The organism is Methanofastidiosum sp. (assembly GCA_035362715.1).
Taxonomy (GTDB): domain Archaea; phylum Methanobacteriota_B; class Thermococci; order Methanofastidiosales; family Methanofastidiosaceae; genus Methanofastidiosum.
Genome location: DAOSDU010000005.1, coordinates 1 through 55,712, shown reverse-complemented (window position 1 = coordinate 55,712; position 55,712 = coordinate 1). Strand labels below are relative to the sequence as shown.

Sequence of the window (55,712 nt, the reverse complement as noted above, 5' to 3'; positions counted from 1 at the left end):
TCTCAATAATTCTAAAGTATTATCGTTTGAGCCATCGTTAACAACAATAATCTCTATATGCGGATAATCTATTTTGGATATGGCATTAACAGACTCAAGTATAGTATTCTCCTCGTTGTAGGTGGGCATAATAAAAGCTAAAGAGGGTAAGGATTTAGATTTTTTTTCTTCATCTAACTTTACTATAAATGGTAGGAAATTACTATGCCAACGTTCAGTTTGAAATTTTCTCTTGTGATACCAAAGTTTTTGTGAGGCTAATACTAAAAGTACTAAGTAAAAAGAATTCAAGATTAAAAAATAGGCTAATATCATAAGATTATAAGCAATAATAAATGTTACAAATAAATTATCCATAATTATCCACTAGCTCCTTGATTTTCCTTTTTCAGAAATTCCATGACTAAATCTGGGTATTTGTGGTAATATTTCTCAATAATATTCTTCCCGGTAGGCCCTAATTTGCTAAGAGAATAAAATGCTTCCAGTCTCACTTCAAAATCATCATCATCTGCAAGTTTTTCTAATAATTTAAATGAAGTATCATTGTTATAGCCTGACAAAGCTTTTGCTAAACTGGCCCTAATCTGATTATTTGGATCTCCAGAATGTTTCTCCATAACTCTTAGACTCTTGTCAGTGTTAATTTCCCCTAAAGATTTAATTGCCTCTCTTCTTACATCTTTTATTGAATCATTTGCAAGCTTTTCTAGCAATGGTATGGCATATTCATTCCCTTTTGTTCCGAGTAGTATCGCAGCAGCTTTTCTAAAGTCTCTTTTTTTTGAAATAGCCAAAAGCTTTAGGTATGCTGGAGGTATATCCGCAGTAGATAATACGTTGACAAGATATCTATATGCCCACCTAGAACTTGAAGAAAACATTGTATATAAAAAAGGATAGATTTTTTCAGATTTAATTCCAACTAACATCTCAAGTGCTGCATATCTGATTTCAGCTTTTTTATTATCCATTAATTTTAAAGCTAGTGATTCTGCTTCAATTATTTTCATTTTTTCTAATCTATTAAGGGCTTCAACTTTCTTCCACCATCTTCGACTTTTCAATTGTTTTATGTCTTTTTTTTCTAGTTCCCAGATTTTGTACAAATTCCTAAGTAAGTCTTTTTCTTCATTAGATGAAAAATTTAATTTAAGAATCAATAAATCTCTCAAATATTTTTTATCTTTATTTGAGATACCTAAAGAATTTGGATCAATTTCTTTATGAAGAATTTTTGTTAAAATAAAATTGTATTCTATCGATTTTTTATTTTCTGTTCTATCACGATTCCAGTGGATTATAATAGTAACTATGTAAAAGATTAACATTAATGCTAAGAATATTACTAGAGCGATTAGAATTATTTTAACAAATGGTGTCAACCATAAGTTCAATTGTATGTATGCCCGTGTTATGTCTTCAAATGAAAAAATTATATCTCCCCACTATAAAATATTCATTATTATATAAATTATGGCCACTGGAACCAATTGAACACTTAGATTATCGAGTCCATGATTACTTATAGCTTCAGTCAAAGCCGCAACAATCCCACAAATTAATCCCAATATAATTGCTGCAGAAAAGGGCGTTCCTAATGCATACAACCCCATTGAGGCAAATAGTATACTAGTAATTGCAACTGAAATTGAACCTTCAATGCTTCTTGTCACAGGAACTCCAAATAGGGATGGAACTTTGTACCTATGTTTGCCCCATCTTGTCCCCACAGGTTCTCCTATAGCATCACCTATGCCTACAATCAAGTATCCTATTATCGCCAATTTATCAAATAGAATATTACCTATTAACCCACCAAACGCGGTCATTATTAAAGGTATCAATATGAATTTACTTTTTTGTGCTCCGTCTGTAGTCCTAGCAATAGCATTATAGAAGGGTATTTCCTCATTACGATAAACCACATAAAAAATAAACAATGAATTGACTATCCCGTATAGGATGACAAAAGATAGTCCACCAATTAATTGAATAATTGCGGCCGATATGAATGTACTAAAGTGGAATATTTTTCTTGTATATGGAGTTCTTATTTTCTTTTTTGTATGGATATAACCTACAATTTTCATTAAAACTCCAACGTATAGCGCCAAAGGTGGAGTAAAAAGAATTGTATCTTGTATCGATGGGATGGCTTTCTTAATAAACGAATTTATCGAGAATTCCTCTTTTTCAGTTTGTGTTACTACAGAAACATTTTCTTCTATTGGACTGTCTATCGGCTTTTCTTCAAATTTATAAGTGATTTCTAATTGGGGCGGGCCTAATTCAGATCTTAGCTCTTGCTTACTTGAATTCAAATTTGGTCCATAAATGTACCAAGGTCCAGGTCTTGACACTATAGTCTTTATATCTGAGACATTGCCTTCCGAGGCATACCACAAGATTCTATTTGCTATCGCATGATTTCTTTCAATTTGTGCTTCTTCTGTCTGATCGTTGCCTAAATATAATATTCTTCGTATACCGTTCTCATATAGGTACATCCTAAATTCTCTGCCATCTGGGTTAGGGCCAATAGCAACATCAGGCGCAATAACTTCAGCGTATCCATTAGTCATTGGCACAGCAAATGATCTAAATGGGAGGGATGGTTTATCATATAGATAAGATTGAATAAAAGAATCAATCACAGAACTATTAGAAAAGAATGCATGAACAAATAATGGTTTAGGCGCTTTCTTAGCTTTTTTGCTTGCTTCATAAACTGCATAAGAGTCAAAAGGTGATCTTAAAACAGATATATTTTCATAAGGTATTTCATATGTTTGCATTATATTTTTTTCTTCATTTATCCTTTCTGAATCTCCAAAATCAAGAGAATCAAACAAAGAAATAACATATTCTGCATCACCTACTATATAAAAAAATTCATCATCTGTTGGGTAAGGAACAATGAATAAATTCTCATCTAGTTCAATTATTTCTCCCCTTTCAAATCTAGTTTTTAATCTAATAGTTTTCTTTTCAACTGTGCTTTGAGCTTCTTCTAAGGGTATATTATTTTCTATAACTGTTCTTGCAAGTCTGATTCTATCCTTTCCTAGATAACAGTGGACATAATACTTGCCAGTTCCAGTTTTGGCTAATTCTCTAAGCTGGAGTGCTGCTTGTGTGTTTTCACTTACCCAAGGGACCATTGGGATATGTACAAATTCTAGACCGGCATATTCGACATTCAGTCTTTCTTCCTCTATTAATCTAGGTTCAAAAGGTACAACAGCTGGGTGTAATAACGATATAATGGAAGTATATCCCTCCTCTTTTAATTCAAGTAATTTTTCTAGAGTAGGATATTCCCCAAAAGTAAATCTAACAGTTGATATCTCTTCTGGAGTAGAGGAAGTTTCTTGACTAACTCCAAATAAAGTTGGGTTAAGTGATAACCAAAGGACGGAAATAGTTGCTATTGCCCAAAGAGCGGGTATCCCATACTTAACATGTTTTTTGTTTGTTGTATCCACTATATTCATTAAGATAACTGCAGCGGTAAATGATACAAAGATAAAAATTAGTATTGTTAATCTTACTAGCATGCCTTCAAGAGATAAATCTAAGTTACTGGATCTTATGAAACTGACAGGACCCATCAATGTACTAAATCCAATGGTAAATCCTACAAGTAACCAGATAAAAAGAAATGAAAAAATATTCTTAAATGTCAATTTAAACAAATTTTCACCTATGGATAACTATTTAGTATTACTCCCTTTTATACTTAATTGTAATAATCTATAAATTAGATGGCAATATTCTATTTTGAAACTCTAGTAATCATTCCATTGTTCAATCTTTTTAATTCTTTTGTTGTAACTTTAACAAGGGAGTACTCCGATCCCCCACCCCCATACACAACTTCTTTCTCCATTACTTTTAGGTCTATCAGAAAAGTGGCACCATAACCAAAAGGAGGTGTTCCACCACAGGGGTATCCAGTTTTTTCAAGCATTTCATTAGGGGTAGCTATTTTTGGTCTTTCAATATTTAAAGATTTAGATACTCTGCTACTGCTTGCTCTATCTTCGCCTTTGACTATCGCAACAATAAGATCTCCATTAGTATCGATCATACAAATACTTTTGATAAAATCAGTTGGACAAACTTTGGCAGTTTCAGCAGCTTCTGCAACTGAATGACACGATTTATCAAAAATCAACAACTCTGCATCACTACCATTTTCTTTTAAAAAACTATTTAATTTTTTTTCATAATCGTCCATAAATAATAGTCTTGAATTTATTTTAAATATATTACACTTTATTTTTTCCAAACGTTATGGTATAATTAAAAAAGTTTCCAGATACAATATTTAGATTGAAACCTGTTCTTTGAACCATCTTAATTGTTGTCGATTTAAGTGGATAGTCTGGATCAACTATGAATTCAGATATAGAAAGTATCCCATTATTTTTTAAAACTCTATTGATTTCTTTCAAAGCTTTTTCCTTATTAGGTATTTCTTGGAATACTGCTACCATGTAAACAATATCAAAAGATTCTTTACTAAACGGAAGGGCATAAGCACTTGCTTGTACAAGTTTAACATTTTTGATATCTTTATTTTCTATTCTATTAAGTTTACTTGCAACTTGTTTTAACATTTTTATTTCGATATCTAATGCACTAAGAATACCTTTGTTCCCTATGGCTCTTGCGACATCGGTAGTGAAAGCACCACTACCACACCCGATTTCTAGGACAGTCATCCCTCTATCAATCCCACTTCTTGATATTATTTTTTCAGGAGGTTGCATAACTTTCCTTTGTTTACTATCTAGAAATTTACCGATAAAAGAGGGGGCCGGAAATTTCCAGTATCTTCTTGCCAATCTTAATATTAATTGATAAAAGACAAAAATCCCTAAAATGATCAAAACAGATTGAGTTATCATTATTTAGCCATAAACCACTGAACTAAATAAATGTTATTATAAGAAAGTTTTTTATATTTCAAATTCCATTAATAATTATGAAAAATATAATTATTTCTGGAATATTAATTACAATTTTATTCTCTTCAGGATGCTTAGTACCATCCAAGACTACACAACAACCAATAATTACAAATCCATGTGAAAATCTAACTTGCCCAGATAAGTGCATAGGTAATGAACTCTGGTCTCAAGTTTGTGTCAATGGGGAGTGCAAAGATTTCAAGAGAATTGATGAATGTGCTGAATATTGTGGGTGCAAGGAAGATTTATGCAAAGCGATATCATGCAATTACAAATGCATAGGAAATGATCTATGGTCCTATAAGTGTGTCGATGGAAATTGTATTCAAGATCAACTTGTTGAAGAATGTAATAACGAATGTGGATGCAAACCTGAATTAGTTATAAGAGAAATACAGCCTAGTGAAAGCTGGATTTTCAATGATCCTAAAGACACAAGTAAAGTTGTTGCTTTTGGCAATATTTACATGCTTTATACTTCAGATAAAATAGGAGTAATCCTCACATGTAGATCCGACAAATGTCTAGATTATCCTACAGTTTATTATGGCTATAAAAGACAAGGAGAAAGAGAGTTCCATGAATATATCCAGATAGAAGACCTTTCATATTGGAGGCCACCTTTTGACGCATTTTATGTACTTTATTTCAGCCCAGAATACTACATGAAGGTAGGATACGTCGATTAGTGTATTAGATAAATTTTTATAAAGAAATATATCAAAGCATCTATACACTTGGTGGCCAATTTGAGAATCTTAGTAATAACGCAAAAAAAATCTGAAGTGCTGAATAAGTTATTAGAGTCAAAAGATGTAGTTGGAATAATAGAGCCAAGAGAGGATAATAGTTTATCTTCCATAATTGAAAAGGCCATATTTAAAAATGTTAAAAAAATTGCCAAAAAATATCGTGTTCCTTATTTATTGATGAAAGATAAGAAACAGGAAATTCTTAGTTGGATAAAAGATAGAAATCCAGATTTAATTGTTGTATACTCGATGCCTTTCTTACTTAAAGAAGAAATTTTTTCTTTTCCAAAATTAGGGACTATTAATCTGCATACCGCTTTATTACCAAAATATAGGGGTGCAGTTCCTATTTTTTGGACATATTATTTATTTGATAGAGACGCTGGCGTAACGGTCCATTATATCGATAAGGGCGAGGATACAGGAGACATAATATTACAAAAAGATGTAAAGATAGATCTCGGAGAAAGATATTACGAGTTAAGAGCGAAGTTTGAGGCTGCAGGTGCGAAAGCATTAGTAGAATCAATCAATAAAATAGAGTCAGGCAAAGTCCAAAGAAAGGTACAGCCAAAAGAATCCCCCACTCCCCGAGCTAAAAGAGTCAAAAAAGATGATTATTTAAATCTAGTAGACTGGGATTGGGATTTAGAAAGGCTCTGGCACTTTTTTAGAGGCACTGAAAATTACTTAAAATTCCTTCTACTACATAATAAATTAATAGCCAGATTTATCCGAATTGAAGTAGGCAAAATGGAAAAAATTAAACATAGTCTAGATATCGGAAAAAACTACAAAGATAAGAAAGGGAAATTTATTGCGTGCAAAGATGGTAAAATATATTATGAATTCAAATTTTGGAATCCATATAAAAAATGAGTATGGCATTCAGATCGTAACAAGTATATCCTTTAATTCTTTTTTTGATAGTGTGGGCAAAGTATATTCAGTGCTTGGATAACCAACAACTAGGATGAGAAATGGCGCCTCATTTTTGGGCCTATTCAATATTTTGTTTAGGAATGTCATCTGTTCTGGAGTATATGCCAAGGTGGCAATCCCCATTTGGTGTAGTGCAGAGATTAAAAAACCAGTTGCGATTCCAATTGATTCATTTGGGTAATAATGCTTTATTTTGTTTCCTTCTTTATCAATTCCATAAAGTTGGGAGAAAATACATATCAGGTATGGGGCTTGTTCAAGAAAAGGTTTCCTTATATCTAGATTTAAAGGTTTTAGACATTCTCTCCACTCGTCTGATATTTTATAGGAATAGAATTCTTCTTCTACTTTCTCTGCTTCAATTCTTATATTCTTTTTAGTTTCTTGATCTTTGACTAATACAAAAGTCCATGGCTGCAAATTGGCTCTACTTGGTGCTGTGCCTGCAATAGCAATGCAGTTTTCTATAACTTCAATAGGTATATGTTTTTTATCGAACAATCTCATTGTTCTTCTTTTTTTCATGAAGGAAAGTAACTCTTTTGATTTTTCAATTATATTATTTTCTGCCCTCATCTTCGCACCTAGTATTATTTTTAATATTTTGAATATATTTGTTTCCTTTTTAATTATCGTGAAATGAATAATTCCAAAGGCCCAACTTATTAAATCTTGCCCTAGTTTCAGCTTCTATGAGTTTAAAGTAAAGGTCTGATTTTTTTTCAGTATAAACCCTGGCATATCCATTTTGGACTAATTCTAAATTAATATTATTGTTATCTATGAATATATATGCCAAAGTCCTACCAAATTCATCTTTTTGTCCCTGAATACTATCATACGAAATATTTACTTCTTTTTTGTACAATCTTTCGTTTGTATAATTAAATGCATTGACTCCCCATTTTCTTAGATGATCATCTGGAAGTCCATACCATTTTTTTTCATTATTTTTAGAATAAGGTTCGGGAGTATCTATTCCAACTAGCCTAACTCTTTCAGTTTTTCCAGATTTTAGGATATCAATGGTGTCACCGTCTATGACTTTTATTACAAGTACAGACTCTACTTCAATATCGGGAGAATAGATTTGTTTTATAGAATCGATACAACAAGTGGAAACTAGAAGTAATAAGAATATTATAGATAATTTTCTCATATTCAATTCTTTGATACTTAATATAAAAATTTATCATTAAAAATAATTAACTATCCTATTTAATGGGCCAGCGATATATTTATAATTCTCTATGTTTAATACAATGAAGATGGACATTAAATCAAACACTGATGTATTTCTTCAAAAAGCAAATACCTTGTGCAAAAATGGCCATGATTTATTAAATCGGCAAGATGATGCATCTTTAAAAAAAGCTATAGGAATTTTAGAAGAAGCGCTAGATTTATTCACACAGTTAGAGTGCCATGGGAGATGCTCCGAGATTTTTAATACTCTTGGGGCAGCATACTGTGCAATGGCCGAATGCGAGAATAGCGAGGATAATTTAAGAAAATCTATTGAATATCTCCAAGAAGCAATTACATTAAATGATTACAATGAATTCCCAATATATCATGCCCTCTCGCAATATAATCTAGGTAACACTTACAGATTTCTTTCAGAACTAAACGATAGAGATACTAATCTAAAAAAGGCATTAGAAGCTTATAAAATTGCAGCTAAAGTTACATCTAAGTATTATTACGGCCCCACTTGGGAAGAACAAACATTTGATACTAGGCTTTATGAAATATCTCAAGAGGCAGTTAAAGAATTGAAAGGAATACTAAATATAAAATAAATAATGCATGAAACTTATCAGTATTACTTGCCCTATTTTGAAGTCTTTGAGCTATTCTCTTTTATGAAGAAACTAGCGATACATGCAATTATAGAAGAAATCAATAAAACTAAAAATGCATTCTGATATCCAATCACGGTATAAGAATCGCCTACTTTTCCATTTAATTCTAAGATATACCCCATCAAAGGTTGATAAATTGCGCCCATTAAAAATGGGAAAAAGTTTGCAATTCCTGTAGAAGTTCCAGCGATTTCAACAGGGTAAAGATCTTTTATCAAGGCATAACCTAATGCCAATGTCCCAACAGAAAATATCCCCATCCCTAGGCAGATTAAATATAATCCAAACGGTGGAATTGAAGATACCAAAAAATATAGAAATACCATAATTACCAGCAATATAACACTTGATACATTTACTACAATTTTTCTTCTTTTGATAATTCGATCTGACAATACTCCCATCAATGGGCTCCCTATGATCATACCGACGGCTATCATTGATAAAACTCTACTAGCTTCAACTTTTGTCATTCCATATATTTGTATTAGGTACGGCCCTCCCCACAGACCGCCAAATGCTAAATATATGGCCATAGTGCAGAACATCCAGATAGACGCAGGCCAGTAATATTTAAGGCTCAATACCATTATGGCACTCTTAATAATTGGGCCCCTCTGTTGATTGGGAGTGCTATTTTCTACAACTGCCGGCATACCAAGTAAAGGTATACTAGATTCTTTAGAAGATTTATGTGTAACAACTGCTGGCATTCCAAGTTCTTGAGGAGAATTTCTTACAAAAATCCAAACTAATAATGCGAGTAGTAATGTTATTACTCCAGTTATTATAAAGGGGATTCTCCATCCAACAGCATTCGATAATAGCGCAAGAGGTATTGTAGACACTAAAAGTCCAATGCCCCCAATAGCTATTAAAAATCCAGTCATAGTTGCAAATTCCTCTCCTTTATACCATTGTGATAAAATTTTTAGTGCACAAACGTATAAAGTTGAAGCGCCAAGTCCTACTAGAACTCTTCCGAGAATTGCCGAAGATATATCCAAAGATAAACCTAGTATCACAGACCCAATTGATGCAACTAAAAAGAATAAGGTAATAGTTTTTCTAGGCCCCCATGAATCTGACAAGATTCCTGTTGGAAGTTGCATTATAGCATAAGGATAAAAATATCCAGATGCCAATAAACCCATTAATACAGCACCGGCTTTTAAGTCATTCATCATGTCTATTGCAACAACGGCAGGAGCTACTCTGTGAAAAAAGACTAAAAGGTAACCAAAACCGATAATCAAAAAAACTAGCAAACGATATGTCTTGAAGTCAAGTTTTGTTGATTTGGTCATCTGATCGCCATTTTATATTTGTTCTTTAATTGAATTATAAAATTATCTAATTTCATTATTATTGATAATATCAAATTAAATCATATTCTATCTCTTCGAATTCGCCGAGATCTTTATTCTTTCTAACATTGTCCCAGGGAAAATATTTTCCATTCATGGCTATATACACACCAACCGGCAAAGTTTGGGCAAAAGCAAGAGCGCTTCCTAGATTGAATAATCCATCAGAACTCCCAAATTTATAAGGAATCATTGCCCCAGTTAAAACTATAGTTTTGTTATTAATATTTTTAGCCAGTAATCTTGCAGTTTCTATCATTGTATCTGTGCCATGAGTTATCAATATTCTTTCTTCTTTTGTATTTATGCAGTTTTCAAGGATAATATTCCTATCTGCATTTGACATATCAAGGCTGTCTATCATCATCAATGTTCTAATATCTACCGATACTCTGCACCTACCCATGTTAAGCATCTCAGGCAGATGCGTATCCTTGAAAAATAGCTCTCCTTTGATCTCATTGTATTCTTTATCAAAAGTTCCTCCTGTGACGAATATCTTGATTTTCATAATATTTATTCTGAGCTCAAACTTAATAAATATGCTTAACGTATTATACAATGTCGCTATCTTTTAATAAAAAAAAGGTGGGTAAATGTCTGAAAAAGAGAGAATTTATGTTATACATAAACATGACGCCACACGACTTCATTATGATTTTAGATTAGAAATTGATGGGGTATTAAAGTCCTGGGCAATACCAAAAATTCCCCCAAGTGTAAAGGGCGTGAAAAGGCTAGCCGTATATACTGAAGATCACCCTTTAGATTATGCTAATTTCGAAGGAACTATCCCTGAAGGAAATTACGGCGCAGGGAAAGTTGAAATATGGGATAAAGGAACATTTGCACTTATAGAAAATGAGAAAGATAAGATAGTAATAGATCTAAATGGTAATAGACTTAATGGGAAATATTGTCTTATTAAATTCAAAGATCAAGAGAGGAACTGGATGTTATTCAAGTGTGGTGAAACGGTAAAGTTAAAAAATACTAATCCTAATAATAATCATGGAAGAGTCAGCTATTAAAATTGGTCAAGATTTTTGGCCTTCGATAAAATTGAAAAACCTTTTTTATACTTACTTACTGCTAATTCTTGTATTTGGTATTCTTTCTTGGTACTTGCCTACAATGGTAGTAGTCTATTTCTTTTCTCCACAAACTGTGAAAATAATTGTTGTTGCAATAACAGTAATTCCTATTGCTATTATTATTATTTTCACCCTTTATTGGATACCCAAATATTATTCTTCGATTGTCTACAAAATGACTGAAACTGAAATTACATGGAACAGAGGTGTGTGGTTTAAAACAATTGGTGTAGTTCCCTACAATAGGATTACTAATATTGATATTAAGCAGGGGCCAATATCCAGAGGATTAGGTATTGCTTCGCTAAAAATACAAACTGCGGGTTACTCTGTATCTTCAGCTTCAGGTGGTTTTTCTGAAATAAAAATAGATGGCATGAAAAATTATTCAGAAGTCAGGGATATGATCTTGGATTTTGTTAGGGGAAAAAGGCCTGTGGCCGTTGAAACTTATGAATCATTGAATGAAGGCGATGTGAAAAAAGAACTAATAAAAATTAGAAAGTTATTGGAAGAAAAACTCAAGTAAGTTGCTATAAATATGCCAATATTCCCATTAATCCATGTATCAATGCAATAACTATGGAAATAATTGCAATTGTTCTATGTGTTTTGAAGTGACTTTTTATTTTTCCTTTAAAAACAGTAGATATTGAAATGGCAATTAAGAAAAGAATTAAAGCCATTACTCCTAAGTAGAGTATAAACGGATAGCCTAAGATGGGGTAATAAGATATCTGATTTAACATAAATATACCTCATTAATAAATATTTTGACAATTTATAAATTTTTTGAGTTTTCATCATACGTTGATTGTCGAATAATCTGTTGTCCATAACTTTTTAAATAGTTTTCAAGTTCTTAATAAACTAGATGTATTAGATAAGATTGACGATAATAATTAATATTATTGCTTATCAATATCGAAACATTTATATATAATTATTGCAATAATATATGTAGAAAATGAGGAGTTTATATGAGCGGATCATCTCTAAGTTGTTTCACAAAAAGTGGCTTTCTAGTGCCTTTTTGTATTTGGATAGTGTCTTTAGTATTTGTGGCAATGCTAAGAATAATCTACGGATTTTAGTATAAAGTACTTTTCTTAAATTTATCACACATTATATTTTTAAATAGATTCAAAATAGCTAGTTTAGGTGATTCAATGTCAAAAATAGTTGTAGTTGAGACGTCTCAAGGAAATTTTGAAGTTGAGTTAGATACTGAAAAAGCACCAATCACAGTTGAAAATTTTTTAGGTTATGTGAAAGATGGGTTTTATGATGGTCTAATATTTCATAGGGTTATAGATGGCTTCATGATTCAAGGCGGTGGGCTAGACCCAAGTATGAAAGAAAAATTAACTAATCCACCTATAAAAAATGAAGCAACAAATGGACTTAAGAATAAGAAATATTCAATAGCAATGGCAAGAACTAGCATAGTCGATAGTGCAACTTCTCAGTTTTTCATAAATGTAGCAGACAACTCTTTCCTTGATCATGTCAACACAACACCTCAAGGATTTGGATACGCAGTTTTTGGAAAAGTAATCAACGGAACAGAAGTAATTGATAAAATCAAAACTGTGCCTACAACTTCTAGGAGCTCCCCTGACGGAGTTTTTCACGATGACGTTCCTAAAGAGCCTGTATTGATAAAAAAAATGTATATCAAAAACTAATTCTTTTGTTTTCTTTTTACCTTTAAGAAATAAGCACGTTTCAACTTAGTCTTTTTATTACTTAATTTTCTGATATGGACTTTAGAACTTGGCTTTTCATCTACCAAGTTTGCAATTCTAATTTCATTTCCTTCTGCCTTGTATGCCAGAGACAAGTGGCCATATCTATCATTTTTCTCTTTCGTATGGATAATTGCAACATTTTGTGTTTTACCAGTTGGTTTATCTTCTTCTAGCCATTCTTTTATTTCCTTTGGTTTAGGTTCTGCTTTTACCTTTAGTTGCTTTACTTTGGGATCTTCTTTCAAAGCTTTTCTATATTTTAGAAAACTCGAAACTCCTTCCTTCTTTGTTATTTTAATTTTCCGTGGATTTACTTTCTTTTTAGTCCCTGTTATTTTATGCAAATTGTGTAGTGCTTGAATTCCACAATCCCAGTCTTCTTCATTATTGTTCCATCGTATCCTTTTTCTTGATTTCATATTATGGCCTTTTGTCAATTTCTATTTAATTTTTAGATATTTAAGGATTATGAAATCAGAGATTTATATCTCATGATTAGAAGCTTTAAAAATAATCTTCTAATTTATAATTCCCTTAATATTTTTGGCCATTATTCATGCTAGTTAATTATTTATATTGAAATCTAATAAATTTTTAAATTTCAAGTGAGCAGATGAAAAGATCGCATATAAACTATTATATTGACATTGGAATGGGAATAACATTTCTCATATCTTTTTTAACAGGAGTTATTAAATTTAAAGGGGCATTATTATTTTTTGCCAAAATTGGTATATTCTTCTCTACCTATTGGACTACTCTCATACATGAGTGGGCAGGGTTATTAATGGGTGTATTTGTTTTTATTCATTTATTACTTCATTTTAGATTGATTAAAGTCTTGAGTAGAAATTTATTAAATTCCAAAAATCTTATTAAGAAATAACCTATATCTAGAGTCAGGTGATCCTATGACTTTTAATAATCTTAATGATATAGAAGAGATAGATATTTTACCAAAAATTAAAGTTAAGTTTGTTCATTCAAAAAACATGACATTTGCTTACTGGAAAATCCAAGCAGGAGCTATATTCCCCGATCATTCTCACCCCCATGAACAAGTTGCAACTATGCTCGAAGGGGAGTTTGAGTTCAAAGTTGGAGCAGAAAAAAGAATAATGGAACAGGGGGATGTTGCGATAGTTTTGCCTAATGTAAATCATTCTGGGGTTGCATTAACAGATTGCAACATTATAGATGTATTCTTTCCCATTAGAGAAGATTATGTTGAGCTGACTAATAAAAATAAGAAAAAATAAAAAATTAATCTAATTTTATACTACCGCCACCTCTTAGTGTATGTAGAGCATTAATCGAATCCGAAGGTCCTAAACCCCATATTATAGTTATATTTTGGCCTTTAGTAAATGCTTTATCGTATTTGTCTCCAGTATTAAGTTTGCGTTTGAATTCTATAATTGTATATCCGCTTGCTTCACTACCACTAATTTCGATTAGATCATTTGTACCACCAAGTTGCTCATCTGATGGATGGGGGCCAAAATCTCCAGTAGAATATTGATCAAGGGCTGTAGGGGTTCCTTCACTTACAAAACCAAAAATCATGTCTGCATCTCTCATTGCAATAGTCGGTTCAAACCCTATAGAGACCCATCCTGAAGTTTGACCTTTCAAGGCCATGTAAATATATTCCTCATCGTTGGACCAATATACTGTAAATCTTCCACTTCCAAATTCTCTGCTGTTCTTGTATTCATTTTGTGTTATAATCCCATCTGCCTTCCATAAATTTGTTTGTGCTGGGAGCTCAGGGTCTTCAACTGGTGTTTCTGCAGGGGGCTCTGTAGTTTTGGGTTCCTCTGTGGATTTCGGTTCATCAATCGGTGTTTCTGTTGCACATCCTGAAACTAACAATATAGCAATTAATGCTATTCCAAAAAAAGCGATTCTTCTCATATTTTATCCTTCCATTAAATTCTCTTAATATCTAGATTAATAATATATAAAAATGTTATGACTATTATTTATAAAACAGATTATTCTGAAGAGATTAATAATAAAAAAAATGCACAGTTTGTCGCTTCACTGGAATATGTGAAGGCTCTAGTTTGTTTCGACGTCTCGAAACAATCTAAATCCAAGGAGACAAAAGAAAAAAGCATGAAGCATGCCTCTTCTTTCCTTCAAACGCAATGTTTGATTAAGGATTTGACCATGACTAGAGTTTAGTTCCAAAAGATTACAGGGCTTCTATATCGGGATTTTTAGGTCCTGATATAGTGGAGCTAAGTAATCATAAGGAAATTACTTCAACATTAGTCTAGTGAAGTTTCGACCTGTGCAACATTGAATATGATTCTTAGATTATTTAAAATTATCTATTATACTATATTTATAATTTTAAAAAATATATTTATATTATTAATAATATCTAATTTTAAACATCAATTGTTTATTAATAGTCTAAACTAAATAGAAACTAATACCTAAAAAAAATAAATTGGTGTTAATCATTCTATTAGTTTTTTCCTGTCTGGTATATATGTCTATATATAAAAAAAATAAATCCATAAAAAGATTTAATAGGTGACATCATATCTTATGAAAACAAAATTCTTCTCCAGTACTTCTACCCTATTTAATTTTAGATTTAGGGTATTAGTATTTCGTAACGATTTAAATAAATATTGAGACTTTTCACCAACAATAGATGGGGTAACAATCAGGCTTAGCTCATCAACTAGTTTCTTTTCCAATAAAACAGAGTTTAGAGTTCCACCTGTATCCGTTAATATTGTTTTTATGTTGTATTTAGTATATAACGTATCAAGGGCAAAAGGAAAATCAATTTGATCTTTACCAGATATAATGTATTCATAATCTCTTTCTTTAAGATAATTGATATAATCTACTGGCGAATCCGCAGATAGAAGAACTATAACTTCTTTGCAATATTCAAATCTTCGATACATATGCATTAAGCCTTTAAGTCTCCCTTTTGTATCTACTATTATCCAAAAGGGTCTTTTGTCATCTATTCCAAATTCTTTTTTTCTAAAATCCTGTTCTTTTTCTGGGGGAATTATGCCCGAGTACATCTCTAATCCAGTTTTTGCTGTCATCGAACCAATAAGATGCGCGTCCGCTTCATAGTTTCCAGCAATTTGATAGTGAAGGCCTACATTGCATTCAAAATTCTTTATTGAAGAATCAATACTAATTGTATTGTGAATAATAATTTTTGGCTTTTGCATATTATCCCTAAAAGTTAGATGTGCGACATTATTTAATTCTTTTTATCAAACTTCCAAATCAAATCAGAAAGAGATATAAATTTTGATACATTCTAATTTTGAGGTGAAGCTTATGGATTACATAGATAATCCTAAAATGTTAAACTATAATTTTACCGGGAGAATTGTACTATCAATAGTTTTAGCTTCAACTTGGTTAATTTTCCTAATATTGTGGCTATTCTTCTATGCAACAAATTATAACATTTATCAAAACATTGCAATATTCTTGATATCTGTAATCCTTGAAGGAACTCTACAAGCAGTAACTTGGATACCTTGGGGGATTAAACAAGAAGCAAAAGCCAATTAGTATTTTTAGTAGAACATTGAATATATTTTTATATTAATCCATCATATAATAATAGAGAATATGGAAGATTTTAAAGTTGAAAAGGATATTGAAAGCATTTTACTTCCAAGTGAAGAAGTATTGCACGCTGCACAACAATCAAGAGTTAAGAAGGGTGGCTCTTTCACAACTCCGGCCAAGATCTATATAACAAACTACCGAATTATTTTTAGAGATCCCAGCATTTTTGGATTAAAAAAATTTGTAAATGATTATCACTTTAAAGATATATCAAATGTTAGGATGAAAAAAGGTGTTCTCTCCACGGAAATCTATCTAAACAGTAGATTTGAATCAGACGAAGTTATTATTTCGGGACTTTCTCATGAAGATGCCGAAATCGTTGTCAGACTTATAAGAAACGGGATATACGGAAATTTTGGCCATAAAGAAGATTATGATTCCAACATTGACTTAAAATTTCCAGAAAACGTAAGCGAATATGAGAACATGGAAGAAAATGAAGCCAAAACAGAAGATATTATATCTAACCTTGAAAGATTAAATGAATTAAGGAAACATAATGTAATAACTCTAGATGAATTTAATATTATTAAAAAAAGAATAATTTATGAGAACTCAGATAAAAATACAATAAAGGATATCGAAAGTGAAGTCAAGACAGAAGAAGAGCCAAAATATTGCAAAGATTGTGGGAATATTTTAGATTTTACAAGAGAAGGGGATTATCGCGGTGATTATGTTAAGTTTTACAAGTGTAGTTTTTGTAATAAAACATACGCAAAGAGATCTGAATAGGTGATAAAATGAATAAAAATTATGAATGTGATGTGCATGGGGTACCCATGGATGAATTAGAGAAGAAACAGATTTCAAATAATCTTATTCTTAGAACTTTTAAATGTCCGGTATGCGGGAAAGAAAAAAAGTTCGTGGAATATGGGTGGACTGGGTAGAATGCTTATCTAAATATGATTACCTAGAAGATTTGTGACAATTGTTTTTCACGAAATAATTTCTTTAACAGCTTTTAATGGCATCTGCGTCTTAATAGAAATATCCTTTTTGGACATTCCTAATTGATGTAATCTTTGAATTACTTCACTCATTGGTTCTGCAACTTCTATAATGAATTTGTCAGGGTCATAGAATCTAAGCACTCTCTGGCCCCAAGGCTCTTCTTTGACTGGGTGGATAATCTCGACTTTTGATGAAGATATTTTTTCCCAAATTGATTCAATATCGATTGTCTCAAAATAAAGTTCGATATTATTATTAATTTCCTTTCTTTCACTAATAATTTTGTTTCCAAAAATTATTGTATTTGCACGTTTTTTCTGCCAAATTGAAAACGCTTTTTTAAATACAACATTTTCTCCAAAATCCGCTTCTACTTCAAGAGAAAAGATATTTTGATAAAATTCCCTTGAAACTTTGATATCCTCTACAAATATTACTGGCATTGAAAAGTAAATTTTATTCATGAATAGCTTAAATATAAGTGGTATTTACGATTTTTCATAGTAATACCCTTTTCACTAGGTAAAATTTATAAGATACATTTTCTTATATATTAGGATGGAAAAAGAATTTAAGAGAATAATAACGCCTGTTGACGGTTCTGAATCGTCAAAGAGGTCTGCAAAAAAAGCAATATATTTGGCAAAGAAAATGGATGTTGAGTTAATTACCTTATATGTAGTACATGTACCTATAAGCGCTTATGTTGGCCCACCATATTCTCCAGTAATCTATACGGACGATACCGAGATAAAAGAAATCAGAAAAAAAATGAAGAAGGAAGGAGCTTTAGTATTAGACGAAATAGAAGAAATGGCTTCTAAAGTTGGATTAACAATCACCAAAAAGATATTAGAAGGATCTCCCGATGAAGAAATTATAAGAATATCAAAAAAAGACGATTTGATTGTGATGGGGGCAAAGGGCATATCAGCTATAGACAGGATTTTCTTAGGCAGCGTTTCTGAGAAAGTACTCCACAATGCATCGTCTTCAGTCATGGTAGTCCGATAAGAATGTTTGACAGTTGACATTCTGAGAATATATTGTTATAAAAGAAACAATATATTTTTAAAATAGCTATCTATTTTCCACATAACTGCGCAAAACATCACCTTTTCCTAGTATATTTTGTGCAGGCCATGTGGGGAGTGCAACCCCCACATGATTAATCTAATTAAACAAACTAGCCCAATAATTAAAATTTTAAACAAATACTATTATTTGAGATTATGAAGAGTTATAGAAAAGAACTATGGTTTAACACAAAAAGTAAAGTTGAATTCATTAATATCACTTCACTAGTCGAAGAAACTTTGGCTGAGAGCCAAATAAGAGAAGGATTGTGTCTTGTAAATGCTATGCACATAACTGCAAGTGTTTTCATTAATGATGCTGAAACAGGTTTACATCAAGACTTTAAAGACTGGCTAGAAAAAAACATCCCTTATAACCCTGAACTTTATAGGCATAACAGAACCGGAGAGACAAATGGTGATGCGCACATAAAAAGACAGTTCATGGGGCGAGAAGTCATGATTGCTATTACTAACGGAAAATTAGATTTTGGCCCCTGGGAAGAGATCTATTATGGGGAGTTTGACGGGCAAAGAAAAAAGAGAGTATTAATAAAAATAATTGGAGAATAATATCCTTTTCTAAACAAAAATATCTATAATTTTGGAGATTAGATTAATTCTTCTACCTGATTTTTCAGGACCTCTTTTTTACAAAATATTTTACCCCAATGCTAATAGCTATCAATAATGCAATAATGTCATCAATCCAACCTATAACTGGAATAAAATCGGGTATAAAATCAATAGGGCTTATAATGTAAATTAGATTTAGAATAATGAATACTATTGCAGCTATTGACTTAGGATCCTTCAATAACGATCTGTCTTGATTTTGCATATCTTTCCCCTTTAATGATTATCTTAATACCTTATAGATCTTTACATAACCATTGTCGTATTCAAGTTCAAAGTTCTTAAGATCAGTTTCGTATATAATAAGCCTAGCAAATAAAGTGTCCTTTAACGTTGGAGGAATCATTATCGCATTCTGTGGGGTTAGGTAAATTATCTGGGCAATCGATTGAAGATCATATTGTATATTCTCATAAACAAAATTCTTTCCTTGTGGATTTTCAACTACGAAGTTGGACACCCCATATCTTTGATTTGCCTGCTCTATATAGCAATAAGTTACTTTGTCATCTGTTACAAGATACAATCTAGTATCGCCACTCTCATACACATATGTAGTAGTGGCACCGTTTTTTGAGGTTCCTCTGAAATAGAAGTAAGCAGTGCTGAAGACATCTCTCTGTATTACGGAATTTAAGACTCCTGTCTTGATAAGAAGACTTTGGTCTACTATCACATGTTTCATTGTAAATCTATTGCCTGTTTGTGCGTATGCAGCTTCTTCCATTGAAAGTAATCTTTGCATTGCAGTTGAATCTGACGAAGCAAGTAATTCTGAATAGCCACTTATCCAAGGGCCCATTCCTGTTCTCATTCCATCAGATATAGTTCGTCTATTCCCTACTGTTTGTATCCAGTATCCATAGTCCCACCAATTACAAACAACTTCATCTTGAGGTGTATTACCATCTAGCCAGAGCAAAGCTGTAAGCCAGTTATCTGTAAGATGCGGAACTAGACTAGTCTTATAGTCATTTGAGTTGTAAACAGAAATACCACTAAATGCGATAAGTACTATCGTAGCCAAAGCCAAAGCTTTCTTGGGGTCAAGGTATTTTTGGGAAAATTCATATATTCCAATTATCCCCAAAGCCGCAAATATTGCCAGAGGAATTGCGAAGAAAAAGGCATTTCTTAGCATCTGATAAGCCATAAAAGCAGTAAATAAAAATGATCCTAAAAAGAAAAGATTTTCATTTGGCGACGTTTTATTTTTGATTTGATAAATAACATATATAACTCCGATCACGGCCAGTATTGGGAATACATAGAACTTGTCAATAACGTCTATAAATGTCATAGCCTGCCCCTGGCCAGATATCCCATGTACGTCAGAAAGTAGTAAGAAAGATAATATGTTGTATCCAAGGACAAAATACGCCGCCGCCAATAAAAGAGCGGACCATGCAAACAAGGCTCCGAGGTAATATGTTTTGTTTTTAACAAAAGCTCTTGTCAAATGCATCAGTGCTCCGAAAGCAAGACCCATGAGAGAAAGTTCTATCCTGAGGGGGTCATTTTGGTAGGGGGGTAATAGAACAAGAGACAATACTAGACCTATAATCCCCGATAGGAGTAATATCCATGTTGATAAATCTCCCATCAATCTGTCTTTTAAAGACAAAGCTTTCTTTTTTTCTTCAATAGCTACAAGTGGCTGTAGAATCACGTACATCCCTATTATTATGGGTATGAAGAAAAAGTTCCCATATGAGTTCGCATAAAGATATATTGAGAGAACAGATAGAACTCCGTAAATAGCCATGAATTTGGTATTTTTTTCTCGGATAATCAATACTGCAAGTAAGAGACATACCAAGAAGAAAGGGGCACCCAAAGTGTCCTTTTCCATAAATCCTCCCGTTGTCCTGTAAATAAAAGCAGGCATAATGGATAAAAAGAATGCCGATATCACAGCGAGATACTTATTCTTCCACACAAAAAGAACTATGAAAAATGTAATCACTGAGCATATGAGGCCTAAAACAATTGGTAATCCCATGTGGACCTGTAAAAGGTCAATCCCCGTAATTCTTGAAATAAAGGATGTCAAAATTGGAACTCCTTGGACATCTTCTTCCAAAAAATATCTAACTACAGTTGGTGTCATCGGGTCTATTTTAGGCAAACCACCCATTAAATAGTAAGAAGCCTCCCTTAGGAAGTAGTATGTATCATAACTCATCATTATGCCGAATCGTAATGACCAACTCCTAAGGTATGCGCCAATAACAAGAGAAAAAGTCAAGAATAATCCTATAATATAATTCTCGTAAGGTAATTTAATCTTGTTTTCGATTGCTTTATTTTTTGAGGATTTCTTTTTCGCCATGATAACAAGTAAAAGATTTATTTTATATATTTATCTAAAAATTTTAAAAAACATTTATATACTTTTAAGTTCAATAATACGCATGCCAACAATAGTGCATTTTGATCTACCTGTCGATGATATTGACAGGGCTAAAAAGTTCTATAAAGAGATTTTTGGATGGAAAATTGAAAGAATGCCCGGAGAAATTGAGTACTATGGCATTTCGACTGTCGATGAAAATGGAAAAGAAGGCATAGGTGGGGGCATGGGGAAGAGAGGAGATCCAAGCCAAAGAATTACAAACTATTTTGGCGTATCCTCTATAGATACTTATTCTAAAAAAATAGAAAACTTTGGCGGAAAAATTATAATGCCAAAAACAAAAATACCGGGATACGGGTATCTTGCTATATGTTTAGATACTGAAAACAATGTATTTGGACTTTGGGAACCTAAATAATCTATTGAGATTAATCTACATAAACACTGATTTTTTTAATATCCGTTGTGTAGTTGTAACCTGCTCTGTTAAGCGCTTCCTTTGAGCGTAAAAGCCACGAGCCGAAAGATCTAACTTCTTGATAATCAGGGTCTAGGGATATGACATTTGTATATCCAATTTTCTTAGATGCAGGCATAAGTATATTTTTAGCAGACCAGTAATCAAGGGCAATTGGGTCGGTACTTACTGCAATTATTTTTGACTGATATGCTTTGTTATAAGATGTAATAGGCCCTCCTTTGGGTATTGCATTAATCCAAATTGCATCAATAATATTTAGAGTAGGCACTCGTGTTTCGGCCATCTGTGTTCCCATACCCCCGCTACCAACACTATTATGGGCATTATGATTTGTCAATTTATCAGAAACAACCCCCATGTAGTGCTTAACACTAGCTGTTACCCCATAAGTTCCGTGGGATTTTAAGACTGGGACATTAATTACCTTAAGTTTATTTGAATCATACTCATTCTTAGTTTGATTCCAAACTCCGTACTTGAAACTAATATAAGTTCCGTATTTAGTTTTGAACTTTGGATATGAAACTATTACGCCTGTATATGGGTCTGATTCTTTGTATACGATATATCCATCTTTATAGTCCCCTTCTAGATATTCTTTAACTTCATTATTAGTTATATTATCCCATAAAAAAGTTGAAACTTTGTATTTGCTAGTAAACTGATTCACGACTTTCTGCATTGATTGGGAAGTATCTTCGGCATTATTGTATCGCCAGTTTAATGATCCTCCGCTCCCCTCTGATCCAAACTGTGCTTGCCCATTGTCACAGATGATTATTTCGCCACTAAATCCATCGGGGTGTTCAGTTATTATCTGTATCAGTGATTTTACTAAATCAGTATTAGTTCCGCCGCGTTCATTCCATTGGGAGTTAACTTTGATAAGTATGACGTCATCAGATGAAATAAGACCATTGTTATTATTTGTTTTATAGAAAGGCTGATTATTTTTTTCCATAAGCTCTATTAATTTTTTTGTTCCGCTATACTCTCCAACAGTATTTTGAATAACAAAAATCTTTGAAGTTGGATTTGGAACTATATTATTTTTAATTCCTAGATCATCTTCTATCAAGTTAATTTCTCCAGGTTTATTATTTAAGTTATTTAAATTCCATATAAGTAATACTATAACAATAACTGCCACTAAACTAAGAATCTTCTTTTTTGATTTAAATAAATCTTCAATATTTAATTTAAGCCCAAAAATAGGGAAGATTAAAGATCCGATAGAATAAAAAGTGTAGGTTGCCGCAGCCCTTTGGCAGGGATATACAATTCTTGAAGGCCTAGTGCCAGACCTTACTAAAAGCCACAAAAATGTAAGGAATCCAGCAATTAACGATTTTTTAAGTATGTCTTGGGACGTATTTTTACATTCACATGCGTGTTTTTTTGATGCCACAGTTTAGTATATGATATATCAATTATTAAAGTTTGTCAATATCATGGCAGTTTAACCAAAAAAGATAAATAGTTTAGAATCAAATTTAATGCGACTACAATAGTAGTCGCTATCCGGATAGTGATTAAATATGAAAAAATTATTCGCTATATTTTTGACCCTAATCATGGGAATAGCTAGTGTTTCTATTGTGATATCAGGGGGTTCAGAATATGTGTGTAATAACTATCCTCCTTCAATGTGCCAGCAATGCACTCATGATCAATGCGCATGTAGAAATGTTCCAGGAACCTGCTGGTGTCATGATTACTGTGAACGGTCGTGCGGTCAAGATTTTCCTACATATGGATGTCCTGTAGACGTAATATCTTCGGAATGCCAAGCTTGCTTAGATAATTGCTGTGAAGTTGAGTCATTTCAGTATTGTCAGCAACAGTGGTTCCACCCTTACTGGATGGAGGTATATAATGACAATGTAAAAGGCTGCTATGCAAAAGATCTACTATGTGTTAATAATTTAATTCAAAATCACTTGTGTCCAGACGTATGTGAAGAACTATACCCAAACGATGAAAAGTCATATCAAGAATGCTGTGAAAGCTCCTATTGCTATTTATATGGGGAGCCAACTTCACAACCATTTTTCTTAGTAGATCAACCAATTACAATAAATGTTCCATCATGTACAAATCCTCGTACATTCTTCAAAGATCCACCACCTTGTGGATATCTTCTTGGAAACCGTAATGGAAATGGTAATGGCGTACATCCAACTTGTTGCTATGATATGAGACAATGTGGATCTACAACAACTCTTGAATGTTCAACACCATGTAGTGGATACGACTTGCCCCCAAACTACAGTTGTAATATGAACGAGATTGTGATTTTGGGAATTGATTCAATTGACGGAGAAATATTAATTAATGGCGTGCCTTATCAATTTGCTGAATGCGTAGGGCCACAATGCCAACATATGGTAGTCTGGTATATTGGTCAGAAGCCCTTTAGTGCAGTACCTGGAATAGTTTTTGTAAATCAAGGCGTTCCAAGAACAATTACTATCAGCGGTACAGGAATGATTACCTTCTATGCAGAGCAAAAATGCTGCTACGATTGCAAACAAAAGCCATCTTTGCCCTCTTCAATTCTCTACCCAAAAGTTGACATTGAAACACTTTCAATTGCAGGAGGCCCAACAGTCATTAAAGACGGTAAAATACTATCGTCACTGACAATATCTCCTGGAATCCAGCAAGCTATGGTGCAGGTAGAAAACAGAGGATTCTTCACACAGAACGATTCAAGGGTCAGATTTGAAGGTCTGCCAGCAGGTGTTACGGTATCAGTCCAACCAGATGCCCAGAAGATAACTGCCCACAATATAGGTACATATTCTGCCATCTTTACAGTAGGTCCAAACGTTCCATCGGGCACGTACAAAGTGACAATGATAGCATACTCTCCAAATGGAGTATTCGATACAATCACAATAGACTTTGTTGTTCCATAATATAATTTAATTTTATCTTTTTTTAAAAATTAATTTTTTTACTATATTTATAGCGTAACTCTAGATTCTTTCATTAAAAAAATAAGTCATATACAAAGAATTAAAAACACTCAAGTAAATCCTAATTAGGGATAAAGATGCCGTTACTACCAACTAATGAAATAGAAAAAAAACTTCCTAAACCCAACACTAAATCGGATAATTCTAAAGATTTTTACATTAAGTTGCCTAGATTATTGCCCTCAAAAGTTATTGAGGAAGCCACACCTGAGCATAATAAATTTCAGAACATCCAATTTATTATATTGGTGACCCTATTTGTCATTATAATTTACATTATCCAGTTAAATAAATAGGCATCTGAAATAATTTTCTATATTTTAATAACTAATTTCCTGTTATCAATAGCCGATTGTCTTATCGTCAATAATATATTTTCTTATTATTTGTTTAGTTGATAAAGTATTGGAAATGAAAATACTATACTTTATAATATAGTGAAATAGTAATTGTATTTCTTAATTCAAATATCCTTATATTGGGGCGTATAGAGTCAAGATGCCTAAAACGGTGATTTTATGAAAAAAGCAATTAGTATATTAATACTGGGCATTTTAGTTGCAACAACTTTTGTTGCAATGACTCCTGCTTCAGCAGCACGATTAGATGTTTATGCAGGAAAAGATGCTATAGCTAACGGAAATAATTTAGTAGATACTATACAAAATTCTAAAACTGGGGATATTATACGTGTCCATGCCGGCACATATTTAGTCACGAAAACTATTATAATCCCTTTTGAAAATGTTAAAATAATCGGTGATGATCCATTCAAGACGATTATTGATGCATCTGGTAACACCGGCAATTGTATAACTACTACCAAAGACAATATACAAATAAAAAATCTTACCATAAAAAATTCTTCTAAGGACGCAATATCACTTTCAAGTGATTCAGAAATATCAAATTGTATCATTACAGATAATAAAGGATTCGGTATTTACGGAGATCTTAACATTACAATAAGATACTGTTATGTCGAAAATAATGGGCTTGACGGAATAAAAATCGATAGAAATGGAATAATCGAAAATATAATTTCACTAAACAATACGGGGAACAACATAAGGGCAGGTATTTTTAGCTCAGTTAAAAATTGCCTTTCTGCAGGTTCAAAAACAAATGATGGCATATCAGTCGATGACCGCTCTTCAGTAATTAATTGCACATCCTCAAACAATTTTGGAAGCGGAATTAAATTTAAAGGACGTGGAACAATATCCAACAGCATTGCAACTGATAATGGGATATCTGGCATAGAAGGTTCAAGTGGAACATCTGTTACTTACACAAATAGCTGGAGCAATAAAAACAATTTCTTGAGAGTAACCCAAGGAACTGGCTGTATTTCAAAAGATCCAAAATTTTTAAGTGGGGCATATACATGGAAGAACTGGATTAACGGGCAAAAAATAGATTACTTCCTTTCTAGAAATAGCCCCTCAATAAATACAGGTTTTGAAACTTCTGACTCATTAGGATTACAAAATGGATGGTCAACTACTTTAGATAATGTTTGTGATACTAAGACAGTTGATATGGGATTCCATTTTGCATCAAAATGTACAGTCTAGAATCTAATAATTTATTTTTTATTTCACTTTCTTTCCTCGAATTAATTTTTTGAAAATACCAGTACAGTTTTACCGTTGCCATCAATCAACTTTAACTTGCCGCCTTCAATTTTATAAGTTTTAACTGATTCTAGTCTCATAAAGTATGTTTGCTCCTGTTCCATTACACCTGGATTAGAACAGTGCATCTTTGTAGCGCCAATTAGTCCAAACGACATAGAGTTCTTTTCTACTGTATACTTGGCAAAAAAGCTGTTGCAACCAGAAGATCCAGAGATTCGCCCATCTTTAGATTCAAGTGTTAAGTTTGTGTTTGACACCGGGCTAACAAGGTGGTCTATATTACTCAAATAGTTATCCATCTTCCATGATGTTCCTTCAAAATTTGGCACGTTCTGACTGGTACAACCGACAACTAAGATTAAGAATAATAATGCTATTTCAAATGAAAATATTTTTTGTCTCATTTTTATTTCCCCCTATTATTACTCATTATTATTTTTATCTTTCCATATATAATCCTATCCATATGATATATCTGTAATTTTTCTTACTTCTATCCTCGTCTTCCTAATAGTTACCTATTTAAGGACAAAATATAATAGAAATTGTTGACATGACCAGTAAGGAAGATTACAATAAATTACTTCTTTTTTTATATAAAGAATTAATTAAAGAAAAAAAAGATGGGATTAGCCCAAAGAATGTTGTTCAAGAGTTTGAGGACTGGTCACCTGAGAGAATCAATAATTCTTATGTGTATTTAAGAGATAATCATTACTTAAAATTTATTTCATTACCCTCAAATTACAATGGCGTATTTGATTTTTGGATTCAAGGTCTTTACCCCTATGCAATTAAGCTTGTAGAGGATGAACTAGAAAACAAAAAACAGGAAAAGTTAAGAGAAATATTCAATGAGAATCCCTGGGAACCTATAAAGTTAATAAAAAAAGACGAAAATAAAACTCTATTTTTGGATGGTTCTATAGGTAAAGATGTAATATACATAGCGGATACTAATATAGCCGTAAATAAGGGGAATATTATTGAAAGAAATCTAGAAAATGGAGAATCTGAACGTTATATTGTATTGGATAAAGGTTTAACAAGTGAGAAAGATGGTATACCCAGTCACTACAAGGTAAAGGTAAAGAAAGAGTAGATATACTAATAATTTTTCTAATTGAAGGTTACATCTATTATTGAAATATTTCTTTCACCCTCCCAACTTCTCCAGTTGTAAGGCGAACTTTAATCCCATGCGGGTGTGTTTGAGAATTAGTCAGTATGTCTTTGACAACTCCACTAGTTAGTTTTCCAGAACGCTGGTCTTGTTTCAATACAATAGATACTTTCACACCCGGCTTAATATTACTCCTGTTATTTCCGTTCATAATTCTATCACCGATTTTAAAACTGAGGATATATAGTTGTAGTATCTGTTCCTCTTATAAAATTAATCAAAGTAAAAATATTATAAATATTTTAGTTGGCCGTATTCTCATAGGCATCAAACAGTATTTTTTTTAACATTGGTACATAGCCATGCCAGAAAAATCCTTTGTTTTCAAACTCATCTTGATTTGATGATGTCCATTTACTAAAAAGATCGTACCCTTTTATCCAGTGTACGTATGGAACGGTATCGATATCTATAAAATCGCCTGCAAAATAATATGAAGTATAATCCTCATTAGTTGAATAAATAACGGCAGGAAAACTCAGCGGTATTTCTTTTTCTTCAAGTTTTTGTCTTCCGCTATCTGTGAGGTCAAGCAAAAAAGACGAATATACAATTGCCCCATCCTTTGGCTTTACTATATCAAACCAGTAATTGTATCTAATGTCCTCATTTATCCCAAAATATTTTTTGCCCTCTTCGGTATACCTCATAACGCATCCTTTTGAGGTAATATCTTTCTTTTGTTCCAAAACAACAATATGGTCATTTTCATCTGCAAAAATAAAACCAGGTCCAGAGAATTTCCATACCGCCCTATTTTGAGCTTGCCAGTTGTTTACCGCCCATACTGGAACTTCAACACCTTCTGAAAGATCATAGAAATATCTGCCAATCCACCCTGACCACTCAACTTTTAATATTTCATACAATTTTAATTTGGTATCTTCTAGCGTTGGGCTCCCAAAGATATTGAACTCTGCTATGAGTGTGACATCGTCTTTTAGATAGCTTTGAATAGCAGCTAGATCATCTTTATACATGCCACCATAAATCAGTTTTGAACGACTTCCTTCTATATTTTCTTCATAGAACTCTTTCTCATATACGCCGTAACTATCTGCAAGGTATATAACATCAATATTCTCTAGGTTAAATGGAACTTTTTTTATTTCATATTTTTTATCCTTCAACGGGAAAAATCCGTAGTAATCTATTTTTTTATTGTAGTTTTTGCCTTCTAATACATATTTTTCATTATTTAAAATCCAGAACAATCCCCTATGCTCTCTGTATTTTGTATCTGGAACAGTGTTGTCTAGGACTAGGACATTAAGTTCTTTATTTTCTTCTGAAATCCATAGCAATACCGGGGATAAAATAATAAGCAGGAATAATAAAAAAACTAAAACTGGAACGATTTTGACTTTAATATCTTCATCCAAAGAATTTTTTTTATTGATAATTACCACTCCATAGATTTTTTTCTAAAATAATCATAGTATCCTTTAAGTCTGACAAGTCCATGTATGCTGCGATATATTGCAACAATTAAAGGCGCCAATAAAATATTGGGCAAATCCCTTTTAATTGTAGGCTGAGATAAAATAGCAACAACTGAAATCAATTCAATAAAAAGGTATATGCCAAGATTCATAATCAAGACCCTTAGGTATACTTCCAATACGTTGAAGAATTGATCAAAACCCTTCCAAATAAAAACTACTAAGAATAATGCTATAAAATATATAAGTCTAACAATAAGAAGGAAAACGTCAGAGAAAAACATACCTGGCGCTGCAACAACTCCGGCTAGGCCAAAATAAGGATTAAAAAATATATTCTTATGCCTCATAAATGTATCAATCTCTCCCCTTGACCACCTTATTCGTTGCCTAATCCAAGACCCCCATGAATCCGGGGCAATTGTCCAAGCAAGGGCGTTTGGGGCATATTCTATTCTTTGTCTTTTTTTTACTTTAAGAGAAAGATCAAAATCCTCTGTGATTGAGCTTCTATCATAGCTCCCAACTGTCTTAATATATTCTTTCTTAAATGCCCCAAAACATCCAGGGACAATTAGTATAGTGCCTAACAAAGCTTGTATTCTTTTTCCTAATTGCATTGAAAAAGTATATTCATAGGCTTGAAATCTTTCAAGTAGGCTTTTCATGTTCTTTACTTTCACGTTTCCTGCAACCGCCATTACTCTCTCGTCTCCAAATGGCCTAGTTATCTCATAAAGAGAAGTTACGTCCAATCTTGTGTCAGCATCCAAGCTAATAATAACGTCGTTTTTTGCCATTGCTATTCCATAGTTTAAAGGGCTGGATTTGAATCCACTTTTGCCAGTTTTTCTATAAAGTTTAATAAGTCCTTTTTTAGCATATGGCAATGCTCTTTGATAGGTCTTATCAGTTGATGCATCGTCAACTATGATGATCTCCTTTTTTTCATCAGGATAACGTGACTCTAGGTATGATAATATGGACCCTTCGATGCAATCTTCCTCATTATGGGCAGGAATAATTATGGATATTGAAGGATAAGTTTTGCATTCTTTTTTTTTGCCTAATGATCTTAATCTTGAGATTATCAAGAGGCCTATTTTAATGACGCTCCATATAAGGTCAACAAATATGGCAAAAAGACAGAGCAATACACCGGTGATTAAAGAAAATCCGAAAAGTCCAAAGTACCATTCTAGAATTTCTTGAATCATTTAGAGAGACCTCAATCTACATTATTTTCTTATTAATTTTTGAATTAGCAGAGATTTTTCCAAATATTTGATTCAATGTCTCATTTAATTTTTTTGTTTCAATGGCCTGAATTTTATATTTTTCACTTAGAGTTTTTGAATCATTCGATAAAAATGGATGGGCTATAAAATAGAGATTCTTATTGGAAAGATCTTTATTTCTCTCATAGTATTCTTTAAGTTTTTCTTTGAATATTCCTGCTTTGTCAATTCCAATATCTGCAAAAAATATTGGTGGATTATCTTCTTTTGTCATGATTGGGTCTTTTTGGAAAACAAGAACATCATATTTGTGCTCTTTGCCATTATCTTTAATTTCCATATTCTGGGCAAAGAACAATCCTTTTTCTTCAGCCATTTTCTTTATGCCATTAATAACTTCTAATTTTGTGCTAATCTGTCCCAAACGTTCTTTATTTGGAATTATTCTTTTTTCAAATTCCCACTCAGTTTGATTAACTGAAGAAGCACTTCCGCATGAGTTACAAACTAGATTGAGATTCCCATCGCCAAAAAATTCTCCGCATTTCCTGCAATGTATCCAGTTTCCTACCTTTCGGTAATCTTCTCCTATTTGTCTAAGATTTTCATCGCACTTGGGGCAAGTAAGATTTATTCCTTTCTCAAATAAGGAATACATATCGACATGTCCACATGAATAATGTTCGATAACATCTCCCTTTTCTAAATAATCTGATGCGCATACTGGGCACTTAATAATAACCCTGTAGTCGTATGAGGAACATATTGGACATTTAAAGACAACTGGTGATTTTTCTTCTTTTCTTAAGTAATCATATTTTGATAATATGTCAAGCTTTTTTGTCAGTTCTTCGATTTGTGGGAGTCTATCCTCATCTTTTCTAAGGACAGTGTGGGAATATTCTTTAACTTCTTCCAAAGATATTAAAGCATTAACTAAAGTCCCTGCATTGTCTGAACTTAATAATCTCTCTAAACTAAGATCTGGCTCCTTTTTAGCTTCAACTTCCTTAATAGCAGAATAAACAATGTTTCTTATATTTTCATTGTCCCAAGGTTTTTCAATGTAATTGTGGACAGCTGCCTTATTGATCGCTTCTCTTGCTATCTCAAGGTCAGAGTAACCAGTTATAAGTATCCTTACAGTATCTGGATTCATTTCTTTAATTTTAGTTAGAATCTCTACCCCGCTCATTTTTGGCATCTTATAGTCGGATATAACTATATCAAAGTTCTGATTTTTCGCGATATCCATGGCTTTCGAAGGGCTATCTACTAAAAAGATATCGCTCTTAAATTGTTTTGATCTTTCTAAAGTCTTTTTTAGCGCATCAAGAACCATTATTTCATCGTCAATAATCAAAATTTTATATATTTTTTCTGACAAGAAATACCTCCCCTCAAATAGATAGGTTTTCAAATATAAATATCTTTGCCTTGATAATTATTAGGCTTAAATTAATCCGTTGTCCGAATAGGGAGAGATATAGTTACTTTAGTTCCTTTTCCTTCTTCACTTTCGATTTTAATATTACCTTTATGATCTTTAATTATTTGATAACTAACGCTTAGGCCAAGTCCAGTGCCATACTCTTTAGTTGTAAAAAAAGGGTCAAAGATCCTGTTCAGTTTTTCCTTTGGGATGCCTATTCCCTGGTCTGCCACTTGTATATAAACCAAGTTAGAATCATTCCATGTCTTGATTCTTATCTCTCCGACATCCATCGATTCGGAAGCATTGAGCAGGACATTTAAAAAGACCTGGTTTATTTGGCCCATATTACAGTCTACCTTTGGGATATCCCCGTATTCTGTAATAACGTTGATTCTATTTTTTATCCGATTATGAAGAATTACAAGAGTGTCTTTCATGCCCTGGTTGATATCTTCAAAATTCTTTTCTTCTGTGGGTTTGGCAAATCTTTTCAGAGTAGTTGTTATTGTGGCTATCCTTTTTATTCCATCTGAAACAGTATCAATTGATTTTTCAAGTTCTTCGAATTTATTAGTTTTAATTCCCTTTCTTATGCTATTGTTTTTTAGCTCAATTATATCTTCTTTTACAATTTCTGTTGTTGCTTTTATGTATGATAATGGATTATTTATCTCATGAGCAATACCAGCTACTAACAATCCCAAAGATATCATTTTTTCAGATTGTATTAATTCTTGGGTTTGTCTTTTGACTTCCTCTTCCAATTTAGTGGTGTACTTTATTAGTTCTTCTTGCATCTCCTTTTCTTCAATAATGTTTTCAAGCCTTTCAGCTATTTCATCTATCAGATGAATTTCTTCATCCATAAAAGGTCCATCATTAATATTTGGCTTTTCCTCAAGATAACATATTTCTAATTTGCCAACTGGCTCTTTTTTTATTAAAAGATCTCTACTTCTTTTCCACTTTGTATCTTTAAAATTATTTGTTTTGTATTCTTTCCCATATAATATTATCCTTGCGCATGCTATTTCTGGGTACTGCCATGCATAGGGCAATGTTTCTACAATTTTTTGTAAAACTATTTCTTTAGATCCTTCAGTCTCTCCAACTATGTTTGAAATACTAAAGAGGCATTTTAATTCTCTAACTCTTTGATTAAGGATATAATTTTGGCGTTCAAGAATATTTTTCATTTTCTCATGTTTAGTCATATCGTGGAAAATACCTTCTATTATCGTAATCTCTTCTCCTTCGTATCTTGGGAATACCGTACCTTCTACAATTATTTCATTACTATCCTTTTTCATAAAAATAAGTTGAATATTAGTCAGTGTTTCTCCATTGTATGCTTTTGATAAAATATCCCGGAAGTATTTCTTTTTATATTGGGGTATTATATCCCAAATTTTGAGAGCGGCGAGCTCTGATTCTGTATAACCCAAAGTTTCCAGCCATGAAGGATTAACAAGGTCTATCCCCCCATCTATCTTTAGACTACAAATCAAATCATGTGTACCATTAAAGATATCATGATAGTTTTCTTCACTTTTTAGTAATTTAATTTCCATTCTGTGTTTATAAAGTGCAACTTCAATAGCGCTATACAAACCTTCTTTTTTGTAAGGTTTAATTAAATATCCGTATACGCCTGATCTCTTTGCTTTTTCTACAATTGTCTTATTCCCATAGGCTGTTGTATAAATTACGGGAGTGTTGTAGTATTTGATTATCTTTTCTGCAATTAAAATTCCACTTTCTTCACCGCTAAGCATTATATCCATCAAGACCAGATCAGGTTTTTTCGTCTTTACTAGTTCTAGAGTTGATTTTTCAGTCGAGCATTTTCCAACTACCAAGAATCCTAATTCTACTAATAGCTCTTCAAGCAACAAAGCTAAGTCTTCTTCATCCTCTACAATCAAAATCTTATCTTTTTCTGCCATTCTACAATCTCTAATATTTTTAATCTATAATATTATGTATCTCTAAAATATAAATCTACGCTTTTTAGAAAAGAAGATTTAGCTAGATAAATAATAAGGTACCAATTAATAGATGCTGAATTAAGATTTATCTTCGCATTTAGCAGGCATCTGACAACCACATTCATCTTTTGCGCCTGGAATAATTGTTCCCTCTTTACACCAGTCTGGATGCGGCGGGGCAAATTCAGGGCATTCTCCGCATTGTGTATTTGTATCCTTTTGATTAACACAAGCAGAAAATGAAATAATAATAAGAAGTAAGATGCATAAAGCAGATATCTTTTTCATATTTAATCCCATTCTTTCTTTTAGCAAATATCGTATATATTAAACTATTCAATATATTAACTATTTATGCACATAATAATAAAAACCTAACAATATATTTAATCCAGTGATTCAATGGACGTTATTAAAGAATTCTCGGAAAATGATAGATTCGCAAAACAGATAGGCATAGAATTAGTTGAAGCATCAAAAGGTCATGCAAAGGCAAAAATGGAAATCAAAGATATCCATCTTAATGCAGTCAATACTGTCCACGGCGGGGCAATATTTTCTCTAGCAGACTATGCTTTTGCCATCGCAGCAAATACTCATGGAAATATTTCTGTAGCTTTAAACGTGAATATTTCATTTTTGAAAGCAGTATCGGAGGGGACTTTATTTGCAGAGGCGGAAGAAGTTTCGATAAATCCGAAAATTGCAACGTATGATATCCGTGTATTAAACGAGCACAGTGAACTAATAGCCACATTTCATGGAATGGCGTACCGGAAAGAAAAAGTTTTGAAGTAACACCTCAATACATTAACTATTTAAGAAATACTTCCCTTTTGATATTGGTGGTATTATTCCTCTCATTGAAATATATTTGTGGAAAGAAAATACAGATGAAAAGAAAAATGAAAGACTGATAAAAGAAGTATCAAAATGTGTAAGTGAAATAATTGGCGCGCCTCTTGATGCAGTAGAGATATTAATAACTGAAATACCCAAGGCAAACTGGGGAAAAGGTGGGATTCCAGCTTCAAAATGGCAAATAAAAAATTAAAAAGCTTTTAATTATGATAATGCTATAATTCTCAAAGTATCTCGATTAAATTATACTCCTTTTCACCTAAGCCTATTTCTTGGGCATAATCTAAGATGTATCTTCCTCTATTGAATATTTTTCGTTTTTCCCTTTCAGATAATTTATCAAGGCATGCCATATCAATAGCTACAGGATCTGTTGAGGCAAATATGCCCAAATCCTTTAAGAATGGCTTCATTTTATGGCCTTCACAATCGCAATTTCTAGTGATATTAAATGCAAATGTTAAGTAAATATTCTTTTTTCCATTATGGGCTGCATATGCATATTCTGCCATTCTTTCATAGAAATTTTTGGATATTGATCCTAGCCAGTTTATTTTTATTGCTCCTTGTGGGCATATTGATATACAAGAAGCGCACCCTATGCACTTTTTCTTATCAATCCTAGGTAATAACCCAATTTTAAGTGCATCGACAGGGCACTGCTTTTTACATCTGTTGCATTTATTACATTCAATAGGATTTATTATTGGAATTGTATTTGTGTGTTGCTCGAGTTTCCCGCCCCTAGCTGCACAACCCATGCCTAACTGTTTTATAGCCCCTCCGAAGCCTGCCCCTATATGCCCTTTAAAATGGGATACTACTATCATTTGTTTCTGTTCAGCTATTTTTTGGGCAATCTTACAACTTGATATGTTTTTCTTATTTATCTCTACATTGGTATATTCTTCACCTATTTCGCCATCGGCAATAATTACGGGAATTTTAGTAAATCCATGTCTATAAGCAAGTAAAATATGTTTTCTTCTAGTGTTTCTTTCCCCTCTGTAAAGCACATTTGTTTCGATAAAGCACGATTCAATCTCATTCTCTTTCAAATAGTCTATATTCCATCATAATAACTGGGGCCGATATATGTAATATTTTTTTCTTCACCAAAGTGGACTTTGATTGGTACCTTCTTTTCAAGTAAAATTCCTTCTCTTTCAACTACCGTTCTAAGAAGCTCTTTAGCATCAGCTTGTATCTTCTCCTTTGTTGTGATTTGTTTAAAATAAACATTGATCAATGAGTCACCTGCTTGAGATGAAGGGGATAAACACATAGTTATTTAATTCTTTCCCTTTGCTGTTATTTTTCTAAATTCTTATATACTAGAATGAATATATCTATCAAGTTTGAAAAGGTGACTTGTTTGGCATTAAGAGAAATGACACCATATAGAAGATTTATTTCTGCCATAACTGGAGGTAGAGTTGATAGAATTCCCGTGATGACATTCTCAAATTATTGTAAAGAATTAATGGCTTCAACAAACGTTACTTGGCCAGCATGTCAGATTGATTCAAAAGTCATGGCACAGTTTCAAGAGGGCAGGTACAAGGTCTGGGGGGTTGATGTGTTATATTCACACAATGATTTAGTATCCGAAGCAACTATGCTTGGAGCAGAGATTGATATTGGAACAGATATTAGACATCCTTCAGTTAAAAAGCATGTGTTAGAAAATACCAATCCCTTGGAATATGATTTACCAAAAAACATTTTACTCAAAGGAAGAAATCCAATAGTTGAAGGATCAGCTAAGATTCTCGTTGAAAAATACGAAAAATATGTGCCGGTCCTAAGGGCTGTTACGGGCCCAATGACCATCGCAGGTCACCTTTGGGGTGTTGACAGAATATTAATGTGGTCAAAGCAAGAAGAAAAGAAGTTTGAAGCATGTCTTGATATTTGTACTGATCTTTGTATTGAAGTAATCAGAAACTCCGTTGACTCAAGTGGAGTAGATGGATTCTCTATGCCAGACCCTACAGCATCAGGAGACTTACTTGACCCAAAAGATTTCCAGAATTTTCTTGAGCCCTGTTACAGGAGAATAACAAAAGAGACTAAAGATACCGTTTCAATGTTACACATTTGCGGTGACACAAGAGGGTATATGGACAGAATCCCACACTCTGGATTTGACGCATTCTCATTTGAGGCCCCTGGAACATCAGTAAAGGAAGCCGTAATAGGTCTTGGAGACAGAATTACATTAGTAGGTAGTGTAGAAACTATTCCTGTAATAATGCAAGGTTCTAATGACCACGTTTATACTCAATCATTAAGGGACATCGTTGACGGCGTAGACATTCTAGCACCTGCCTGTGGAACTCCTCCCTTTACTCCAAATGCAAATATAATGGCAATGGTTCAAGCGAGCAAGTTAAAAATTTAATATTTTCTTTATTCTAACGATATAATCTCAACAGGGCAGGAATCTATAGCTGACTGCACACAATCTACTAAGCTTTCATCTATTTCTCCTTCTGAATCATTTTTGCCCCGATACCCTTCGGTAATTTTAGAACTCTCTCCAGGAACTAGAATAAAAACTTCAGGGCATGTTGAGCTGCAATTTCCACATAGAATACATTCTTCTTGTTTTATATGAACTTTCATTAGAACCACAAAATACAACTAGGGGTTTCTTTTATAAAATTTTTTATTATTTAAGGCAATACCTAATTAATTTAAAGTAAGAATTGTATATTTATCATAGGCGATAAAATGAAGGTTGGTTTTATTGGAACAGGTGTCATGGGAACTCCAATGGCCTCAAACATTCTAAAATCTGGATACGAGCTCATGTGCTATAATCGTGCCAAGGATAAATTATCTAATCTAAAAGACAAAGGCTCTTTAGTTGCCAATTCAGTTCAGGAATTAATTAAATGGTCAGACGTAATAATTTTTATGTTGACAACTCCTGAAGTTATAGAATCTACTTTGCTAAATAAAATAGAAGACCCAACTATATATGAGGGCAAAACAATAGTTAATATGGGAACAATATCTCCATCTTTTTCAATTAAATTAAATGAACAATTTAAAAAGTACAATGCTAAATATATTGACGCTCCAGTCTCCGGCTCTAGAAAACCTGCAGAAGAAGGAAAATTGATTATACTAACTAGTGGAGATCCCTTAATTGCCGATAATCTCGCCCCTTTATTCAAAACTATGGGCAATAAGATAACATACTGTGGCGAGATACCAAAAGCATCTATGGTTAAATTATCAGTGAATCTATTGATACTACATATGATGGAAGGATTTAGTGAAATGATTAATTTTGCAAAAAAGGGAAATATAGACTTGAACATTCTCTTTGAAATAATTCTTTCAGGCCAAGTGTCTAATGACCTTTACAAGATGAAATATCCGAATTACCTTAAATGTGAATTTCCGGTTCAAGGGTCCGTAAAAAACGGTATAAAAGACCTCAAGCTAATAACAGAAACGGCCAAAGAAAACGAGGCATATATTCCTCTAACTAATCTAAATCTTCAAATGTACCTCAAGGCAAAAGAGTTGGGGTACGAGGAAGAAGATTTCTCTGCTATAATAAAAGTATTAGAAGGCTAGAATTGGTGTAAGAACACGCCGGTAGAAGTTTCTTTAAAATTAAAGGAAAAGATGATATTACCTAAAATACCTAATATTTAATATACCCTCTATATATCTTTCCAATAAAAAGAAAATAATATATATTAAGAAAGCCAATATTAGTAAGGGGAAACTATGCACATTATCTATATCCTATTTTTGATTGCAGTTTTAGCAATGGCTGGGGGCATGGTGATTAAAAATAGTCCACAAATAAGGCCAAGATCAAGACTTAAGAAAGGAGATGGGATGATAATAGGAATTATTATTGGAGTTCTCCTTGGAGTTGGAATTAGTATCCTCTTTAATCATTTTGTGTTTATTGTTATCGGTCTCGCGTTTGGCCATTATATTGGGCTTTGTATAGAAGTTTTGGCATGCCCATCCACATCAGATGAAGTAGTATCATATAGAAAATATTCTCTTGCAGGTACAATTGCAGTGATAACAAGTGCAATTTATGCTGCTTTAACAATTGAATAAAAGATTCTTGAGATAATTTTATTAATTCAGTTTAATTAATCTAATTAAGATATTATGGCAGATATATCAAGTATATCTTTGATGGTTGGGGCAATGGTTATTATAATGGGAGTTTATATTTTATTGTCCCTATTAAGAATCCCTATAAAAGAAGATAAAGAAGCGTTAGTTCCAGAGCGGGCAGGATTCACAAAACAAATGATGCTATGGACACTAGTGGGCGTTATCATTGGGCTTGTATATGGGCAAATAATGTTCAATAATCTTGCTTTAGGAATTCCAGCAGGAATTGGAATTGGTCTTTCAATGGCTGTTTCGTTTGGGGGCTTAGGAAAACCAAAAACTATGGGGCAATTAAAACTTATGAAAAATCTATTAATTTCAAGCATGATTTTTTTGATTATTGGGATTGGCATGTTCCTGATTCTTTTAAGATGAACTAATATTTTCCATAAGCATTTTTCCATTTCTCAGAGATTTTGATGAATTTAGTATACCCATTTTCCCTAATAAACTCAAGAGCCTGCCTGTATTTCGTGTATTTGTACCCATTTTTATTATAATAACTTTGAATTATCTGACAATTAGGATAATCAGGGCAATCTGCGCAAGTTTTGTAGTTTTGCTTAATACAGCAGACCTTCATCTCACACTTTGCTTTACTTATATCTCGTTCTCCTGCATCGTATCCAAGTTTACATCCTCGACAACTTTTGTTGATTAATGCGGGGCATGTCTTGCAATATGCTCCACAACATCCAATATGTTTCATAGAGATATCTTCAGCACTTGAGGCCATGTTTCTATAGTATACCCATAAAATTTATAAACCTCTCTCTTCCCCAGATTTTGTGATTAAATGAATACCAATTCGAAATTTTTCTTAGGACTTGCTATTATTGTTTTAATATTAATATTTGCTATTTCTTTATTTTCCCTAAATTATAAGCTGGCAACTTCAGAGACAAAAGTAAATGAAGCTACAAGTGAGTTTTCTTCTCATAACTATAAAATTGATAAAAGCCAAACTCTTTACCTGTATGTCGAAGATAGAGAAACCTTAGGTGGGCATCTTGAATCTTCAATCATTAATAGTTTGGAAAAAGAAGGTTATATAGTTGAACTAGTCCAAGGATTTAAGGATAATTATGACAATCAAACACTTCTCGTATCTTTACCTGAGAAAAATATCAAGTATAATCCATTTTTTCCAACTTCAAGAATAAGAATGGTAGCTTATTATACTTCAACAGGCAATACAAAATATTTCAATGATTTTAAGAAAGAAAACAATCCTCCAGTCGTGATGGTGGCGGAGAAAGGATACAAAGGAGAATTAATCATAGTTTCCAAGATAGTTCTTGATACTAATAGCAAAGGTATTATATCTCTAAAGGCATATCGAGAAGAATTGTCAAAGTCATTGGGGGCTAGTATTGGAAAAATAATTAGTAAAAAATAATTGTAAAAATATATCTATTTTTTCTTAGTTCTTTTCTCTTTTTTTCTCGTATTAAACTCATAATTTTGCTTATTTGCATCGTCGGATTTCTTTTTCTTTTTCATATTATCCTCTTCATAATATATTACTTCCAACTATTTAATCTTATCTAGAAATCTGTAGAATATCTTCTTAGAAGAATATGGTTTTGATACAAAGTACACCGAAAAGTATTATTTTTAGATTTATTAAATAGGTAGTATTCTACCGTAAAATTTATACTTTCTAAATTAGATTCTCATACCATAGAGGTATATTATGAGTGATGAAGAATGTTGTCCGAAGTTTGACCCAAAACCATGGGATGGGAAGGTATTTGAGTGGAAAAATAAGAAATTTGTGAAGGATAAAGTATTTACTCTTTTTTTTATGCCAATCAATTTTGGCAGTGTTATGAAAAGACTTAATGAAAAAGTGGAGAATGTCAATGCCAAAATACCAGATTGGCTCTGTCTTTCTGATCACACTTCAAAGTTTAACATGGATGTATACCTTGCCGTTGACAAGAAAATTCCAAATGCTGACAATGTGACTTTGAGTGGGAAGTTTTTGAGTAAGGTCTATGAAGGTCCATTTAATGACACGGGCAAATGGTGTGATGATTTTAAGGAATATGCCAAAAGCAAGAAATTAGAGATTAAGAAATGGTATATGTGGTACACCACCTGTCCAAAATGTGCTAAGAAATATGGAAAAAACTATGTTGTAATAATTGCTGAAGTAGGCTCTTAGATTAATTTTTTTTATTTAATTCATTTTCTTTGATTCTACGCTTAACTATTTTTTCAACAAGTTCTTTTGGTATTGGATTTTCAGCTGTGAAATGGATGGTTGTTCCAGATATGTCATAGTCATTGAGCTCATCTTTAAATTCTTCTAAAATAGATTTATTTACTACAAAGAAACTACAATGATTCTTAGCGGCCATAAAGTGTACCAATGCCCCGTGATACTTATAAGTAGGTATCTGGTAGCTGATGACTTCTTCAGCCATAGGGGCAGAAGCTTTGATAGTCTTGCGCAGACCTTCAAGAGTAGCCCTTACATCATGAGGAAGTGCATTAAGATACTCATCTACATTTTTTGCAGGCTTTGTATTCGGATCATTTTTCATAGCTATTTCGCTAAATGAAATTAATTTAAATATTTTTAGATTATTTAAAAACATTAATCAGAAGTATTTATATATAAAATATATAAAATTGATTTGGTGTAATTATGAAAATGCCTGCAAACATCAAAGATATTTTTGAAAAGGAGAGAATACATCAACTTGCTACCGCTTCAAAGAACGGAGAACCAAACTGCTCATACGTAGGCGCTAAATATCTATTAGACGATGAAACTATTATAATAGTAGATAACTTTATGAAAAAAACATTAAAAAATATTCTTGAAAATCCAAATGTAGCAATTGCAATAATTAGGGAAAAGGAAGCCTATCAGATTAAAGGAACATGTGAATATTTAACAAAAGGACCCATCTATGAAGAAGCCAGAAAATGGATGAAGGCAAAAGGAGATAGGTATCCTGCGAAAGGGGCCCTATTAATCAAAGTTACCGATATTTTTTACTCAACTTCGGATGAAAAAGCAGGACTTTCAATATAACACACTAAGACAAAATAATAAATTCTAGGATAAAAATAAAAGGAGGTTTAGAATGAAGATTGGCATAGTAGTATATTCTCAAACTGGAAATACATATCAAGTTGCCGAGAAACTTCAGGAAACTCTTTCGGATAAGGGGCATTCTGTTAATATTGAAAGGATAAATGTGGCTGATGAAAAGCAGAGAGATTTAAATAAAATTCAGGTCTTATCTATCCCCGATTTATCAACATATGATGCTTTAGTATTTGGGTCACCTGTACATGCATTCTCTCTTTCACATCCGATGACCGCCTTCATGTCTCAAATTCCCACCCTTCAAGATAAGAGGATAACATGCTTCGTAACAAAGGGCTTACCGTTAAATAGTACGGGGGGAAATCAGGCAATTGGAATAATGAAGAAAATCTGTGAATCCAAAGGCGGAGATGTATGTGGATCTGGAATTATAGTCTGGAAAAAAGACCGAGAGAAACAGATTTCAAAGTTAACTGAAGAAATGTGCAGACTATTTTAATTTCTATTTATTTTTTAATAATAAATTAAATAAAATAAAAAATTTATTTTATGCGTGCTTTGCAACTGGTGGCTTCATTAGAGCGAAGGCAATGAAAATGCCTATAACAGAGAGCCCAGCAACAATCAGGAAGAATGGTTGGAACGCTCCTAAGATATCCTTCGCCTGTGCAGATACAATTCCACCTATGATTGCTCCAGCACCGTAAGCTGTATAGACAAGACCGTAATTCTTTGCATTATCTTTCATCCCAAAATAGCTTGCAGTAGCTGTTGGAGCTATAGCCAACCATCCGCCTAGGCATCCCCATAAGAGACAAAAGCATATGATGTATGCCCATACGCTGCTGTATCCTGTATACATAACTAAACAGGCAACGATGATTAACCCGTAAGATAGTATCGCAGTATTTTTGGGGGTTAGCTTATCTGTAAGCGCTCCAAAAATCGGCCTAGCTGCACCGTTACAGATGGCAAAAGGTAAAATCAGGGCAAATATGAGATTATTTGCTAAATCTGTACTCATGCCTGCATTGGCAAACACTTCTTTTCCCACGGGCCCGGCAATTCCAATAGCAGTTAGTCCAGCTAGTGTTCCGATTGTGTAACAAACCCATAACCCTTTGAAAGTTGAAGTCTTGGACATCTGATTTCTCATGAACTCAACTTTAGTAGCTGCACTTGTAGTCGCAGCCATACATGCTGGTTTCCATCCTGTTGGTGGAAATCTAAGCATCATGGACATTACGATACTGATGACAATGAAGACAATACCAAACATCTGCAGAATGTTCATGATTCCCCAACCACTTCCTAAAAGGAATCTAGTTGCATAGGTAATGATAGCAGAGGAAAATCCAAATCCTAAGACTGTCAATCCAACAGCAAGACCGCATTTATCTGGGAACCATTGGGCAGAAGTAGTTATTGGTGCCCCATAGGCAATACCAACACCTATACCCCCTATAATTCCATATAACGGGATAAGCATCAAAGGTGATGTGGCAAAGGAAGCTGCAAGCCACCCTATTCCACAAAGTACTCCGCCAGCCATGCATACTCTAGTTGGCCCCATTTTCCGAATGTATGGGCCTGCCAATGGCATAAATAAGGCAAAAAATGCCAAGAATACGATAAACGGCCAAGTCATGTCCATTGCCGTGGGATTAAGTCCCTTTGACTTGAAATGATCAAGTAACGGATTTCTTAAAACTCCATAAGCATAAATTGATCCTAGACACAACTGTAATATAATGCCTACAATTACAATAGTCCACCGCCCACCGGGTGGCTCTCCTGAAGATGCATTTTTATTCATAAATATAACCTCCGATTAAAACTTAATGGATATCTACTGATATTATCAAAATATTTGTAATCAAAAATACCCATCAGTAATGTGTGCGATAAGAGAAATGTCCTTTTAAGATTAACGCAGTTGTTATTGATAAACAAGCGAATTGTTTTTATTCATTGACATCTAATTATGCACATGAAAGCAGAGTCAATCACTTCTAAGCTGATTGCCCCGTGCGGAATGAACTGTGGGATATGCATGGCTTATCTCCGGGTTAAAAATCATTGCCCAGGGTGCAATGGGCCTGATACAAACAAGCCATCAAGCTGTATTAGGTGTATCATCAAAAACTGCGAAACTATAAAGAAGACAAAATTCTGTTTTAAATGTGATAAATATCCATGCACCAGACTTAAAAATCTTGATAAAAGATACAGGACTAAATACGGAATGAGCATGATTGAGAATCTTGAGAATATTAAAAGACTTGGGATAAGGCAATTTGTTAAAAATGAAAGAGTGCGATGGACTTGTTCAAAATGTGGCGGCACTATAAATGTTCACAGGTGGAAATGTTTTGATTGTGGGGTAAAACGATAGAGATTTCCTTAGAGCACTTAATGTCATTTCCTCCGATAAATTTAAATCTTCATTTCTCTTTAAGTTTCTATATCTTCTAAACTGGGGTCTAGCTCTTTGGCCTTGTTAAAGCATGCTTGCGATTCTTCATATCTTCCAAGCTTATTGAGAATAACTCCTTTATTCCACCATGCTTTAACATGATTTGGATCTATAGCTATGACCCTGTCGTAGCTTTCTATTGCTTCGGGGTATCTTCCAAGAGTTCCGAGTGTAACCCCCTTATTATACCAAGCATCAGCAAAATTCGGATCAATTTCTGAAGCTTTGTCAAACTTTTCTAGGGCTTCAAGATACTTTCCCTGATTGTATAGTGTGAAACTTTCACTGTAATATTTTTGGGCATCTTTGGGGTCATTTTCTACTTTTTCTTCGACTTCGGTTTCAGATTTAGTATCGGCCGTAGTATCAGATTTTGCTGTTTCTTCGACTTGGGATTGAGTGTCTGTTGTACACCCAAGAGTAACAGTTAGTAAGGCAATTACCAACGATACACCTAATATTCTTTTATTCATAATCATCATGTTTTTTACTTATCTAACTAATTCTTGCCTTCTGAATCTGTTTCAGTCCAAGTGAAACAAGGGCAACCCCGATAACTATCACCAATAGATTATTTATTAAAACATCATTATTGGGGGTCTGCAATATACCGATTACCGCAAACAAGGCCACTAGTCCTCCAATAAACAGAAGAAAGTACCCTAAAAATTTTCCCATATCACTCACCTTTAAGAAATATTTTTTATATTTAAAATTTTCTTTATTATAGGCTCAACGTGTACCTCTTTTCATTTGTGCTGCCTTTTCTCCATTTCTTGTCGCTCGCTTTCCAAACGATCAGAATAGTTTCCCCAGTTATTCTGGCAGTCTTTACAGTGCCAGATTGGCGAGAAATCATTGACTATGCAGCCTCCAAGGAGGACTTCATGTACGCCTTCCTTTTCTAAAAACTCATATGAAGGCATACCATAGACTATAGGCACGATATTACTTGAACCACACTTTGGGCATTTTGAATTTTTTTCCATATAATTAATATTTCACTCATAAATATTTAAGAGTATCGAAAATAGAGAATTAATCTAAGTCTATGCTTTTGGTATTCTGCTGGATAGATCTGAATAGTTTTTCAAATTCATTGGGTTTCAGGCCATCTTCGTCACAGACATCATTTGAGCAGTAGTAGTTGCCGTCAAATTCTGGCAGTTGAATCCAGCCATTTTGATCATCCCAGACTTCAGCAAGGTAGCTAAATCTTATTCCTCCGCATTTCTTACACGGCCCTTCTTCAGAGATCAATGAAAGTTTGTACATAGTTTCTGTACTATCCCTTCCTGTTAAAATTATAGTTTTGGTGTAGGTTTCTACATATGCCTGCGTATCTAATTCCCAGCTATTCTCTTCGTTAACAAACTCCATTGAATCTACCTATTATTATAATTCCCTTTAGTTTATAAAAATATTGAAGATTTTAACAAATCTGGGGCAAACTTATTAAACATGTCTTACTATTTTCTATATATAAATAATCCATAATTGGAGGGAGAATATGTCAGTTGCTGATGAACTTAAGAATATTGCATCAAGAATTCCAGCTAAAATTAGCGAAAAAAAGGGAATTTATGAATTTGAAGTATTGGTCGCTGAAAGGAAGGCTTTTCTTTCCAAACAGAAACTAGTGTATTTGGCAAAATTTAGAGTCGATGAAGCAAATAAAGAAGTTAGATTCACCGAGATGCTAAAAGAATCAGGGGCCGGAGTATCTTCTGGCGGAATTGATAGCGATATGAGCCCAGGATTTGGCTTCAAAAAAGAATCTTACAATACTATGGCTGGGTCAAGAACAGGGGGCATAGAAGAGCAGTCAAATCTCTTCGGGAAGAAATACCAGTATAATTTTGACTTCGGGGCTATAAGAAAAGAGTTCGAATCAAAGTCAAAGCAACAAGGATATAAATTTTCTTACAAAGTTACTGGCATCGGATTATAAACAATAATTAGTAAATAGGTGAAAAAATGGCCTTATACATTACTACTTGGGTAAAAACTGATCGAGAAGGAAATCCCAAGACCATAAGAAAGCTTGCTAATTTGCCCGATATAATTGCTAACGACATTGTAGAGTGTTTTGGTATTACTAACGTTATATTGGGTAAATCAGAGGGGACTAATTCAGACAGATTTTACTTAGAATTTATGTCAAAGGATATGTCAATAGAATATAAGAAGGATAAAATTGAAATTCTACATACAAATGGAAAAGTATACTCTATAAAAATTGTAAACCCATTTCAAGAAATTGAAGAGGAAGAAGGATGATAGGAAAGTTTTGTTTGCAATGCGGGGAGGAAATACCAAGAGATTCTGTTTTTTGCCCGAAATGTGGGGCGGAATCTCAAAAAACTGGACAAGTAAAAACTGATCTACCGAAAGAAGAATCAAGGGGACAAGAAACTAAACCCATAGGCAATAAGATTAATGGAAAGATCATATTTCTAGTCATTGGACTTATAGCTTTAGTTGGGATAGCTGCATTTGTATTATCTTCGCTTTCTCCCGGAACTGTAACTTATGATAACGAGCCACAAAATTCTGAGGGGGCCAGCAATACAATAAGTGCAATGGATTACTACAATGAAGGCGTATCCCTCTATGATCAAGGGAGGTATAGCGAAGCCATAATCAAATTTGATAGGTCTTTAGAGATAGACCCAACAAATAAGGAAGCTTGGCTTTACAAAGGCCTTTCACTTGACGATCTTGGGCGATATCCTGAAGCTTTAATCTGTTATGACAAGGCAATTGCTATAGACCCTTACTATGTTATTCCCTGGTATAACAAAGGGATAATACTGGGAAACCAAGGCAGATATTTAGATTCCATCACTTGCTTTGACAGAGTTATAGCTATTGATCCAAAAGATGGCGGTGCATGGTACAATAAAGGAATTGCACTTGAATTACTAGGTAGGAATACAGAAGCCGAAGCGTGTTTCAACAAAGCAAAAGAGCTTGGATATACTGGATAATTCGTGGCGGATACAAATGGAAACATTTAATCAATATATGGAAGAATACAAAAAAGAGATGAAGAAAGGTACGATTAGAAACGCATACAAGGGACTGATGGAATACATAATGGATCTGAGGACTCATTTACATAATAAATATCCAGATTATTTTGTGTCAAGCCTTTACTATGGGTATATGGACATGACTTATTTTTCCTTCTCACCAGATTCATTAAAAGATAGAAAGTTGAAAATTGCGATAGTTTTTGTTCATGACACAGTTAGATTTGAAGTTTGGCTTAGCGGGCAAAACAAAGAGATTCAAAGGAAATACTGGAAGCTATTAAAAGAAAGCAAGTGGGATAAATATAATGTTGTACCGACTACGAACGGCGTTGACTCTATTGTTGAGCACATTTTAGTTCCCAATCCAGATTTTAGTAATCTGAAGACTCTAACAGAGCAGATAGAGGAAGGAACACTGAAATTTATTTGTGATGTTGAAGAGTTCTTAGACAAAAATTAATATTTAATGAATATATCCCAGGGAGATGGATTTTAGAAACTAAATACATGCAATGCCAATCAACAATGGAAAACTTTATATATATTTTAGTAAAAAACATACTAATTGAGTGATTATCATGAAAAAACTATATGTAATTATTATTTCTTTGCTGTGTGTAGGAAGTGCATTTGGAATTGCACCTTTAGCAGCTGTTTGTACCGAGAACTGCGATCCACCATTGCCCCCACCCCCTGGAACTAGCACATATACGGCAACTCCCGACACAGTACAAGTAGGCGAATTTATAACGGTGACAAATCACATAACTGGGTATTGGGACGCACATACACCTATTCAAGACTTCACTATTTATGGGACTGGTGGCGTGGTGAAAATCTCTGGGCCGGAGCCTACTAGCGTGCCAATGATAGTGGAAGGAAACTTCGTAGACGTTGTGTGGATATACAAAGCCACTGGTGCTGGAACAGTTGAATTGTTTGAAGAAGTAAAGAAAAAAATGGAAGAGATAGACCCACAGTGGGATGAGAATCGTAAGAAGAGGCTTGAAAATGACGATGCTTCAAAGATAGAAAGAATAATCAAAGATGAAAAAATCCCGATTCATGAGATAATAGATGAAGATTCTGAGTACTGGATAATATTGAAAAAATAATTTTATATTCTAAAACGATATAACAACAATATGCCAATACCAATAACCTTATTTTTTGCAATTTTTGGGATATTATTACTATCCGTGTTTTATTTCCAAAATAATAAACAAAATAAATTTGCTAGGATATATTTAGTTTCAGGGATAATATTGATTTTAATGGTGGTAATTTTTTGGATTGCTTTATTATTGCAATAATAGTAATACCAGAATGCAGTTAATGTTTCTCTGAACTTTTATTTGTGAGGGAAGTAGATTAATTTTCTAATTTCGCCAATGTCAGATAAAAAAGACAGCAAAAGATTAAATACAATTAATTCTTCTTTTTTTTTACTTATAGTAACATTGTATTGGCTTATAATTCGATAAATGAGAAATTAAAGATGTAAAAATGGCTGAAAAAACAAAACTTACTATGGTAGGTATTAACGCACTTACATCACCTTTTCGATGGATAATTGTAACTGGAATTATTTATTTCATTGCCTCTGGCAGTATTGATATATTAAGAGCTTGGGTGTATATCGGCGTTTACATTGTAGGTTCATTAGTAGGTGGCCTTTTATTAGTGAAAAAAGTTCCCGAATTATTAAATCAAAGAGGAAAAATCCAGGAAGGAACAAATAAATTGGATAAGATTGTTATTCTAACATACTTTCTTTTTACTATTGTTGTAACTCCTTTAATGGCAGGATTGGATTATAGATTCGGCATCTCCACATTACCTTTTAGTTTTTTATTTATCGGCGTAGGACTTTATTTCCTATCTGCCATATTTTCAACCTGGCCAATGTTTCATAATCCTTTTTTTGAAGGGACTGTCCGTATTCAGAAGGACAGAGGCCACAAAGTTATTGAAAGTGGCCCATACAGTATTGTGCGGCATCCTGGCTATTTGGGGATGCTAATAGGTTCCCTGCCCTTACCATTTGCATTTGGTTCTCTTCTGAGTTTTGCACCCGTTTGTATCATGATTTGTCTTGTGTTTATCAGGACATATCATGAAGATAAAGTACTTCAGAGTGAACTAGAAGGGTATAAAAAATACGTCCAGAAAGTAAAATACCGTTTAATTCCTTTGGTATGGTGACATTGCTATTTTTTTATCTCAAAGAAAATCAAGAAGAAGATTAATTTATTTTTATTCTTTTAATTAGCGCTTTTTCCTTTCCTTTTGCCCTTCCTTAATCATGTTAGAAGTTATGAGGAAAAATATTGTAATCCCTAGAACATTTGATAGTACCATTGGGACTGTTATCACTTTAACAACATCTAAAGCCGCATTAAAAGGTCTTGCCAAAATTAGTATGAGCCCCATATGGCACAATTCTACTAAAACTGCAATAATCATAGCTTTATAGATCCCAACAAATTCTCCCTTATTGTACTTATAGACCAATCCTCCAATAACGCCTGCTGAAATTGTGGCAATTGAGCAAGGAAGAGTAGTGAAACCATCCCCAAAGTATCTAGTTATACCTCCAATTAATCCTGCACCAAGTCCTATAACTGGACCTCCAACTAGACCAGCAACTAGTGGCCCCATGTCCCTTACATTCGCTATAGCGCCAGAAGGAAGTTTTATCCCAGAATAATTTGCCAATATGGAAAATAAACCAAATATAAATATCATTATTATCTGATTCTTGTATGTAAATTTTTTCTCAATTGCAACTTCTTTAAACTGATTGACAGAACTTACGATTACTGCCATTACGGTGGCCATAAAGACTACTTCTTTAATCAAAAAAGATAAGATACTCAATATTTCTTCAGGATTCATATCAATAATCATCAAAATAAATTTATAAATTTAATTGAATAATTTATAAAATGTGTTATTTGATAAAGGGATTTAGAAAATCAGAAAGAAGATTAATTTATTTTTTCTTTTATTTCAATAAGGATTTTATTTTGTTCCTCGATATCTTCTCTATATACAATTCTAATCTGAATCTCTCTTATTGGATAATTTACTTTCATACATCTTTTCTAGTATGGGCAGGGCTTTTCTAGCTGCACTGTTCTCTGCATCGTCTTTACTATTGCAGAGCTCCCCTGTTATCCCTCCTCCGTCTATCATTAGTGTGGAATAAAAAGCAGGCCTATTATCTGATTTAGCTTCAACTGTCTTATAGGTGGGGCGCTTAATCTTTAACTTATCAAAAATCTCTTTTACCTTGGTGACGTAGTCCTCATAATCCTCAATATTAATGGAGCCATAGATTGGGATAATCTCTTTTTCTATAATACTTTTGACTGTTTCAAATCCTTCTTCTAGGTAAATTGCGCCGATTACTCCTTCTAGTTTTTCACCAGAGTCAATGTGGCATTTTTTTGAAATAATATCTAGAACTTGTCTACTTTCCATAATCTTCTTTTTATTTGTAATATCGCCTGGATCGGTTAACCCTTCTTTAATTAGATGTTCAATTATTACGGTGCTTAACACAGAATCCCCTAGTGTTCGAAATGACCTATCTACTAGGGCCTTTTCCAATAAATCAGTTGTGAACTTATACCCAAGGAGAGTTTCTTTGTTCATGCATATCGCCAATAAAAACCTATAGCAGTTCTCTATTCTTGGGCCAGAAAATTATCTTGTTTTCTTCCGATCGTTCTTCTATCTCGTAATCGCAGAGCTTTCTTATATGTTCCAAATCCTTTACATTCACTTTGTTTTCGCATGTTATAGTTACCGGGATGGAGCTTTTTAGTGAGTTACTCATATCACTCCATGTAAGAGTTCCATTTTTTGATTTGAGAGCCATTTCACTAGAGTATTTGAAATTGTCTTTTGATAGCATTCGTGGGAATTCGATCTTTTCAATATTTATATTTTTACTGGGCAAAGCTAAAATGAATTCCAATATCGTGGCAAAACATTTAGGCTCAATTTCATCAAAAATTATTTTTGTTTTCATAAGTATCAAACAATATTATGTCATTCCATTTATATACTTACCATATTATGTTTAGGTGAGGATATTTAAATAGAAAAGAGAAGCAAACTATACCCCAGATGCTTGGCGCTGGTGGGAAGAGTTTGCAACACATGACCCATTCTGTAAATCTGACCCTGATGATGATCCAATAATCTTGGAAGTTGATCAAGGCAGGTGGACGAGCTTTGGGTATATTATTGCCAAAAAGGAATAAGTGATTTAATTCTCCTTATATTATCTATTTAGCCTAGTCAAATCAGTTAATAAATTGTTCTCTGGCCTTTTTCCTATAAACTCTCTAGATTCAACAATATATATTCTAAGTTATACTATTCAAATCTGTTCCAATTTAACCCCTTAATTTTGCCAAAACTCTATAAAAATTTACCCCATCACTCTATTTTTAAATCACTAAATAACTCAAATTTTTCTGTTTAGTAAAAATATATATTATTTAGTATATATATTAGAATAATTATTGCAATAAATTTTAAGCTCGAAAATAGAATTTGATAATTAATTACCAACACTTGAATTAAATGTATTTAATAATAATATTTGGTAACACATTACCAATATTCATTAAAATATATTATATTTACTAATTTACCTAATAAACAAAAGACTTAAATAGTAATTATGCATATAATTCATATGGCAAATCTGCTAATAGTACTAATTATCATAGGTGCTCTTTTAGCAGGATTAGCGCTATTTGTGGCATTTGCAAGTCCAAAAGGATCTTCCACCAGAGATAAAGGTAATATTCATAAGAAAAGGGCGACTGTCCAGTTCATAATAGGCGTTTTATTATCATTGCTAGGGGCTTTCTTGATGTTTAATGGTACCCTGCTCGGCGAAAATACTGTATCCATTGCAAGAGTTATTGGTATAATTGGGATTGGATTAATAGCTACCTCATACACAACTTTACCCTTCATGATGAATAGAGAAAATAAAAATAAAGAAAAATTGCAATAATCTTATAAAAATATATTCTATATAGTATACTAATGTAAAATAATTGCATTAATTCAATTGCAAATATTATTCAAAACAATATAATAAAAGATATAATAATGAAAATTTATTGCAATTACTGCTTATCTTTGGAAATGGCATCGGATACCAATTCCCAAAAATATTCTTTATCTATTTGCTCTAAAGACTTTATCTTGATATGTCTCATCGTCTTTCCAGTTCCTTGAAGTAATTTCTTTGGATCTTTAAGCTCTATTGCCCTGTAAAATCCTAGATTAACATGGCCGCCAGTAGGAAAAATGTAACATATATCCCCCTTGTTCGAATAAACTGGCTGCTTCCACTTTAATGATTCATTTAGGCTAGGGTCAATAGATAAAATAATCTCTCTAAGCGCTTTTACAATCTCTTTTTTATCCTCGGGCAGATTGTTAATATATTCGCTAACTTCTTTCGAAGATCCGACCATAATATCATAGACTATTTGTTCTTTTAGATTTAAAAATACCCCCTTATACTATGATTTTATTTTTTACTAAGCTACTCTAAACGACTAAAAAAACCGTTTTGCGAATAATAAGATTTTTAACTTCTTGGGATAATGTGAATTATGGGTAAAATAGGCCCTAAATAGCCTGTTTACCTGGCTTTTTTCTAGTATTTATCCTATAATTTATTGCGTATAATGTATATTATACGTAGCATAGACGGTTTTCGTGTAAATTTCGCTAAAAAAGGACGATTTTAGGGACTTTTTAGTAGTACTTAGGACTACAATAAGGCTAATAGTAGGTAAGGGCCCTTATAGTTACGTTCGACATTATTTAATTAGGACATGCCACAGTTTACTTATTTTTAGATATCAAAAGCCTTCTTTTTATTCAAATAAGCCCGGGTTAATTAGATAAAAAAAGAATTTTAGGTATTATTTGAATGCCGCATAAAGTGGTTTCGTGGAAAATAGTATAAAGAGTACTATAAGCAGTATAACGTACTGTTTTATCAAAGCTGGGAAGTAAGCTCCAATAATAAGGCCAAATATCATCGCGCCAATTTTAACAAATGCAATATCCCAGGCGCTTAATTTTCCTGATTTTTTATCTATCCAAGACATTAATCCCATGTTCTCACCATAATAACTGGGGGTAAATAACTATTTATAGTTAACTTACAAAAAAGTTGGTAAATGAATTCCGATTCCATTTTCATAGTTAATATTTGTCTTTACTAGAAAAAAATATAGTATTGGTATTCCATAACTAACATGACAAATAATAATATATTGCAATTATTATATATTTTTATATTATATAAAATATAGTTTTATATAATTATTGCAATTATGTTAATTGTTTTATATAAATATAAAGCAGAGTGTTCAAATATATCACATATCACTCGATTATTCAAAAGAGCATAGGTTACTTGCAACAGTAAGATACTATCAGAAATAATGAGTTAATATGATGGCTTTGCTAGAAAAAAGAAACTACTAATTAAAAATATGGTAATTGGGTTTCAATCTCAAGATCTTTAGAAAATGAAAAGTAAATATTTTTAATATTTATAATTTCTGCAATAATTATTCAAAAATATATTCTTTATCATATATATTGTTATTTTACTGATTTTTAAACTTTTATCAGAGATAGCTTCGGGTTATTTTTAACAAATTTTTCAGAAATATGAATTTTAGTATGGCCTAATATTTTTAAAAATAAATGCAATAATTATTTAATTATATATATTATAAAATATATATTGTTGTTACTAAACAGAAAAATTTGAGTTATTTAGTGATTTAAAAATAGAGTGATGGAGGTTTCTAGAATAGAGTATTTAATTGATTAGTCCGTCCTATTTGAGTAAATATTTTATTTATTAAAGCTATTCAATAAAATAAGGCCATTTAGACCTAAGAATTTATTACTAGTAACCTGATCCAGATCCGCTAGCAGATCCTGTCGCTCCAGTTTGCACTATGAATTGTCCATTCATTAAAGGGTGTACATCGCATCTAAAGAAATATGTTCCAACTTTTGTTGGGGCGTTAAATTCATAAGTGGTAGATGTCATGCCTGCGATTATTGCTCCAACGAATATGGAATTTTTTGCATCTGAAGTTTCGTATACTGCGAAGTTATGGGGTTCCGCATTATCCTGATTATTAAATATTACTTTCACATGTGCTCCTGGAGGTACGGTTATTGTGCTCTTGTCAAACGCCATGTTCTTTGCCATAAGATTGATGGTGACTTCTTGAGTAGTAGTTGTTTTTTGACTCGAACAGCCTGCAAGGACTACTGAAATTAGTAATACTCCTATCAACAAAATATAAATATTTTTCTTCATTTATTCCTCCTTTAACTTTAAAATTAATTTGGTTTCATAATTAATAAGTTTCTAAGTATTTAAATTTAGTCCAAATAATCAATAGTTGTTCGAATATAATTATCTATACTTGAAAATATCAAATATTTAATTACAAGAAATATAAATTAGTATTGCAATAAATATATAATAATATACTTTATAGAATATATATTGTTGCATCTGGAAATTTTCGCTGAAAAAAAATTGAGTAATGGGTTAAATTTTTATAGAGTTTTGGCAAATTTGAGGGGGTTAAAAAGAGGGGCTGGTACATATCATCGAGAGGATATATTGTGGTTCTAGGACGTATTCAGAGAAAAAAGTCTGGTTTTTTAACTGATTAGGGTAGGGTAAACTAGTTAAAAATGCATGTTGAATGGATTTCTAATATATTGACAACAAGATTTTTAGAGTTATTTAGCCCATATAGGCACATGATGGATCTTCTGCTAAGATATTGTTTGATTTAATGTATGCTCTTGCCCGGCACCCACCACATATTATTTTGTATTTGCAATCTCCACACTTGCCTTCCCAGTTATTTCTATCCCTCATTTGGTTTAAGGCATCATTATTTTTCCATATTGATTTAAGATTTCCATCTAGAATATTGCCTAAATCCATTCTTAGAAAAGGGCACGGCATAATTGTTCCTTCATTTGATATGGCCAGAAGGAATCTGCCTGCGGAGCATCCTCCAACATATTCTATGTATCTGCCCCAACCGGGTTTATCAAATTTGGTGAATCCGATTTGCATGAGCTCTTTATTATTTTGTTTTTCATAATGCAGCTGAGAGATTTCTGGAGCTTGTAGTACTACTATTTTTCTAAAATATTGATCATACTCTTTACGCTTATTTATGATTTCTGTTAGAACTTTTTCCTTATCGCCGTTATCTA

The 55,712-nt window shown here is 32.9% G+C and carries 76 protein-coding genes (1 of these 76 running past the window's edge); 35 read left to right on the top strand and 41 right to left on the bottom strand.

Going from position 1 to position 55,712, the window contains the following annotated elements:
- The 5 genes from PLI06_04745 to PLI06_04725 form a co-directional block, all read right to left on the bottom strand.
- A protein-coding gene (locus tag PLI06_04745; protein ID HOI76903.1) for a glycosyltransferase crosses the window boundary here: on the bottom strand, positions 1-315 show its 5' end (the start). It extends 1,113 nt beyond the left edge of the window; the window shows 315 of its 1,428 coding nt (coding positions 1-315); the start codon lies at positions 313-315; the stop codon falls past the left edge of the window.
- Positions 316-359: 44 nt separating this feature from the next.
- Positions 360-1,397 carry a HEAT repeat domain-containing protein gene (locus PLI06_04740; protein ID HOI76902.1) on the bottom strand — a complete coding sequence of 346 codons (1,038 nt, stop codon included), beginning with the start codon at positions 1,395-1,397 and terminating at the stop codon, positions 360-362.
- Between the two features lie 51 nt (positions 1,398-1,448).
- Entirely contained in the window at positions 1,449-3,698 is a 2,250-nt protein-coding gene (locus PLI06_04735) for a hypothetical protein (protein HOI76901.1), read from the bottom strand.
- Between the two features lie 80 nt (positions 3,699-3,778).
- Complete coding sequence (locus PLI06_04730; protein HOI76900.1) at positions 3,779-4,243, bottom strand: YbaK/EbsC family protein; 465 nt, start codon at positions 4,241-4,243, stop codon at positions 3,779-3,781.
- Between the two features lie 31 nt (positions 4,244-4,274).
- On the bottom strand, positions 4,275-4,778 hold the full coding sequence (locus PLI06_04725) for a class I SAM-dependent methyltransferase (protein ID HOI76899.1): 504 nt from the start codon (positions 4,776-4,778) through the stop codon (positions 4,275-4,277).
- Between the two features lie 215 nt (positions 4,779-4,993).
- Here PLI06_04725 and PLI06_04720 point away from each other — a divergent pair, with 215 nt between their 5' ends.
- Both PLI06_04720 and PLI06_04715 read left to right on the top strand, forming a co-directional pair.
- Positions 4,994-5,668 (top strand): hypothetical protein, encoded by a 675-nt coding sequence (locus tag PLI06_04720; GenBank protein HOI76898.1) that lies wholly within the window; start codon positions 4,994-4,996, stop codon positions 5,666-5,668.
- A 60-nt stretch (positions 5,669-5,728) separates the two neighbouring features.
- A complete protein-coding gene (locus PLI06_04715; GenBank protein ID HOI76897.1) occupies positions 5,729-6,610 on the top strand; it encodes a formyltransferase family protein in 882 nt (293 codons plus the stop codon).
- Positions 6,611-6,619: 9 nt separating this feature from the next.
- Here the strand turns inward: PLI06_04715 and PLI06_04710 are convergent, their stop codons facing one another.
- A complete protein-coding gene (locus tag PLI06_04710) occupies positions 6,620-7,249 on the bottom strand; it encodes a nitroreductase family protein (protein HOI76896.1) in 630 nt (209 codons plus the stop codon).
- 49 nt (positions 7,250-7,298) lie between these two features.
- Positions 7,299-7,832, bottom strand: a complete 534-nt coding sequence (locus PLI06_04705; protein HOI76895.1) for a thermonuclease family protein — start codon at positions 7,830-7,832, stop codon at positions 7,299-7,301.
- 109 nt (positions 7,833-7,941) lie between these two features.
- Between PLI06_04705 and PLI06_04700 the strand changes: the two genes are divergently transcribed.
- Positions 7,942-8,475, top strand: a complete 534-nt coding sequence (locus PLI06_04700; protein HOI76894.1) for a hypothetical protein — start codon at positions 7,942-7,944, stop codon at positions 8,473-8,475.
- A gap of 32 nt (positions 8,476-8,507) precedes the next feature.
- Here PLI06_04700 and PLI06_04695 read toward each other — a convergent pair whose 3' ends face one another.
- The gene (locus PLI06_04695; protein HOI76893.1) at positions 8,508-9,845 is read right to left on the bottom strand and encodes an MFS transporter; all 1,338 of its coding nucleotides are present in this window, start codon (positions 9,843-9,845) and stop codon (positions 8,508-8,510) included.
- 70 nt (positions 9,846-9,915) lie between these two features.
- Positions 9,916-10,416: an asparaginase domain-containing protein gene (locus PLI06_04690; GenBank protein ID HOI76892.1), complete on the bottom strand. Its 501-nt coding sequence runs from the start codon at positions 10,414-10,416 to the stop codon at positions 9,916-9,918.
- An 85-nt stretch (positions 10,417-10,501) separates the two neighbouring features.
- Here PLI06_04690 and PLI06_04685 point away from each other — a divergent pair, with 85 nt between their 5' ends.
- Both PLI06_04685 and PLI06_04680 read left to right on the top strand, forming a co-directional pair.
- Entirely contained in the window at positions 10,502-10,936 is a 435-nt protein-coding gene (locus PLI06_04685) for a DNA polymerase ligase N-terminal domain-containing protein (protein ID HOI76891.1), read from the top strand.
- Complete coding sequence (locus PLI06_04680; protein ID HOI76890.1) at positions 10,917-11,528, top strand: PH domain-containing protein; 612 nt, start codon at positions 10,917-10,919, stop codon at positions 11,526-11,528. Before PLI06_04685 ends, PLI06_04680 begins: the two co-directional genes overlap by 20 nt.
- Positions 11,529-11,532: 4 nt before the next feature.
- On the opposite strand, the gene PLI06_04675 is transcribed toward PLI06_04680, so the two are convergent.
- A complete protein-coding gene (locus PLI06_04675; protein HOI76889.1) occupies positions 11,533-11,748 on the bottom strand; it encodes a hypothetical protein in 216 nt (71 codons plus the stop codon).
- Between the two features lie 420 nt (positions 11,749-12,168).
- On the opposite strand from PLI06_04675, the gene PLI06_04670 reads away from it, so the two are divergent.
- Positions 12,169-12,687, top strand: coding sequence for a peptidylprolyl isomerase (locus PLI06_04670; protein HOI76888.1), 519 nt, complete (start codon positions 12,169-12,171; stop codon positions 12,685-12,687).
- On the opposite strand, the gene PLI06_04665 is transcribed toward PLI06_04670, so the two are convergent.
- Entirely contained in the window at positions 12,684-13,169 is a 486-nt protein-coding gene (locus PLI06_04665) for a hypothetical protein (GenBank protein ID HOI76887.1), read from the bottom strand. The two genes, PLI06_04670 and PLI06_04665, sit on opposite strands and share 4 nt — an antisense overlap.
- A gap of 492 nt (positions 13,170-13,661) precedes the next feature.
- Between PLI06_04665 and PLI06_04660 the strand changes: the two genes are divergently transcribed.
- Entirely contained in the window at positions 13,662-14,009 is a 348-nt protein-coding gene (locus tag PLI06_04660) for a cupin domain-containing protein (protein ID HOI76886.1), read from the top strand.
- 4 nt (positions 14,010-14,013) lie between these two features.
- Here PLI06_04660 and PLI06_04655 read toward each other — a convergent pair whose 3' ends face one another.
- Entirely contained in the window at positions 14,014-14,667 is a 654-nt protein-coding gene (locus PLI06_04655; GenBank protein HOI76885.1) for a DOMON domain-containing protein, read from the bottom strand.
- Positions 14,668-14,724: 57 nt separating this feature from the next.
- On the opposite strand from PLI06_04655, the gene PLI06_04650 reads away from it, so the two are divergent.
- A complete protein-coding gene (locus PLI06_04650; protein ID HOI76884.1) occupies positions 14,725-14,940 on the top strand; it encodes a hypothetical protein in 216 nt (71 codons plus the stop codon).
- A gap of 350 nt (positions 14,941-15,290) precedes the next feature.
- Here PLI06_04650 and PLI06_04645 read toward each other — a convergent pair whose 3' ends face one another.
- On the bottom strand, positions 15,291-15,965 hold the full coding sequence (locus PLI06_04645) for a RibD family protein (protein ID HOI76883.1): 675 nt from the start codon (positions 15,963-15,965) through the stop codon (positions 15,291-15,293).
- A 112-nt stretch (positions 15,966-16,077) separates the two neighbouring features.
- On the opposite strand from PLI06_04645, the gene PLI06_04640 reads away from it, so the two are divergent.
- Genes PLI06_04640 through PLI06_04630 form a run of 3 tightly spaced genes read left to right on the top strand, consistent with a single transcriptional unit; the run spans position 16,078 to position 17,273 of the window.
- Positions 16,078-16,317, top strand: a complete 240-nt coding sequence (locus PLI06_04640; protein HOI76882.1) for a hypothetical protein — start codon at positions 16,078-16,080, stop codon at positions 16,315-16,317.
- A gap of 60 nt (positions 16,318-16,377) precedes the next feature.
- Entirely contained in the window at positions 16,378-17,115 is a 738-nt protein-coding gene (locus PLI06_04635; protein HOI76881.1) for a PH domain-containing protein, read from the top strand.
- A gap of 8 nt (positions 17,116-17,123) precedes the next feature.
- Positions 17,124-17,273 (top strand): hypothetical protein, encoded by a 150-nt coding sequence (locus tag PLI06_04630; GenBank protein ID HOI76880.1) that lies wholly within the window; start codon positions 17,124-17,126, stop codon positions 17,271-17,273.
- 48 nt (positions 17,274-17,321) lie between these two features.
- Here PLI06_04630 and PLI06_04625 read toward each other — a convergent pair whose 3' ends face one another.
- Positions 17,322-17,801 carry a VOC family protein gene (locus tag PLI06_04625; GenBank protein HOI76879.1) on the bottom strand — a complete coding sequence of 160 codons (480 nt, stop codon included), beginning with the start codon at positions 17,799-17,801 and terminating at the stop codon, positions 17,322-17,324.
- A gap of 94 nt (positions 17,802-17,895) precedes the next feature.
- Here PLI06_04625 and PLI06_04620 point away from each other — a divergent pair, with 94 nt between their 5' ends.
- Positions 17,896-18,351 (top strand): universal stress protein, encoded by a 456-nt coding sequence (locus PLI06_04620; GenBank protein ID HOI76878.1) that lies wholly within the window; start codon positions 17,896-17,898, stop codon positions 18,349-18,351.
- A 218-nt stretch (positions 18,352-18,569) separates the two neighbouring features.
- On the top strand, positions 18,570-18,986 hold the full coding sequence (locus PLI06_04615) for a secondary thiamine-phosphate synthase enzyme YjbQ (GenBank protein ID HOI76877.1): 417 nt from the start codon (positions 18,570-18,572) through the stop codon (positions 18,984-18,986).
- Between the two features lie 64 nt (positions 18,987-19,050).
- Here PLI06_04615 and PLI06_04610 read toward each other — a convergent pair whose 3' ends face one another.
- Positions 19,051-19,254 (bottom strand): DUF1232 domain-containing protein, encoded by a 204-nt coding sequence (locus PLI06_04610; GenBank protein HOI76876.1) that lies wholly within the window; start codon positions 19,252-19,254, stop codon positions 19,051-19,053.
- Between the two features lie 18 nt (positions 19,255-19,272).
- Positions 19,273-21,381: an STT3 domain-containing protein gene (locus PLI06_04605; GenBank protein ID HOI76875.1), complete on the bottom strand. Its 2,109-nt coding sequence runs from the start codon at positions 21,379-21,381 to the stop codon at positions 19,273-19,275.
- 82 nt (positions 21,382-21,463) lie between these two features.
- Here PLI06_04605 and PLI06_04600 point away from each other — a divergent pair, with 82 nt between their 5' ends.
- On the top strand, positions 21,464-21,823 hold the full coding sequence (locus tag PLI06_04600; GenBank protein ID HOI76874.1) for a VOC family protein: 360 nt from the start codon (positions 21,464-21,466) through the stop codon (positions 21,821-21,823).
- A 10-nt stretch (positions 21,824-21,833) separates the two neighbouring features.
- Here the strand turns inward: PLI06_04600 and PLI06_04595 are convergent, their stop codons facing one another.
- Complete coding sequence (locus PLI06_04595; GenBank protein ID HOI76873.1) at positions 21,834-23,294, bottom strand: DUF362 domain-containing protein; 1,461 nt, start codon at positions 23,292-23,294, stop codon at positions 21,834-21,836.
- A 130-nt stretch (positions 23,295-23,424) separates the two neighbouring features.
- On the opposite strand from PLI06_04595, the gene PLI06_04590 reads away from it, so the two are divergent.
- Both PLI06_04590 and PLI06_04585 read left to right on the top strand, forming a co-directional pair.
- Positions 23,425-24,807 (top strand): hypothetical protein, encoded by a 1,383-nt coding sequence (locus PLI06_04590; GenBank protein ID HOI76872.1) that lies wholly within the window; start codon positions 23,425-23,427, stop codon positions 24,805-24,807.
- A 578-nt stretch (positions 24,808-25,385) separates the two neighbouring features.
- Positions 25,386-26,444 (top strand): right-handed parallel beta-helix repeat-containing protein, encoded by a 1,059-nt coding sequence (locus PLI06_04585; protein ID HOI76871.1) that lies wholly within the window; start codon positions 25,386-25,388, stop codon positions 26,442-26,444.
- 41 nt (positions 26,445-26,485) lie between these two features.
- Here PLI06_04585 and PLI06_04580 read toward each other — a convergent pair whose 3' ends face one another.
- Entirely contained in the window at positions 26,486-26,911 is a 426-nt protein-coding gene (locus PLI06_04580) for an META domain-containing protein (protein ID HOI76870.1), read from the bottom strand.
- A gap of 149 nt (positions 26,912-27,060) precedes the next feature.
- Between PLI06_04580 and PLI06_04575 the strand changes: the two genes are divergently transcribed.
- Entirely contained in the window at positions 27,061-27,609 is a 549-nt protein-coding gene (locus tag PLI06_04575) for a hypothetical protein (GenBank protein HOI76869.1), read from the top strand.
- Between the two features lie 37 nt (positions 27,610-27,646).
- On the opposite strand, the gene PLI06_04570 is transcribed toward PLI06_04575, so the two are convergent.
- The 6 genes from PLI06_04570 to PLI06_04545 form a co-directional block, all read right to left on the bottom strand.
- Positions 27,647-27,841, bottom strand: coding sequence for a YwbE family protein (locus PLI06_04570; protein HOI76868.1), 195 nt, complete (start codon positions 27,839-27,841; stop codon positions 27,647-27,649).
- 91 nt (positions 27,842-27,932) lie between these two features.
- Positions 27,933-29,072 carry a hypothetical protein gene (locus tag PLI06_04565; GenBank protein HOI76867.1) on the bottom strand — a complete coding sequence of 380 codons (1,140 nt, stop codon included), beginning with the start codon at positions 29,070-29,072 and terminating at the stop codon, positions 27,933-27,935.
- A 20-nt stretch (positions 29,073-29,092) separates the two neighbouring features.
- Entirely contained in the window at positions 29,093-30,349 is a 1,257-nt protein-coding gene (locus tag PLI06_04560; protein HOI76866.1) for a glycosyltransferase, read from the bottom strand.
- A gap of 16 nt (positions 30,350-30,365) precedes the next feature.
- Entirely contained in the window at positions 30,366-31,757 is a 1,392-nt protein-coding gene (locus tag PLI06_04555) for a response regulator (GenBank protein ID HOI76865.1), read from the bottom strand.
- Positions 31,758-31,828: 71 nt separating this feature from the next.
- Positions 31,829-33,751, bottom strand: a complete 1,923-nt coding sequence (locus PLI06_04550) for an ATP-binding protein (GenBank protein HOI76864.1) — start codon at positions 33,749-33,751, stop codon at positions 31,829-31,831.
- Between the two features lie 120 nt (positions 33,752-33,871).
- Entirely contained in the window at positions 33,872-34,081 is a 210-nt protein-coding gene (locus PLI06_04545; GenBank protein ID HOI76863.1) for a hypothetical protein, read from the bottom strand.
- 114 nt (positions 34,082-34,195) lie between these two features.
- Here PLI06_04545 and PLI06_04540 point away from each other — a divergent pair, with 114 nt between their 5' ends.
- Both PLI06_04540 and PLI06_04535 read left to right on the top strand, forming a co-directional pair.
- The gene (locus tag PLI06_04540; protein ID HOI76862.1) at positions 34,196-34,591 is read left to right on the top strand and encodes a PaaI family thioesterase; all 396 of its coding nucleotides are present in this window, start codon (positions 34,196-34,198) and stop codon (positions 34,589-34,591) included.
- A gap of 55 nt (positions 34,592-34,646) precedes the next feature.
- Entirely contained in the window at positions 34,647-34,847 is a 201-nt protein-coding gene (locus PLI06_04535; protein HOI76861.1) for a 2-hydroxymuconate tautomerase family protein, read from the top strand.
- A 31-nt stretch (positions 34,848-34,878) separates the two neighbouring features.
- Here the strand turns inward: PLI06_04535 and PLI06_04530 are convergent, their stop codons facing one another.
- Both PLI06_04530 and PLI06_04525 read right to left on the bottom strand, forming a co-directional pair.
- A complete protein-coding gene (locus PLI06_04530; protein HOI76860.1) occupies positions 34,879-35,712 on the bottom strand; it encodes a DUF362 domain-containing protein in 834 nt (277 codons plus the stop codon).
- Between the two features lie 5 nt (positions 35,713-35,717).
- Positions 35,718-35,903 carry a hypothetical protein gene (locus tag PLI06_04525; GenBank protein HOI76859.1) on the bottom strand — a complete coding sequence of 62 codons (186 nt, stop codon included), beginning with the start codon at positions 35,901-35,903 and terminating at the stop codon, positions 35,718-35,720.
- 126 nt (positions 35,904-36,029) lie between these two features.
- Here PLI06_04525 and PLI06_04520 point away from each other — a divergent pair, with 126 nt between their 5' ends.
- A complete protein-coding gene (locus PLI06_04520; GenBank protein HOI76858.1) occupies positions 36,030-37,058 on the top strand; it encodes an MtaA/CmuA family methyltransferase in 1,029 nt (342 codons plus the stop codon).
- An 8-nt stretch (positions 37,059-37,066) separates the two neighbouring features.
- Here the strand turns inward: PLI06_04520 and PLI06_04515 are convergent, their stop codons facing one another.
- Complete coding sequence (locus tag PLI06_04515) at positions 37,067-37,282, bottom strand: ferredoxin (GenBank protein HOI76857.1); 216 nt, start codon at positions 37,280-37,282, stop codon at positions 37,067-37,069.
- Between the two features lie 108 nt (positions 37,283-37,390).
- On the opposite strand from PLI06_04515, the gene PLI06_04510 reads away from it, so the two are divergent.
- From PLI06_04510 to PLI06_04500, 3 genes are all read left to right on the top strand, one after another.
- Complete coding sequence (locus tag PLI06_04510) at positions 37,391-38,248, top strand: NAD(P)-dependent oxidoreductase (GenBank protein HOI76856.1); 858 nt, start codon at positions 37,391-37,393, stop codon at positions 38,246-38,248.
- 156 nt (positions 38,249-38,404) lie between these two features.
- Entirely contained in the window at positions 38,405-38,752 is a 348-nt protein-coding gene (locus PLI06_04505; GenBank protein ID HOI76855.1) for a hypothetical protein, read from the top strand.
- A gap of 54 nt (positions 38,753-38,806) precedes the next feature.
- Positions 38,807-39,190, top strand: a complete 384-nt coding sequence (locus tag PLI06_04500) for a hypothetical protein (GenBank protein HOI76854.1) — start codon at positions 38,807-38,809, stop codon at positions 39,188-39,190.
- A gap of 1 nt (position 39,191) precedes the next feature.
- Here the strand turns inward: PLI06_04500 and PLI06_04495 are convergent, their stop codons facing one another.
- Positions 39,192-39,551 carry a DUF3795 domain-containing protein gene (locus PLI06_04495; protein ID HOI76853.1) on the bottom strand — a complete coding sequence of 120 codons (360 nt, stop codon included), beginning with the start codon at positions 39,549-39,551 and terminating at the stop codon, positions 39,192-39,194.
- A 60-nt stretch (positions 39,552-39,611) separates the two neighbouring features.
- On the opposite strand from PLI06_04495, the gene PLI06_04490 reads away from it, so the two are divergent.
- Positions 39,612-40,214 (top strand): hypothetical protein, encoded by a 603-nt coding sequence (locus PLI06_04490; GenBank protein ID HOI76852.1) that lies wholly within the window; start codon positions 39,612-39,614, stop codon positions 40,212-40,214.
- Positions 40,215-40,511: 297 nt separating this feature from the next.
- Positions 40,512-40,985 (top strand): hypothetical protein, encoded by a 474-nt coding sequence (locus PLI06_04485; GenBank protein HOI76851.1) that lies wholly within the window; start codon positions 40,512-40,514, stop codon positions 40,983-40,985.
- A 1-nt stretch (position 40,986) separates the two neighbouring features.
- On the opposite strand, the gene PLI06_04480 is transcribed toward PLI06_04485, so the two are convergent.
- Positions 40,987-41,367 (bottom strand): DUF1801 domain-containing protein, encoded by a 381-nt coding sequence (locus PLI06_04480; protein HOI76850.1) that lies wholly within the window; start codon positions 41,365-41,367, stop codon positions 40,987-40,989.
- A gap of 104 nt (positions 41,368-41,471) precedes the next feature.
- On the opposite strand from PLI06_04480, the gene PLI06_04475 reads away from it, so the two are divergent.
- Positions 41,472-41,864 carry a pyridoxamine 5'-phosphate oxidase family protein gene (locus tag PLI06_04475; GenBank protein HOI76849.1) on the top strand — a complete coding sequence of 131 codons (393 nt, stop codon included), beginning with the start codon at positions 41,472-41,474 and terminating at the stop codon, positions 41,862-41,864.
- Between the two features lie 52 nt (positions 41,865-41,916).
- On the top strand, positions 41,917-42,381 hold the full coding sequence (locus PLI06_04470) for a flavodoxin domain-containing protein (GenBank protein HOI76848.1): 465 nt from the start codon (positions 41,917-41,919) through the stop codon (positions 42,379-42,381).
- Between the two features lie 48 nt (positions 42,382-42,429).
- Here the strand turns inward: PLI06_04470 and PLI06_04465 are convergent, their stop codons facing one another.
- Positions 42,430-43,698: an OFA family MFS transporter gene (locus tag PLI06_04465; protein HOI76847.1), complete on the bottom strand. Its 1,269-nt coding sequence runs from the start codon at positions 43,696-43,698 to the stop codon at positions 42,430-42,432.
- Between the two features lie 174 nt (positions 43,699-43,872).
- Here PLI06_04465 and PLI06_04460 point away from each other — a divergent pair, with 174 nt between their 5' ends.
- Positions 43,873-44,277 (top strand): DUF3795 domain-containing protein, encoded by a 405-nt coding sequence (locus tag PLI06_04460; GenBank protein HOI76846.1) that lies wholly within the window; start codon positions 43,873-43,875, stop codon positions 44,275-44,277.
- 59 nt (positions 44,278-44,336) lie between these two features.
- Here PLI06_04460 and PLI06_04455 read toward each other — a convergent pair whose 3' ends face one another.
- From PLI06_04455 to PLI06_04440, 4 genes are all read right to left on the bottom strand, one after another.
- Positions 44,337-44,831, bottom strand: a complete 495-nt coding sequence (locus PLI06_04455; GenBank protein ID HOI76845.1) for a tetratricopeptide repeat protein — start codon at positions 44,829-44,831, stop codon at positions 44,337-44,339.
- A 22-nt stretch (positions 44,832-44,853) separates the two neighbouring features.
- Positions 44,854-44,991 (bottom strand): hypothetical protein, encoded by a 138-nt coding sequence (locus tag PLI06_04450; protein ID HOI76844.1) that lies wholly within the window; start codon positions 44,989-44,991, stop codon positions 44,854-44,856.
- Between the two features lie 116 nt (positions 44,992-45,107).
- Positions 45,108-45,347 carry a hypothetical protein gene (locus PLI06_04445; GenBank protein ID HOI76843.1) on the bottom strand — a complete coding sequence of 80 codons (240 nt, stop codon included), beginning with the start codon at positions 45,345-45,347 and terminating at the stop codon, positions 45,108-45,110.
- 49 nt (positions 45,348-45,396) lie between these two features.
- Entirely contained in the window at positions 45,397-45,738 is a 342-nt protein-coding gene (locus PLI06_04440) for a hypothetical protein (protein ID HOI76842.1), read from the bottom strand.
- Positions 45,739-45,868: 130 nt separating this feature from the next.
- On the opposite strand from PLI06_04440, the gene PLI06_04435 reads away from it, so the two are divergent.
- The 6 genes from PLI06_04435 (at position 45,869) to PLI06_04410 (ending at position 49,601) form a co-directional block, all read left to right on the top strand.
- The gene (locus PLI06_04435; GenBank protein HOI76841.1) at positions 45,869-46,309 is read left to right on the top strand and encodes a hypothetical protein; all 441 of its coding nucleotides are present in this window, start codon (positions 45,869-45,871) and stop codon (positions 46,307-46,309) included.
- A 26-nt stretch (positions 46,310-46,335) separates the two neighbouring features.
- The gene (locus tag PLI06_04430; GenBank protein ID HOI76840.1) at positions 46,336-46,638 is read left to right on the top strand and encodes a hypothetical protein; all 303 of its coding nucleotides are present in this window, start codon (positions 46,336-46,338) and stop codon (positions 46,636-46,638) included.
- Complete coding sequence (locus PLI06_04425) at positions 46,635-47,348, top strand: tetratricopeptide repeat protein (GenBank protein HOI76839.1); 714 nt, start codon at positions 46,635-46,637, stop codon at positions 47,346-47,348. Before PLI06_04430 ends, PLI06_04425 begins: the two co-directional genes overlap by 4 nt.
- A gap of 16 nt (positions 47,349-47,364) precedes the next feature.
- Positions 47,365-47,856 carry a hypothetical protein gene (locus PLI06_04420; GenBank protein ID HOI76838.1) on the top strand — a complete coding sequence of 164 codons (492 nt, stop codon included), beginning with the start codon at positions 47,365-47,367 and terminating at the stop codon, positions 47,854-47,856.
- 118 nt (positions 47,857-47,974) lie between these two features.
- A complete protein-coding gene (locus PLI06_04415; protein ID HOI76837.1) occupies positions 47,975-48,511 on the top strand; it encodes a hypothetical protein in 537 nt (178 codons plus the stop codon).
- 391 nt (positions 48,512-48,902) lie between these two features.
- Complete coding sequence (locus PLI06_04410) at positions 48,903-49,601, top strand: isoprenylcysteine carboxylmethyltransferase family protein (protein ID HOI76836.1); 699 nt, start codon at positions 48,903-48,905, stop codon at positions 49,599-49,601.
- 63 nt (positions 49,602-49,664) lie between these two features.
- On the opposite strand, the gene PLI06_04405 is transcribed toward PLI06_04410, so the two are convergent.
- From PLI06_04405 to PLI06_04395, 3 genes are all read right to left on the bottom strand, one after another.
- Positions 49,665-50,294: a LytS/YhcK type 5TM receptor domain-containing protein gene (locus tag PLI06_04405; protein ID HOI76835.1), complete on the bottom strand. Its 630-nt coding sequence runs from the start codon at positions 50,292-50,294 to the stop codon at positions 49,665-49,667.
- A gap of 162 nt (positions 50,295-50,456) precedes the next feature.
- The gene (locus PLI06_04400) at positions 50,457-51,056 is read right to left on the bottom strand and encodes a putative dsRNA-binding protein (GenBank protein HOI76834.1); all 600 of its coding nucleotides are present in this window, start codon (positions 51,054-51,056) and stop codon (positions 50,457-50,459) included.
- 19 nt (positions 51,057-51,075) lie between these two features.
- Entirely contained in the window at positions 51,076-51,435 is a 360-nt protein-coding gene (locus tag PLI06_04395) for a hypothetical protein (protein ID HOI76833.1), read from the bottom strand.
- A 675-nt stretch (positions 51,436-52,110) separates the two neighbouring features.
- On the opposite strand from PLI06_04395, the gene PLI06_04390 reads away from it, so the two are divergent.
- Positions 52,111-52,437: a hypothetical protein gene (locus PLI06_04390; GenBank protein HOI76832.1), complete on the top strand. Its 327-nt coding sequence runs from the start codon at positions 52,111-52,113 to the stop codon at positions 52,435-52,437.
- Positions 52,438-52,552: 115 nt separating this feature from the next.
- On the opposite strand, the gene PLI06_04385 is transcribed toward PLI06_04390, so the two are convergent.
- The 4 genes from PLI06_04385 to PLI06_04370 all read right to left on the bottom strand — a co-directional run.
- Positions 52,553-52,906 carry a DUF1801 domain-containing protein gene (locus PLI06_04385; GenBank protein ID HOI76831.1) on the bottom strand — a complete coding sequence of 118 codons (354 nt, stop codon included), beginning with the start codon at positions 52,904-52,906 and terminating at the stop codon, positions 52,553-52,555.
- A gap of 456 nt (positions 52,907-53,362) precedes the next feature.
- Positions 53,363-53,560: a hypothetical protein gene (locus PLI06_04380; protein HOI76830.1), complete on the bottom strand. Its 198-nt coding sequence runs from the start codon at positions 53,558-53,560 to the stop codon at positions 53,363-53,365.
- A gap of 806 nt (positions 53,561-54,366) precedes the next feature.
- Complete coding sequence (locus tag PLI06_04375) at positions 54,367-54,789, bottom strand: cupredoxin domain-containing protein (protein ID HOI76829.1); 423 nt, start codon at positions 54,787-54,789, stop codon at positions 54,367-54,369.
- Between the two features lie 438 nt (positions 54,790-55,227).
- On the bottom strand, positions 55,228-55,712 hold a 485-nt coding region (locus PLI06_04370), incomplete at its 5' end, for an SPASM domain-containing protein (protein HOI76828.1).

Bases quoted from the DNA above. Each gene is read 5' to 3' on its own strand.
- PLI06_04730 (HOI76900.1), bottom strand. From the start codon at position 4,243: ATGGACGATTATGAAAAAAAATTAAATAGTTTTTTAAAAGAAAATGGT.
- PLI06_04725 (HOI76899.1), bottom strand. From the start codon at position 4,778: ATGCAACCTCCTGAAAAAATAATATCAAGAAGTGGGATTGATAGAGGG.
- PLI06_04720 (HOI76898.1), top strand. From the start codon at position 4,994: ATGAAAAATATAATTATTTCTGGAATATTAATTACAATTTTATTCTCT.
- PLI06_04710 (HOI76896.1), bottom strand. From the start codon at position 7,249: ATGAGGGCAGAAAATAATATAATTGAAAAATCAAAAGAGTTACTTTCC.
- PLI06_04705 (HOI76895.1), bottom strand. From the start codon at position 7,832: ATGAGAAAATTATCTATAATATTCTTATTACTTCTAGTTTCCACTTGT.
- PLI06_04700 (HOI76894.1), top strand. From the start codon at position 7,942: ATGGACATTAAATCAAACACTGATGTATTTCTTCAAAAAGCAAATACC.
- PLI06_04695 (HOI76893.1), bottom strand. From the start codon at position 9,845: ATGACCAAATCAACAAAACTTGACTTCAAGACATATCGTTTGCTAGTT.
- PLI06_04690 (HOI76892.1), bottom strand. From the start codon at position 10,416: ATGAAAATCAAGATATTCGTCACAGGAGGAACTTTTGATAAAGAATAC.
- PLI06_04685 (HOI76891.1), top strand. From the start codon at position 10,502: ATGTCTGAAAAAGAGAGAATTTATGTTATACATAAACATGACGCCACA.
- PLI06_04680 (HOI76890.1), top strand. From the start codon at position 10,917: ATGGAAGAGTCAGCTATTAAAATTGGTCAAGATTTTTGGCCTTCGATA.
- PLI06_04675 (HOI76889.1), bottom strand. From the start codon at position 11,748: ATGTTAAATCAGATATCTTATTACCCCATCTTAGGCTATCCGTTTATA.
- PLI06_04670 (HOI76888.1), top strand. From the start codon at position 12,169: ATGTCAAAAATAGTTGTAGTTGAGACGTCTCAAGGAAATTTTGAAGTT.
- PLI06_04665 (HOI76887.1), bottom strand. From the start codon at position 13,169: ATGAAATCAAGAAAAAGGATACGATGGAACAATAATGAAGAAGACTGG.
- PLI06_04660 (HOI76886.1), top strand. From the start codon at position 13,662: ATGACTTTTAATAATCTTAATGATATAGAAGAGATAGATATTTTACCA.
- PLI06_04655 (HOI76885.1), bottom strand. From the start codon at position 14,667: ATGAGAAGAATCGCTTTTTTTGGAATAGCATTAATTGCTATATTGTTA.
- PLI06_04650 (HOI76884.1), top strand. From the start codon at position 14,725: ATGACTATTATTTATAAAACAGATTATTCTGAAGAGATTAATAATAAA.
- PLI06_04645 (HOI76883.1), bottom strand. From the start codon at position 15,965: ATGCAAAAGCCAAAAATTATTATTCACAATACAATTAGTATTGATTCT.
- PLI06_04640 (HOI76882.1), top strand. From the start codon at position 16,078: ATGGATTACATAGATAATCCTAAAATGTTAAACTATAATTTTACCGGG.
- PLI06_04635 (HOI76881.1), top strand. From the start codon at position 16,378: ATGGAAGATTTTAAAGTTGAAAAGGATATTGAAAGCATTTTACTTCCA.
- PLI06_04630 (HOI76880.1), top strand. From the start codon at position 17,124: ATGAATAAAAATTATGAATGTGATGTGCATGGGGTACCCATGGATGAA.
- PLI06_04625 (HOI76879.1), bottom strand. From the start codon at position 17,801: ATGAATAAAATTTACTTTTCAATGCCAGTAATATTTGTAGAGGATATC.
- PLI06_04620 (HOI76878.1), top strand. From the start codon at position 17,896: ATGGAAAAAGAATTTAAGAGAATAATAACGCCTGTTGACGGTTCTGAA.
- PLI06_04615 (HOI76877.1), top strand. From the start codon at position 18,570: ATGAAGAGTTATAGAAAAGAACTATGGTTTAACACAAAAAGTAAAGTT.
- PLI06_04610 (HOI76876.1), bottom strand. From the start codon at position 19,254: ATGCAAAATCAAGACAGATCGTTATTGAAGGATCCTAAGTCAATAGCT.
- PLI06_04605 (HOI76875.1), bottom strand. From the start codon at position 21,381: ATGGCGAAAAAGAAATCCTCAAAAAATAAAGCAATCGAAAACAAGATT.
- PLI06_04600 (HOI76874.1), top strand. From the start codon at position 21,464: ATGCCAACAATAGTGCATTTTGATCTACCTGTCGATGATATTGACAGG.
- PLI06_04590 (HOI76872.1), top strand. From the start codon at position 23,425: ATGAAAAAATTATTCGCTATATTTTTGACCCTAATCATGGGAATAGCT.
- PLI06_04585 (HOI76871.1), top strand. From the start codon at position 25,386: ATGAAAAAAGCAATTAGTATATTAATACTGGGCATTTTAGTTGCAACA.
- PLI06_04580 (HOI76870.1), bottom strand. From the start codon at position 26,911: ATGAGACAAAAAATATTTTCATTTGAAATAGCATTATTATTCTTAATC.
- PLI06_04575 (HOI76869.1), top strand. From the start codon at position 27,061: ATGACCAGTAAGGAAGATTACAATAAATTACTTCTTTTTTTATATAAA.
- PLI06_04570 (HOI76868.1), bottom strand. From the start codon at position 27,841: ATGAACGGAAATAACAGGAGTAATATTAAGCCGGGTGTGAAAGTATCT.
- PLI06_04560 (HOI76866.1), bottom strand. From the start codon at position 30,349: ATGATTCAAGAAATTCTAGAATGGTACTTTGGACTTTTCGGATTTTCT.
- PLI06_04550 (HOI76864.1), bottom strand. From the start codon at position 33,751: ATGGCAGAAAAAGATAAGATTTTGATTGTAGAGGATGAAGAAGACTTA.
- PLI06_04545 (HOI76863.1), bottom strand. From the start codon at position 34,081: ATGAAAAAGATATCTGCTTTATGCATCTTACTTCTTATTATTATTTCA.
- PLI06_04540 (HOI76862.1), top strand. From the start codon at position 34,196: ATGGACGTTATTAAAGAATTCTCGGAAAATGATAGATTCGCAAAACAG.
- PLI06_04515 (HOI76857.1), bottom strand. From the start codon at position 37,282: ATGAAAGTTCATATAAAACAAGAAGAATGTATTCTATGTGGAAATTGC.
- PLI06_04510 (HOI76856.1), top strand. From the start codon at position 37,391: ATGAAGGTTGGTTTTATTGGAACAGGTGTCATGGGAACTCCAATGGCC.
- PLI06_04505 (HOI76855.1), top strand. From the start codon at position 38,405: ATGCACATTATCTATATCCTATTTTTGATTGCAGTTTTAGCAATGGCT.
- PLI06_04500 (HOI76854.1), top strand. From the start codon at position 38,807: ATGGCAGATATATCAAGTATATCTTTGATGGTTGGGGCAATGGTTATT.
- PLI06_04495 (HOI76853.1), bottom strand. From the start codon at position 39,551: ATGGCCTCAAGTGCTGAAGATATCTCTATGAAACATATTGGATGTTGT.
- PLI06_04490 (HOI76852.1), top strand. From the start codon at position 39,612: ATGAATACCAATTCGAAATTTTTCTTAGGACTTGCTATTATTGTTTTA.
- PLI06_04485 (HOI76851.1), top strand. From the start codon at position 40,512: ATGAGTGATGAAGAATGTTGTCCGAAGTTTGACCCAAAACCATGGGAT.
- PLI06_04480 (HOI76850.1), bottom strand. From the start codon at position 41,367: ATGAAAAATGATCCGAATACAAAGCCTGCAAAAAATGTAGATGAGTAT.
- PLI06_04475 (HOI76849.1), top strand. From the start codon at position 41,472: ATGAAAATGCCTGCAAACATCAAAGATATTTTTGAAAAGGAGAGAATA.
- PLI06_04470 (HOI76848.1), top strand. From the start codon at position 41,917: ATGAAGATTGGCATAGTAGTATATTCTCAAACTGGAAATACATATCAA.
- PLI06_04465 (HOI76847.1), bottom strand. From the start codon at position 43,698: ATGAATAAAAATGCATCTTCAGGAGAGCCACCCGGTGGGCGGTGGACT.
- PLI06_04460 (HOI76846.1), top strand. From the start codon at position 43,873: ATGAAAGCAGAGTCAATCACTTCTAAGCTGATTGCCCCGTGCGGAATG.
- PLI06_04455 (HOI76845.1), bottom strand. From the start codon at position 44,831: ATGAATAAAAGAATATTAGGTGTATCGTTGGTAATTGCCTTACTAACT.
- PLI06_04445 (HOI76843.1), bottom strand. From the start codon at position 45,347: ATGGAAAAAAATTCAAAATGCCCAAAGTGTGGTTCAAGTAATATCGTG.
- PLI06_04440 (HOI76842.1), bottom strand. From the start codon at position 45,738: ATGGAGTTTGTTAACGAAGAGAATAGCTGGGAATTAGATACGCAGGCA.
- PLI06_04435 (HOI76841.1), top strand. From the start codon at position 45,869: ATGTCAGTTGCTGATGAACTTAAGAATATTGCATCAAGAATTCCAGCT.
- PLI06_04430 (HOI76840.1), top strand. From the start codon at position 46,336: ATGGCCTTATACATTACTACTTGGGTAAAAACTGATCGAGAAGGAAAT.
- PLI06_04425 (HOI76839.1), top strand. From the start codon at position 46,635: ATGATAGGAAAGTTTTGTTTGCAATGCGGGGAGGAAATACCAAGAGAT.
- PLI06_04420 (HOI76838.1), top strand. From the start codon at position 47,365: ATGGAAACATTTAATCAATATATGGAAGAATACAAAAAAGAGATGAAG.
- PLI06_04415 (HOI76837.1), top strand. From the start codon at position 47,975: ATGAAAAAACTATATGTAATTATTATTTCTTTGCTGTGTGTAGGAAGT.
- PLI06_04410 (HOI76836.1), top strand. From the start codon at position 48,903: ATGGCTGAAAAAACAAAACTTACTATGGTAGGTATTAACGCACTTACA.
- PLI06_04405 (HOI76835.1), bottom strand. From the start codon at position 50,294: ATGAATCCTGAAGAAATATTGAGTATCTTATCTTTTTTGATTAAAGAA.
- PLI06_04400 (HOI76834.1), bottom strand. From the start codon at position 51,056: ATGAACAAAGAAACTCTCCTTGGGTATAAGTTCACAACTGATTTATTG.
- PLI06_04395 (HOI76833.1), bottom strand. From the start codon at position 51,435: ATGAAAACAAAAATAATTTTTGATGAAATTGAGCCTAAATGTTTTGCC.
- PLI06_04390 (HOI76832.1), top strand. From the start codon at position 52,111: ATGGCAAATCTGCTAATAGTACTAATTATCATAGGTGCTCTTTTAGCA.
- PLI06_04385 (HOI76831.1), bottom strand. From the start codon at position 52,906: ATGGTCGGATCTTCGAAAGAAGTTAGCGAATATATTAACAATCTGCCC.
- PLI06_04380 (HOI76830.1), bottom strand. From the start codon at position 53,560: ATGGGATTAATGTCTTGGATAGATAAAAAATCAGGAAAATTAAGCGCC.
- PLI06_04375 (HOI76829.1), bottom strand. From the start codon at position 54,789: ATGAAGAAAAATATTTATATTTTGTTGATAGGAGTATTACTAATTTCA.